44 protein-coding genes and 3 pseudogenes (2 of these 47 cut by a window edge) are annotated in these 57671 nt (G+C 69.6%); 23 read left to right on the top strand and 24 right to left on the bottom strand.

Features of this window, described 5'->3' with window-relative positions:
• From FVA80_RS28450 to FVA80_RS28440, 3 genes are all read left to right on the top strand, one after another.
• Positions 1-2814, top strand: partial view of an efflux RND transporter permease subunit gene (locus tag FVA80_RS28450; RefSeq protein WP_147909713.1) — the 3' portion only. Its footprint begins 327 nt before the window's first position; only the last 2814 of its 3141 coding nucleotides appear in the window; its start codon lies beyond the left edge, outside the window; the stop codon is at positions 2812-2814.
• Positions 2815-2899: 85 nt separating this feature from the next.
• Positions 2900-3457 carry a DUF4337 domain-containing protein gene (locus FVA80_RS28445; protein ID WP_147909712.1) on the top strand — a complete coding sequence of 186 codons (558 nt, stop codon included), beginning with the start codon at positions 2900-2902 and terminating at the stop codon, positions 3455-3457.
• Positions 3458-3576: 119 nt separating this feature from the next.
• A complete protein-coding gene (locus FVA80_RS28440; protein WP_147909711.1) occupies positions 3577-4110 on the top strand; it encodes a phosphate-starvation-inducible PsiE family protein in 534 nt (177 codons plus the stop codon).
• Positions 4111-4116: 6 nt separating this feature from the next.
• Here the strand turns inward: FVA80_RS28440 and FVA80_RS28435 are convergent, their stop codons facing one another.
• The gene (locus FVA80_RS28435) at positions 4117-4635 is read right to left on the bottom strand and encodes a TspO/MBR family protein (protein ID WP_147909710.1); all 519 of its coding nucleotides are present in this window, start codon (positions 4633-4635) and stop codon (positions 4117-4119) included.
• 137 nt (positions 4636-4772) lie between these two features.
• Here FVA80_RS28435 and FVA80_RS28430 point away from each other — a divergent pair, with 137 nt between their 5' ends.
• From FVA80_RS28430 to FVA80_RS28415, 4 genes are all read left to right on the top strand, one after another.
• Complete coding sequence (locus tag FVA80_RS28430; protein WP_147909709.1) at positions 4773-5975, top strand: aminotransferase class V-fold PLP-dependent enzyme; 1203 nt, start codon at positions 4773-4775, stop codon at positions 5973-5975.
• Positions 5976-6054: 79 nt separating this feature from the next.
• Positions 6055-6546, top strand: coding sequence for a hypothetical protein (locus tag FVA80_RS28425; RefSeq protein ID WP_147909708.1), 492 nt, complete (start codon positions 6055-6057; stop codon positions 6544-6546).
• Positions 6547-6642: 96 nt separating this feature from the next.
• Positions 6643-7572, top strand: a complete 930-nt coding sequence (locus FVA80_RS28420; RefSeq protein WP_147909707.1) for an AEC family transporter — start codon at positions 6643-6645, stop codon at positions 7570-7572.
• 109 nt (positions 7573-7681) lie between these two features.
• Positions 7682-8911: an acyl-CoA dehydrogenase gene (locus FVA80_RS28415; protein WP_147909706.1), complete on the top strand. Its 1230-nt coding sequence runs from the start codon at positions 7682-7684 to the stop codon at positions 8909-8911.
• A gap of 199 nt (positions 8912-9110) precedes the next feature.
• Here FVA80_RS28415 and addB read toward each other — a convergent pair.
• Both addB and tcuA read right to left on the bottom strand, forming a co-directional pair.
• Positions 9111-12346: pseudogene (addB, locus tag FVA80_RS28410) on the bottom strand (double-strand break repair protein AddB).
• Positions 12347-12608: 262 nt separating this feature from the next.
• Positions 12609-14105: an FAD-dependent tricarballylate dehydrogenase TcuA gene (gene tcuA / locus FVA80_RS28405; RefSeq protein WP_147910100.1), complete on the bottom strand. Its 1497-nt coding sequence runs from the start codon at positions 14103-14105 to the stop codon at positions 12609-12611.
• 118 nt (positions 14106-14223) lie between these two features.
• Here tcuA and FVA80_RS28400 point away from each other — a divergent pair, with 118 nt between their 5' ends.
• Positions 14224-14877: a GntR family transcriptional regulator gene (locus FVA80_RS28400; RefSeq protein ID WP_147910101.1), complete on the top strand. Its 654-nt coding sequence runs from the start codon at positions 14224-14226 to the stop codon at positions 14875-14877.
• A gap of 10 nt (positions 14878-14887) precedes the next feature.
• On the opposite strand, the gene FVA80_RS28395 is transcribed toward FVA80_RS28400, so the two are convergent.
• The 9 genes and pseudogenes from FVA80_RS28395 to FVA80_RS28355 all read right to left on the bottom strand — a co-directional run bounded on the left by FVA80_RS28395 (position 14888) and on the right by FVA80_RS28355 (position 28085).
• Positions 14888-16195, bottom strand: a complete 1308-nt coding sequence (locus tag FVA80_RS28395) for an MFS transporter (protein ID WP_147910102.1) — start codon at positions 16193-16195, stop codon at positions 14888-14890.
• Between the two features lie 24 nt (positions 16196-16219).
• Complete coding sequence (locus FVA80_RS28390; protein WP_147854424.1) at positions 16220-17590, bottom strand: 2-hydroxycarboxylate transporter family protein; 1371 nt, start codon at positions 17588-17590, stop codon at positions 16220-16222.
• Positions 17591-17862: 272 nt separating this feature from the next.
• Entirely contained in the window at positions 17863-19455 is a 1593-nt protein-coding gene (locus tag FVA80_RS28385) for a porin (protein ID WP_147910103.1), read from the bottom strand.
• 238 nt (positions 19456-19693) lie between these two features.
• The gene (locus tag FVA80_RS28380) at positions 19694-19933 is read right to left on the bottom strand and encodes a hypothetical protein (protein WP_147910104.1); all 240 of its coding nucleotides are present in this window, start codon (positions 19931-19933) and stop codon (positions 19694-19696) included.
• 129 nt (positions 19934-20062) lie between these two features.
• A complete protein-coding gene (locus FVA80_RS28375; protein WP_147910105.1) occupies positions 20063-21664 on the bottom strand; it encodes a porin in 1602 nt (533 codons plus the stop codon).
• A gap of 406 nt (positions 21665-22070) precedes the next feature.
• Positions 22071-23657 carry a porin gene (locus FVA80_RS28370; RefSeq protein ID WP_147910106.1) on the bottom strand — a complete coding sequence of 529 codons (1587 nt, stop codon included), beginning with the start codon at positions 23655-23657 and terminating at the stop codon, positions 22071-22073.
• A 921-nt stretch (positions 23658-24578) separates the two neighbouring features.
• On the bottom strand, positions 24579-26228 hold the full coding sequence (locus FVA80_RS28365; protein ID WP_147910107.1) for a porin: 1650 nt from the start codon (positions 26226-26228) through the stop codon (positions 24579-24581).
• A gap of 434 nt (positions 26229-26662) precedes the next feature.
• Positions 26663-27349, bottom strand: coding sequence for a metal ABC transporter permease (locus FVA80_RS28360; RefSeq protein ID WP_147910108.1), 687 nt, complete (start codon positions 27347-27349; stop codon positions 26663-26665).
• 129 nt (positions 27350-27478) lie between these two features.
• A pseudogene (locus FVA80_RS28355) lies at positions 27479-28085 on the bottom strand (HupE/UreJ family protein).
• A 101-nt stretch (positions 28086-28186) separates the two neighbouring features.
• Between FVA80_RS28355 and FVA80_RS30815 the strand changes: the two are divergent.
• A complete protein-coding gene (locus FVA80_RS30815) occupies positions 28187-28351 on the top strand; it encodes a hypothetical protein (protein ID WP_187193534.1) in 165 nt (54 codons plus the stop codon).
• A 54-nt stretch (positions 28352-28405) separates the two neighbouring features.
• Positions 28406-30129, top strand: a pseudogene (locus tag FVA80_RS28350) (gamma-glutamyltransferase).
• Positions 30130-30290: 161 nt separating this feature from the next.
• On the opposite strand, the gene prfB reads toward FVA80_RS28350, so the two are convergent.
• Positions 30291-31419 (bottom strand): peptide chain release factor 2 gene (gene prfB / locus FVA80_RS28345; protein ID WP_147909842.1). Its coding sequence is split into 2 segments (ribosomal slippage): positions 30291-31349 and positions 31351-31419, totalling 1128 coding nucleotides; the frame shifts between segments, so codons are not numbered across the junction.
• Positions 31420-31606: 187 nt separating this feature from the next.
• Between prfB and FVA80_RS28340 the strand changes: the two genes are divergently transcribed.
• Entirely contained in the window at positions 31607-31948 is a 342-nt protein-coding gene (locus FVA80_RS28340) for a DUF3140 domain-containing protein (RefSeq protein ID WP_147909841.1), read from the top strand.
• 25 nt (positions 31949-31973) lie between these two features.
• Here the strand turns inward: FVA80_RS28340 and FVA80_RS28335 are convergent, their stop codons facing one another.
• The 3 genes from FVA80_RS28335 to FVA80_RS28325 form a co-directional block, all read right to left on the bottom strand.
• On the bottom strand, positions 31974-32327 hold the full coding sequence (locus tag FVA80_RS28335) for a hypothetical protein (protein ID WP_147909840.1): 354 nt from the start codon (positions 32325-32327) through the stop codon (positions 31974-31976).
• A gap of 108 nt (positions 32328-32435) precedes the next feature.
• Positions 32436-32648, bottom strand: a complete 213-nt coding sequence (locus tag FVA80_RS28330) for a hypothetical protein (RefSeq protein ID WP_007567016.1) — start codon at positions 32646-32648, stop codon at positions 32436-32438.
• Positions 32649-32784: 136 nt separating this feature from the next.
• On the bottom strand, positions 32785-34002 hold the full coding sequence (locus tag FVA80_RS28325) for an LL-diaminopimelate aminotransferase (RefSeq protein ID WP_147909839.1): 1218 nt from the start codon (positions 34000-34002) through the stop codon (positions 32785-32787).
• Positions 34003-34735: 733 nt separating this feature from the next.
• On the opposite strand from FVA80_RS28325, the gene phaC reads away from it, so the two are divergent.
• Positions 34736-36517, top strand: a complete 1782-nt coding sequence (phaC, locus tag FVA80_RS28320) for a class I poly(R)-hydroxyalkanoic acid synthase (protein ID WP_348644652.1) — start codon at positions 34736-34738, stop codon at positions 36515-36517.
• 178 nt (positions 36518-36695) lie between these two features.
• Here the strand turns inward: phaC and FVA80_RS28315 are convergent, their stop codons facing one another.
• Positions 36696-38009, bottom strand: coding sequence for an OmpP1/FadL family transporter (locus FVA80_RS28315; protein ID WP_246692182.1), 1314 nt, complete (start codon positions 38007-38009; stop codon positions 36696-36698).
• A 416-nt stretch (positions 38010-38425) separates the two neighbouring features.
• Between FVA80_RS28315 and FVA80_RS28310 the strand changes: the two genes are divergently transcribed.
• Positions 38426-39310, top strand: a complete 885-nt coding sequence (locus tag FVA80_RS28310; RefSeq protein ID WP_147909837.1) for a fumarylacetoacetate hydrolase family protein — start codon at positions 38426-38428, stop codon at positions 39308-39310.
• 83 nt (positions 39311-39393) lie between these two features.
• Positions 39394-40395 carry a biotin synthase BioB gene (gene bioB, locus FVA80_RS28305; RefSeq protein WP_147909836.1) on the top strand — a complete coding sequence of 334 codons (1002 nt, stop codon included), beginning with the start codon at positions 39394-39396 and terminating at the stop codon, positions 40393-40395.
• A 4-nt stretch (positions 40396-40399) separates the two neighbouring features.
• Here the strand turns inward: bioB and FVA80_RS28300 are convergent, their stop codons facing one another.
• From FVA80_RS28300 to mnmA, 4 genes are all read right to left on the bottom strand, one after another.
• Entirely contained in the window at positions 40400-41818 is a 1419-nt protein-coding gene (locus tag FVA80_RS28300) for a HAMP domain-containing sensor histidine kinase (RefSeq protein ID WP_246692477.1), read from the bottom strand.
• A gap of 656 nt (positions 41819-42474) precedes the next feature.
• Positions 42475-43257: a VTT domain-containing protein gene (locus FVA80_RS28295; RefSeq protein ID WP_147909834.1), complete on the bottom strand. Its 783-nt coding sequence runs from the start codon at positions 43255-43257 to the stop codon at positions 42475-42477.
• Positions 43254-43907: a class I SAM-dependent methyltransferase gene (locus FVA80_RS28290; protein ID WP_092036629.1), complete on the bottom strand. Its 654-nt coding sequence runs from the start codon at positions 43905-43907 to the stop codon at positions 43254-43256. The genes FVA80_RS28295 and FVA80_RS28290 overlap by 4 nt, the downstream gene beginning before the upstream one ends.
• Positions 43908-43932: 25 nt before the next feature.
• Positions 43933-45087, bottom strand: coding sequence for a tRNA 2-thiouridine(34) synthase MnmA (gene mnmA, locus FVA80_RS28285; RefSeq protein ID WP_147909833.1), 1155 nt, complete (start codon positions 45085-45087; stop codon positions 43933-43935).
• 726 nt (positions 45088-45813) lie between these two features.
• On the opposite strand from mnmA, the gene FVA80_RS28280 reads away from it, so the two are divergent.
• The 8 genes from FVA80_RS28280 (at position 45814) to FVA80_RS28245 (ending at position 53827) form a co-directional block, all read left to right on the top strand.
• Entirely contained in the window at positions 45814-47379 is a 1566-nt protein-coding gene (locus FVA80_RS28280) for a flagellar hook-length control protein FliK (protein ID WP_147909832.1), read from the top strand.
• A gap of 90 nt (positions 47380-47469) precedes the next feature.
• Positions 47470-48153, top strand: a complete 684-nt coding sequence (locus FVA80_RS28275) for a flagellar hook capping FlgD N-terminal domain-containing protein (RefSeq protein WP_147909831.1) — start codon at positions 47470-47472, stop codon at positions 48151-48153.
• A 91-nt stretch (positions 48154-48244) separates the two neighbouring features.
• Complete coding sequence (locus FVA80_RS28270) at positions 48245-48520, top strand: DUF1153 domain-containing protein (RefSeq protein ID WP_007569077.1); 276 nt, start codon at positions 48245-48247, stop codon at positions 48518-48520.
• Positions 48521-48736: 216 nt separating this feature from the next.
• Positions 48737-50365 (top strand): flagellar basal-body MS-ring/collar protein FliF, encoded by a 1629-nt coding sequence (gene fliF / locus FVA80_RS28265; protein ID WP_147957909.1) that lies wholly within the window; start codon positions 48737-48739, stop codon positions 50363-50365.
• A 24-nt stretch (positions 50366-50389) separates the two neighbouring features.
• A complete protein-coding gene (locus FVA80_RS28260; protein WP_147907494.1) occupies positions 50390-51436 on the top strand; it encodes a flagellar motor switch protein FliG in 1047 nt (348 codons plus the stop codon).
• The gene (locus FVA80_RS28255; protein WP_147907495.1) at positions 51433-52044 is read left to right on the top strand and encodes a FliH/SctL family protein; all 612 of its coding nucleotides are present in this window, start codon (positions 51433-51435) and stop codon (positions 52042-52044) included. Before FVA80_RS28260 ends, FVA80_RS28255 begins: the two co-directional genes overlap by 4 nt.
• A gap of 9 nt (positions 52045-52053) precedes the next feature.
• The gene (gene fliN, locus FVA80_RS28250) at positions 52054-52386 is read left to right on the top strand and encodes a flagellar motor switch protein FliN (protein ID WP_147856538.1); all 333 of its coding nucleotides are present in this window, start codon (positions 52054-52056) and stop codon (positions 52384-52386) included.
• A gap of 79 nt (positions 52387-52465) precedes the next feature.
• The gene (locus FVA80_RS28245; protein ID WP_147907496.1) at positions 52466-53827 is read left to right on the top strand and encodes a sigma-54 dependent transcriptional regulator; all 1362 of its coding nucleotides are present in this window, start codon (positions 52466-52468) and stop codon (positions 53825-53827) included.
• 25 nt (positions 53828-53852) lie between these two features.
• Here the strand turns inward: FVA80_RS28245 and FVA80_RS28240 are convergent, their stop codons facing one another.
• Positions 53853-55052, bottom strand: coding sequence for an MFS transporter (locus FVA80_RS28240; RefSeq protein WP_246692181.1), 1200 nt, complete (start codon positions 55050-55052; stop codon positions 53853-53855).
• Between the two features lie 258 nt (positions 55053-55310).
• Here FVA80_RS28240 and FVA80_RS28235 point away from each other — a divergent pair, with 258 nt between their 5' ends.
• Positions 55311-56006 (top strand): winged helix-turn-helix domain-containing protein, encoded by a 696-nt coding sequence (locus tag FVA80_RS28235; protein ID WP_147907498.1) that lies wholly within the window; start codon positions 55311-55313, stop codon positions 56004-56006.
• A 6-nt stretch (positions 56007-56012) separates the two neighbouring features.
• On the opposite strand, the gene FVA80_RS28230 is transcribed toward FVA80_RS28235, so the two are convergent.
• A complete protein-coding gene (locus tag FVA80_RS28230; RefSeq protein WP_147907499.1) occupies positions 56013-56294 on the bottom strand; it encodes a hypothetical protein in 282 nt (93 codons plus the stop codon).
• 101 nt (positions 56295-56395) lie between these two features.
• Positions 56396-57671 carry the 3' portion of a capsule biosynthesis protein gene (locus FVA80_RS28225; RefSeq protein ID WP_147907500.1) on the bottom strand. The gene runs 38 nt beyond the window's last position, so only the last 1276 of its 1314 coding nucleotides appear in the window; the start codon falls outside the window, past its right edge — the gene reads right to left on this strand; its stop codon occupies positions 56396-56398.

Genomic DNA, 57671 nt, shown 5'->3' with positions numbered 1-57671 from the left:
GTCAAGGACGCGCTCAGCAAGATCCGCCAGAACCTGCCGCGGACCATCGACGAGCCGATCGTCTCCCGGGTCGAGATCGCCGGCCTTCCGATCATGATCTACGGCGCCTCCGCGCCCGCGATGACGCCCGAGGACCTGTCGTGGTTCGTGGACGACGTGGTCGCCCGGGGCCTGCAGAGCGTGAAGGGCGTCGGCGGGGTCGAGCGCCTGGGCGGCGTCGCCCGGGAGATCCGCGTCACCCTGAAGCCCGACCGGCTGCTGGCGCTCGGCATCACCGCGGCGGACGTGAACCGGCAGCTGCGCCTGACCTCCGCCGACATGGCGGGCGGGCGCGGCGAGGTCGGCGGGCAGGAGCAGTCAATCCGCGCGCTCGCGGCCTCGGCGAGCCTCGACACCCTGGCCAAGACCTCGATCGTGGTGCCGGGCAACCGCAAGGTCCGGCTCGACGAGCTGGCGACCCTGTCGGACACCGCCGAGGAGCCGCGCACCTTCGCGCGCTTCAACGGCGAGCCGGTGGTGGCCTTCGCGGTCTCCCGGGCCAGCGGCGCCAGCGACGCCGACGTCTCGGTCGGGGTCGCCAAGAAGATCGCGGCGCTCCACGCGGCCAACCCGGACGTGCGGTTCGACCTGATCGACACCAGCGTCGTCAACACCATCGGCAACTACCACTCGGCCATGATGGGCCTGATCGAGGGTGCAGCGCTCGCGGTCATCGTGGTGCTGCTGTTCCTGCGCGACTGGCGCGCCACGCTGATCGCCGCGGTGGCGCTGCCGCTCTCGGTGCTGCCGACCTTCTGGGTGATGAGCACGCTCGGCTTCTCGCTCAACGCCGTGAGCCTGCTGGCGATCACGCTGGTCACCGGCATCCTGGTGGACGACGCGATCGTGGAGATCGAGAACATCGTCCGGCACATGCGGATGGGGAAATCGCCCTACCGCGCCTCGCTCGAGGCCGCCGACGAGATCGGGCTGGCGGTCATCGCGATCACGGCGACGATCATCGCGATCTTCTCGCCGGTCTCGTTCATGGGCGGCATCGCGGGCCAGTACTTCAAGCAGTTCGGCCTGACCATCGCGGCCGCCGTGTTCATGTCGCTGCTGGTGGCGCGGCTGATCACGCCGCTGCTCGCCGCCTACTTCCTGCGCGACCACGGCCCCGACCACACGACGGACGGGATCGTGATGCGTGGCTACACCCGGCTGGTGGCCTGGTCGGTGCGGCACAAGTTCATCACGCTGATCCTCGGCATCGCGTGCTTTGCCGGTTCGATCGCCTCCACGGGCCTGCTCCCGGCGGGCTTCCTGCCCGCGGAGGACCAGGCGCGCACGCTGTTCGTGCTGGAACTGCCCCCGGGCGCCCGGCTGCCCGACACGGTGAAGCTCAGCGACGCGATCGAGCAGAAGATCCGGGCGCTGCCCGAGGTCAAGAGCGTGTTCGTGGACGGCGGCCGGCAATTGCCCGGCAAGAAGGAGGTCCGGCTCGCGACGCTGACCATCAACCTCACGCCGAAGAACACCCGTCACCGCACGCAGAAGCAGGTCGACGCGGAGATCGCCGCGATCCTGCGCGAGGAGCCCGACATCCGGTTCTGGGCCCTGCGCGAGAGCGGCCAGCGCGACATGGCGCTGATCATCGCCGGGCCCGACAAGGCCGTGGTGGCCGATGTCGCGGCCAAGCTCCAGCGCGAGGCGGCCCAGATCCCGCACCTCGTCAACGTGATGTCGACGGCCCCGCTGGACCGGACCGAGATCCGCATCCGCCCGAAGGCCGGCGTCGCGGCCGATCTCGGCGTCTCCACCGACACCATCGCGGAGACCGTCCGGGTCGGGACGATCGGCGACATCGGCATGAACCTCGCCAAGTTCAACGCCACCGACAGGCAGGTGCCGATCCGGGTGCAGCTGCCGGAGAGCCTGCGCGGCCGGCTGTCCGAGCTCGAGACCCTGAAGGTTCCGGTGAAGGGCGGCGCCGCCGTCCCGCTGGCGACGGTGGCCGATATCAGCCTCGGCCAGGGCCCCACCGGGATCGACCGCTACGACCGCTCCGTGCGCGTGGCCATCGAGGGCGACATGCAGGGCACCGACGCGCTGGCCGAGCTGATCAAGCAGGTGATGAACCTGCCCACCGCCAAGAACCTGCCGCCCGGGGTCACGATCAGCCAGACCGGCGACGCCGAGGTGATGGGCGAGGTGTTCGAGGGCTTCGCGCTGGCCATGGGCGCCGGCCTGATGATGGTGTTCGGCGTGCTGATCCTGCTGTTCGGCAACTTCCTGCAGCCGCTCACCATCCTGTTCTCGCTGCCGCTCTCCATCGGCGGCGCGATCCTGGCGCTGCTGATCTGCCACATGCCGATCTCGATGCCGGTGGTGATCGGCATCCTGATGCTCATGGGCGTGGTGACCAAGAACGCGATCATGCTGGTCGATTTCGCGGTCGAGCAGATCCATGCCGGGGTCGACCGCACCACCGCGATCGTCGATGCCGGCCGCAAGCGCGCCCGGCCGATCGTGATGACCACCATCGCGATGGCCGCCGGCATGGTGCCCTCAGCGATGGCGTTCGGCATCGGCGGCGAGTTCCGCGCCCCAATGGCGGTGGCAGTGATCGGCGGCTTGATCGTCTCGACCGTGCTGTCGCTGGTGTTCGTGCCGGCGATCTTCGTGCTGATGGACGACCTCTCGCGCCTGCTCGGGCGGCTGTTCGGCCGCTTCGTCGGCGAGCGGGACGACCCGCAGGACGAGCCGGGCTACGACGAGGCGCGGCATCCGGCCAATGACGGCCGGGCGCTGCCGCCGCGGATCGCGGCCGAATAAGCAGCGGGCGGGCGCCGCGGCATTGCGCGCGGGGCCCGGATGGGTGTGAGTCGCGCCCGACGAATCAACGGGGAAACGGGAAGCGATGTCGGGTGGTCACGGGTCGATCGAGGGTTCGAACAAGCGCGTTGCGCTGCTGATCTCGATCCTGGCTTTGTTCCTCGCCTTCAGCGAGACCCTGGGCAAGGCGGCGCAGACGGATTCGATCGGCTCGAATGTCGAGGCGGCCAACCAATGGGCCTACTTCCAGGCGCGCACGATCCGCTCAACGGTGCTGAAGACCGCCGACGAGGCGATCGCGCTGGTGCCGCCCGGCCCGAACCAGGACGCCATCGCGGCCAAGCGCGCCGAATGGGCCAAGACCCTGGCGCGCTGGGAATCGGAGCCCGCCACCGGCGAGGGCCGCAAGGAGCTGACCGCGAAGGCCCGCGCCTCCGAGGAGCGGCGCGACCTGTCGCTGCTGCGCTACCACCATTATGAACTGGCCTCCGCGGCCTTCCAGATCGGCATCGTGCTCGCCTCGGCCGAGGTGATCACCGGCATCGCCATCCTGGTCTTCGCGGGCGGTTTTCTGGGACTGGCCGGGGCGGCGCTGCTCGGCTTCGGCTACCTGGCGCCGCACGCGCTGCCGTTCTTCCACTAAAGCACCGTCCCGGACGGGGGTGACCGGCTCGCGGATTGATGCTCTGACTCGGTGAACGACGTGCGCGCGGCCCCGGGGCCGCGACAGCCGTCACGGTTTCACCGGGGGGACGTTGCGCGATGGCCGACACGGACGACGAACAGCAAGGGCGCCTGACGCGGATCGCCAGCGGGATCTTCCTCCACACCGAGCACGCGATCTACGCGGCGCTCGGCCTGCTCCTGGCGGTCACCGCCCTGGTCGCGCTGATCGAGGCCACCGGGTTGACCTGGGAGGCGCTGCGCTCCCTCGGAGGCGCCACGCAGATCCTGGAGGTCATCGACCGGCTGCTGTTCCTGCTGATGCTGATCGAGATCCTGCACACCGTGCGGGTCTCCATGCGGTCCGGCAAGCTGACCTGCGAGCCGTTCCTGATCGTCGGCCTGATCGCCTCGATCCGACGGGTGCTGGTGATCACCCTGCAATCCTCGGAGATCACGCACGCCAAGGACTGGTCCCCGGAGAAGCAGGCACTGTTCAACGCCTCGATGATCGAGCTCGGCGTGCTGGCCGGGCTGATCCTCACGATGGTGCTGGCGATCTTCATGCTCCACCGCGCCCGCGACGACGGCAGGCCGGCGGGAGAGGAATCGGAGGAGCATGCCGGGGCTTGAGCCCCGTCAATTCAACCGCAGGATCGCGGCGTTGAGCAGCGTCGCGAAGGCGACCCAGGCGGCGTAGGGCACGAGCAGCCAGGCCGCCGCCCGGTCGAACCGCCAGGTCAGCCGGATCGTCCACAGCACCATCACCAGCAGCATCGCCACCACGATCAGCCCCGAGCCGATCGCGTGGGCGGTGAAGAACACCGGTGTCCAGGCGGCGTTCAGCACGAGTTGGACCAGGAAGGCGGCAAGCGCGAGCCACCAACCCTCGCGGCTCGGCCCGGTGCGGGGCATCGCGCCGAGCAGCCGCCACAGCGAGACGGCGATCATCGTGTAGAGCACCGTCCAGGCCACGGGGAAAAGCCAGTTCGGCGGGTTGAAGGACGGCTTGTTCAGGCTCGCGTACCAGCCCGGGATCTCCGCCTGGGTCGCCACCGAGCCGATCGCGGCGGTGATCACCACCGGCACGATCGCGGCGGCCAGCCGCAGCCAGCGCGGCAGGGCCGAAGCCTCGGGAACTTGTGTCGCGGCCCGCATCGTCGTTCGTTCTCCGTGGAAGCCGCATCCCGCCACGCGCCTGCCGGCTCCCGGGATGCGGCATAATCCAGATTGCACAGGTTGCAGGGACGCATGCGCCGTGGCACGCGCCCGGTTCCATCCGCCGGAATCACCAGATGTCAGAGCCTAACGCGCCGCAAGGGGATACGGATACCGGCACCGGCACGCCGGCGGGCTTCTCCCGCCGCAGCCTCGCCGCGCAGGCCATGGGCCGGATCGAGCCAGAGACCCGCGCGGTGGTGATGCCGCTGCACCTCTCCACCACGTTCATCCGCGATCCCGACAACGGCTACAGCTCGGGCTACTGCTACGCCCGGCCCGACAACGCCACCGTGCGCGAGGCCGAGGCCGTCCTGGCGATGCTGGAGAATGCGCGGGCCGGCGCCCTGCTGTTCGGCTCCGGCATGGCGGCGGCGACCGCCGTGTTCGGCGCTCTGGAACCAGGGGATCACGTCGTCGCCGGCACCGTCATGTACTGGGCGCTCAAGCGCTGGCTGCGCGAGGAGGCGCCCCGCCGCGGCCTGACCCTGACCTTCGTAGACACCGACGACCTGGAGGCCCTGCGCGCCGCGATCGAGCCCGGCCGGACCAAGCTCGTCTGGATCGAGACCCCCGGCAACCCGCTCTGGACGGTGACCGACATCGCGGCCGCCGCCGAGATCGCCCACGCCGCCGGAGCGCGACTCGCGGTCGATTCCACCGCCGCCTCGCCGGTCCACACCCGCCCGCTCGACCTGGGCGCCGACATCGTGATGCATTCCGGCACCAAGATCCTGAACGGGCATTCCGACGTGGTGGCGGGCGTGCTCGCCGGCGCGCAGGCGGACGCGTTCTGGGAGCGGATCCGGGGCATCCGCGCCGGCAGCGGCGGGATCCTCGGGCCCTTCGAGGCCTACCTGCTGATGCGCTCGCTCCGGACCCTGCACCTCCGGGCCGCGGCGCAATCGGCCGGCGCCCTGCGGCTCGCCGAGCGCCTGCGCCTGCATCCGCATGTGAGCCACGTCCTGTATCCGGGCCTGCCCGACGATCCCGGGCACGCGGTGGCGCGCCGGCAGATGCAGGACGGCTTCGGCTTCATGCTGTCGATCCGGGTGGCGGGCGGCGAGGCCGGCGCGATCGCGACCGCGGCACGGGTGCGGCTGTGGAAGCGCGCGACCTCGCTCGGCGGCGTCGAGAGCCTGATCGAGCACCGCGCCTCGGTGGAGGGACTTGGGAGCCCCTGCCCGCCGGACCTCCTGCGCCTGTCTACCGGGATCGAGGATACGCAGGACCTGTTCGGCGACCTCGACCAGGCCCTGCGCGGCGCGCACGGCGATTGATCGGCGGGTGCGTGGTGCCGAAGGCCGGTCCTGCGCGTTGTGCCGCCGCATACTGCTCTCGACCGCGAGTCTCACGTCCATGATGCCCCCCCGGACCGCCAAATCCCGCGCCTGCATCCCCGGAGCGCTCGCGCTCCTCGCCCTGTCCCTCGCATCCGGATCCGCCCGGGCCGACACGGTGCCGAATCTCGACGTGGAATCGACCTGCAAGTCGGCGCAGGTCGCCAACACCTCGATCAGCGACCAGGCCAACTACGATGGCTGCCTCCGGTCCGAGCGGGAGGCCAAGCGCCAGGCCCAGGATCACTGGGGAAGCTACAGCCCTGCCGCCAAGCGCCAGTGCGAGAACCAGTTCAAGGCCGGGGGCTACCCGTCCTACGTCGAGATGGTGACCTGCCTGGAGCTGGCCTCCGGCTCGGTTCCGACCCAGTCCGGCCAGGGCGGCACGGCCACCGGCGGCCCCGGCGCGCCCAGGGACGTCAAGGGGCAGCGGGAGGGCGGGGCCAAGCTGACCAAGGAGCCGCCCGCCAGCCAGCGCACCAACCCGATCGAGGTCCTGGAGAACAAGTAGGCCCTATACACGCCCCCGGCGCGCACCCGGGGGCACAAAAGCCAGCCTCGTCATGCTATGCGCGAGCTCCCCCCGCGCGCAGCCCCGACCCGATCCGTGAACGCCCTCGCCATCATCGCCCCGATCTTCGGGATCGTCCTGATCGGCTGGGGCGCGGCGCTGACAGGCCTGCTCTCCGACAAGGTGAGCGACGGCCTGTCGGAATACGTGTTCGCGGTGGCGGTGCCGGCCCTGATCATCGCCACGCTGACCCGGCCGGGGATGACCGGCGAGATCGCCTGGACCTACTGGGCCGCCTATTTCGGCGGGGCGGGCGTGTCCTGGTTCGTCGGCACGCTGATCGCCCGGCGGCGCGCCGGGATCGAAAGGCGCGGCGCGATCCTGCACGGCTTCGCGGCCAGCCAGTCGAACACCGTGTTCGTCGGCGTGCCGATGATCCTCCAGGCCTACGGCGAGGACGGCGCCTTCCCGCTGTTCATGCTGCTCGCCGTCCACCTGCCGCTGATGATGGGCTGCGCCACCTTCCTGATCGAGTCCGATTCCGGCCTGCCGGTCCTGGCGCGGATCCGCGGCCTGGGCTTGGTCCTGCTCAAGAACCCGATCTTCGTGGCGCTCCTCGTGGGCATGGCCATGAAGGGCCTCGGAATCACCCCGGCCGGGATCCCCAAGGCCCTGATCGACGCCTTCGCGGGCACCGCCTCGACCTGCGCGCTGGTGGCGCTCGGCGCGGGGCTCAAGCGCTACCGGGTGCTGTTCGACCTCAAGGGTGCGCTGGTGATCGCGGGCCTGAAGAACCTGCTGCACCCGCTGGCCGTGTGGGTGCTCGCCTTCCACGTCTTCAAGATGCCGACGGCTTACGCGGGCGTCGCCACCCTGTTCGCCGCCATGCCGGTGGGGATCAACGCCTACCTGCTGGCCGCCCGCTACCGGACCGAGACCGGGATGGTCGCGGCCTCCGTGCTGGTCTCAACCCTGATGGCGCCGCTGACGACGCTCCTGTGGCTGATGCTGCTCGGCAGGGCGTGACGCTCGGAGCCCAGCGTCACCGGGTGCGTTGGACGGCAGGCCGTCTGGGTCTAGGTTGACGCCAAGCGCGGGGCCGAAGCCCGCCACACCCTGTAGGCGAGGAATTCACATGAACGCTCCGATGCGCCCCCCGGGCAGCGCCTCACCGTCGGCCCCGGCCTCGTCCCGCTTCGTCTGGGAGGACCCGTTCCTGCTGGACGACCAGCTCACCGAGGACGAGCGGGCGATCCGCGACGTGGCTCAGAGCTTCGCGCAGGAGCAGCTCCTGCCCGGCATCGTCGAGGCCTACGCCGAGGAGAAGACCGATCCCGGGCTGTTCCGGAAGATGGGCGAACTCGGCCTGCTCGGCGTGACGCTCCCGGAGGAATACGGCTGCGCCGGCGCCTCCTACGTCGCCTACGGGCTGGTGGCGCGGGCGGTCGAGGCGGTGGATTCCGGCTACCGTTCGATGATGAGCGTGCAATCCTCGCTGGTGATGTACCCGATCCACGCCTACGGCTCGGAGGCGCAGCGCCAGAAATTCCTGCCCAAGCTCGCCTCGGGCGAATGGATCGGCTGCTTCGGCCTGACCGAGCCCGATGCCGGCTCCGATCCCGCCGGTATGAAGACCAAGGCGGAGAAGATCGACGGCGGCTACCGGATCTCGGGCGCCAAGATGTGGATCTCGAACGCGCCCTTCGCGGACGTGTTCGTGGTCTGGGCGAAGTCCGACGCGCATGAGGGCGCGATCCGCGGCTTCCTGCTCGAGAAGGGCATGAAGGGCCTCTCCGCCCCGACCCTCAAGGGCAAGCTGTCCCTGCGCGCCTCCACCACCGGCGAGATCGTCATGGAGGGCGTCGAGGTCGGCGAGGACGCGCTGCTCCCCAACGTCTCCGGGCTCAAGGGCCCGTTCGGCTGCCTCAACCGGGCGCGCTACGGCATCTCCTGGGGGGCGATGGGCGCCGCGGAGGATTGCTGGCACCGGGCGCGCAACTACACCCTCGAGCGCAAGCAGTTCGGGCGTCCCCTCGCCCAGACCCAACTGGTCCAGAAGAAGCTCGCCGACATGCAGACCGAGATCACCCTCGGGCTGCAGGCCTCGCTGCGGGTCGGGCGGCTGATGGACGAGGGCCGGATGGCCCCCGAGATGATCTCGCTGATCAAGCGCAACAATTGCGGCAAGGCCCTCGACATCGCCCGCACCGCCCGCGACATGCACGGCGGCAACGGCATCATGGGCGAGTACCACGTGATGCGCCACGCCCAGAACCTCGAGACGGTGAACACCTACGAGGGCACCCACGACGTCCACGCGTTGATTTTGGGCCGCGCCCAGACGGGACTGCAGGCGTTCTTTTAAGACTTGGGGACGGAGCACCTCCCCCGCCCCGTCACCTCTCACCCACCCCCTCATCCTGAGGTGCGGCGCAGCCGCCTCGAAGGAGGCCTCCAGGGATCGTGCGGCCGGCTGGAGGGCTCCTTCGAGGCCTACGCTGCGCTCCGGCACCTCAGGATGAGGGGCCGGGGGTGGGACAGATCGGGGTCGGCAAGTACGCCGCTCACTCCCCGCCCTCCTCCCCACCAAGCGACCATTCCGGCACCCGGGCCAGGTGGTCGTACGCCCCGTACTGGCTGGCATATTGCGGGTAGGGCCGGGCCGTGTAGGCCGCCTCGCCGGTCATGAACCGGGCGACCAGGCCCTTCAGGCGGGTGGCGTGCTCGGCCACGATCGCGTCGACGCTGCGCTCCTCGCCGCGGGGCGGCTTCACAGGAATCGGGACGAACGGCTTCCGGCCGCCCGAGGCGTGGACGTAGAGCAGGTCCGGCGTCGCCTTGACCGGCGGCACTCCGTCGAAGGCGCCGTGCATCAGCATCGCCGCCTCCAGGGTGAGCTGCGGCGAGAACCCGGTAAAGATCATCTTGGCCGAGGGCGGCGTGCCGGTCTTGTAGTCGACGATGCAGGCGGTGCCGTCCGGGCGCAGCTCGATCCGGTCGGCCCGGGCCCGCAGGGTGAAGCTCTCGCGGCCCATGGGGATCACCCAGCGCCCGGATACCTCCGGGTGGATGCGGCGCAGAGCCGGCCGCCGCTGCGCCTCCCAGGCGAGGTAGGCGGCGGCCATGCGCTCGTAGCGCGGCCACCACTCGGCGTAGAGTTCCGGATAGGTGTCGGCGATCTCGCCGAACGCGTTGGCCGCGATGGCGAGCAGGCGCTCCTCCGGCTGCCCGGGCAGGCCCTGTGGATGGGCGCTGGCGAACTCCGAGAAGATGTCGTGCACGAGGGAGCCGCGGGTCGCCACGCTCGGCACCGCGGCCAGCGGCTCCAGGGGGTCGAGCCCGAGCACGTGGCGGGCGAAGATGCTGTAGGGGTCGCGCACCAGCGTCTCGATCTCGGTGACGCTGAGCGAGCGCGGGAACAGGGCCGGGTCGGGCTTCGGCGCCGGGCGCTTCAGCCGCTTCTCGGGTGGGGCCGCGTCGAGGCGGGCCGCGAGGCCGGTGAAGCGCCGGCCGGCCTCCAGCACCGCCTCCCAGCGCGCGTCGCCGGCCAGCGCACGCAGGCGCTGGATCAGGCGCGACGGCACGGTCGGCGAGCCCTCGCGCTTGAGCGCCCGGGTGATCACCGCGTCGCGGCAGCCCAGCGCCTGCACGAAGTCGTGCGCCATCTGGCCGATCCGCCGCTCGGGCGGGTTTAGACCGACCCGCTCGCGCATCGGCCGGTTGAGGAACGCGTCGGTCAGGGTCCGCACCGGCCAGACGCCCTCGTCGAGCCCGCCGAGCACCACCCGGTCCACCGACAGCAATCGCGCCTCCAGCAGGCCGAGGATGCGCAGGCGCGGATGCGGCGCCTCGCCCGAGCAGCCGACCAGGCGCTCCCGGGCGAGCGATGTGAAGAAGGTCGCGTAATCGTCGAACCGCCCCGGCATCAGGCCGGGCTCGGCCATCTCCAGGTCGTCGAACAGGGCATCGAGGCAGGACAGGGAGCCGTCCGCAGCCTGTTCAGGGGCATCTCGCGAGGCGTCTTGCGGGACGTCCCCTGAGGCGTCTTGCTGTGCCTCTTGCGCCCCGTCCTCCGGGCCGGCGATCAGCCAGTCGCAGGCGGCGCGGTGCAGGGCCGCGGTGGCGACGAGATCGCAGTCGACGGCGCCGTCCGGACCGGGGAACGCGGCGAAGACCTGCTCCAGCCGGGCGAGCAGGTCGGCGGCGAGATCCCAGTCGATGTCCTTCAGGCGGCGCTTGGCCCTCGGGCGGCGCTCCGGCGGCCCGACCCGCTCGGCGGCGAGGGCATTGCGCAACCCCGGAAAGCCCGGGGCCGGGACGGGACCGCGCAGCAGCCCGATCTCCAGGGCGGCGGCGCCGCGCACCACGTCGGACCGGGGCAGGCCGAGGCGGACCATCGGGTGCGACAGCAGCGCGATCAGCCGAGCCGGGATCGCGTCGGCCTGGTTGCGGGCGAGGTCGGCGGCCAGCTCCGCGGTCAACCGGGCGAGCCGCCCGGCCGGGCTTCCGGCCAGCGCCAGCCCGGCCGTATCCTCGGCGACGATGCCCCAGCGCAGCAGCTCCACCGCGACACGCCCGGCGAGACCGCGATCGGGCGTGACCAGGGCCGCGGTGGCGCCCGGGACCTGAAGCGTCTCGCGCAGGGCCAGCGCGGCGACCAGCGCCTCCTCCCGCTCGTCGGCGGCCTCCGTGAGCGCCAACCCCGCGAGGCCGTCCTCGGCGATCGCGTCGCGCTGTTCCGGGTCGAGGTCGGCCCAGGCGTCGGTGGTGTCGGCCGGGCGCAGGCCCTGCGACAGCAGCGCGGCCCGGGCCGCCTGCCCGGGATCCGGAGCCCCCAGCGCGACGACGTCCGCGCGCGGAAGGGCGAGGTTGTCCGGCCCGAGCAGCCGGTGCAGCACCGCCTGGGGGTGCCCGTGGGCGATCACCCGGGAAAACCCCTCGCCGGTGTCGATGCCGGACCAGCCGGCGGCGTCGAGGTCGAGATCGAGCCCGGGCAGGACCACGGCGCCCCGGGGCAGCTTCGCCACCGCCGCGATCAGCCGGGCGGTGGCGGGCACGGAGCCCAGCGATCCGGCGACGACCACGGGATCCGTCGGAGCGGTCCGCGCGAGGCGCTGTCCCTCGGCGAGGACGAGGCCGCGGGCGCGGGCGACGGGATCGGACAGGCCGCGCTCGGCCAGGAGCTTCGGCCAGTTCTCGGCGGCGATCTTCACGAAATCCAGCGTCAGGCCGAAATAGCGCGAATACTCGGCCTCCACGGCGGCGCCGATCTCCGACCAGGGCAGCCCCTCGACGGTGAGCGCATCCATCAACCGTTCGAGATCGCCGGCGAGCCCGACCGCGTCGGCGGGGGAGGACGGCACCAGGAACGGCACCTCGGCGTCCAGCGGCAGCAGGGTCCGGTCCACTGATTTCGCCCAGGCCTGGACCAGGCGGGCGAGGATCAGCCGACGCTCCAGCGGCAGCATCGGCGTGCTGAGGGGATCGTTGTCCTCGAGCAGCGGCTCGGAGGCGAGGTCGAGTTCCGCCTCGTCGGCCTCGCCCAGGGGGATCATCCGGGGCAGCAGGGCCGCGTAGCCGGCGCGCCCCGCTCGTGGGCCCGCCGGCCGAGCCGCTCGGCCAGGATCGCGCCCAGCGCCCGCGCGGCCCGGCGGGTCGGCAGGTAGATGGTGACTGATGCGAGCGCCAGCGGATCGTCCGCCACGTGCCCGACCAGCCGGCCGGACAGCAGCGCCTCGGCCAGCGCCGGCAGGAACGGGACGCCCCGGGTGATGGTGAAGACGGCCTGCCTGTCTGACATGGGCGTCTTCTACGCGCGCGCGTTCGATGGGGACAGGTGCTTGCGACGATGGCGAACGCGCGCCGTCCCGTATCCCGCCCGCCGATGGCGCGAAGTCACCCCGGAATACGATGTCTTTCAGACGCGTCAGAATTCCCGGGTCGTTCCATCACCCTCCTTGTCATCCCGGGGCCGCCTGCGGCGCCCCGGAATGACAAGGTGGTTCATCCTGCGGCCTTGGGATCCGCGATTGACGAAGAGATCCGAGAAACCACCGGATCTTCTAACCCCGCACGGCCTCCGCGGCGCCGTAGCCGGCCCGCCGCCCGAAGACCACGCCGGAGGTCAGGCCCGAGCCGCCGGGATAGCCGTTGAAGAACACGCCGCCGACCATCTCGCCGCAGGCGTAGAGACCGGGGATCTCGCTGCCGTCCTCGCGCCGGACGCCGCCACCCTCCCCGACCTCGACGCCGCCATACGTGAAGGTGATGCCGCCCGTAACCGGGTAGGCCTTGAACGGCCCGGTCTCGATCGCCTGCGCCCAGTTCGACTTCGGCAGGGGCAGCCCCTTGGTGCCGCGGCCGTCCTTAACGGTGGGGTCGAACGGCACGGCATCGTCCACGGCGGCGTTGAAATCCGCGATGGTGCGCCGGGCCGCCGCGCGGTCGATGCCGTCGAGCCTGTCGAGCAGCCCGTCGAGCGTGTCGGCCTCGACGAAGTGGGCGTCGTGGAACCGGTACTCGCTGTAGAGCAGGTGATCGACCTTGGCGTCGAAGATCTGCCAGGCGACGTGCCCGGGCTGCTCCATGATCGAGCGGCCGAACTGGGCGTAGGTGTAGTTGCGGAAGTTCTTGCCCTCGTCGACGAACCGCTGCCCGGCGGCATTCAGCATGAGGCCCAGGAAGTAGCAGATCTTGCGGTAGTGCTTGCGCTCGCCGTGCGGCAGGTCGAGGTTGCCGTAATCGGGCGTGTGCAGGTCCATCGGGGTGGCGTGGCAGCCGCCGTAGAAGCCGTGCGGCTTGGCGCCGAGCGCGAGCGCCATCTCCAGCCCGTCGCCGCGGTTGTGCGGCGTGCCGCGCACCCGGGCCTTGTCCCAGCCCGCGCCGATGAACCGGGTCCGCAGCGCGGGGTTCGATTCGAAGCCGCCGCAGGCCAGGATCACCGCCCCGGCCCGGAACGCGCCCTGCGGCGTCTCCACGCCGACGACGCGGCCCGCCTCGACGATCAGCCCGGTGGCCGGGCAGCCGTAGCGGATCTCGCCGCCGGCCTTCGTGAAGGCCTCAAGCTCCGCACGGGCGAGACCGAACCCCTCGTCGTGGGTCGCGAGCGTCAGGCCGCCCCAGAACACGAAGCGGCCGTCCTTCTCGAAGGATTGCCGGGCGTAGATCGGCTCGAACTTCACGCCTTGCGTCGAGAGCCAGCGCAGGGCCGCGCCGCTCTCGTCGATCAGGATGCGCTGCTCGCGCGACAGCGGCCTGCCGTCGTTGAAGCCGAGGAGGTCGGTCTCGAAGGTCTGCGCCGTGTAGGCGCCGAAATCGGTCCGCGGCAGGCGCTGGTCGTCCGGGTCGGCGAGCAGCGGGATCAGGTCGTCGTTGCCCTGGTAGACGAACCGCATGGCGCCGGCGGTGTAGGCGGTGTTGCCGCCGGCCAGATCCGGCTCCGCCTTCTCGATCATCAGCACCGAGGCGCCGCGCTCCAGGGCGGCGAGGCCCGCGCTCATGGCGGCGTTGCCGGAGCCAACCACCACGATATCAAAGGGTCCCGCCTGCCGATCCTGCATCGCCGCCTCCGTCATCCGAACCGCGCTTCCATTATTGTATACGCTTGCATGCAATGCGGAGCAAGCGTTCCTGCGGCCATCGTTTCGCGCTATGGCCACGGCCGAGGAGAGCCCGGCCATGAAGGCGAGCGAGTCTGAGCGCTCCAACGGTGCCGCCGCCTACGAGCGGCTGCTGCAGGCGATCGAGGAGGGCGAGCTCGCCCCCGGCAGCCGCCTGCGCGAGGCCGAGCTGGCGGAGCGTTTCGCGATCAGCCGCACGCCGGTGCGCGAGGCGTTGGGCCGGCTGGAAGCGCAGGGCCTCGTCGCCCACGAGCCGCACCGCGGTGCCAGCGTGGCGCAGCTCGATTACGGGCAGGTCAGCGAACTCTACGACATGCGCGAGGTGCTGGAGGGAACCGCGGCCAGGCTCGCCGCGATCCATGCCAGCGCGGTCGAGACCGAGCTTCTGGAAGAGATGATTGCCCGGGACCGGGCGCTGGCCGGCGACGGGGCGGCGCTGGCGCGAACCAACCGCCTGTTCCATCGACAGATCCACGCCGCCGCGCGCAACCGCTTCCTGCAGCACACCCTGGAGACGATGCGCCTGTCGCTGGTGCTGCTGCCGGGCGCGACGACGCTCGCCGCCCCGGAACGCGCGCTCGAATCGCTCGACGAGCACGCCGCGATCGTCGCGGCGATCCGCGCCCATGACGGCGACGGCGCCGAGGCGGCGGCGCGGGCCCATATCCGCGCCGCCTTCAAGACGCGGATCCGGATCTGGCAGGCGACCTGATCCCACCGCGTCAGGCGTGGGCGGGGATCCTGGCTTCCCGCTTGCCGCCCCGGAACAGGCTGAGCGTGGCGACGATCCCGCAGGCGGCCGCCGCCATCAGCCAGTAGCTCGGGGCCGCCCGATCGCCGGTCTGCTCGATCAGGTAGGTCGAGACCATCGGGGTGGCGGTGCCGAACAGGGCCGTGGCGAGGCTGTAGGCCAGGGAGAAGCCGCTGGCCCGCACATGCGCCGGCACGACCTCGGACAGCGAGACGATCATCGCGCCGTTGTAGACGCCGAAGAAGAACGAGAACCACAATTCGACGCCGAGCATCTTGGCGAAGGTCGGATCGGCCACCAGCCAGTGCAGCGCCGGATAGGTGGTCAGCAGCGACAGGACCGAGATGGTGAGCAGCACGGGCTTACGCCCGATCGCGTCCGACAGCGCGCCGCCCACCGGCAGCCAGATGAAATTGGTGATCGCCACGCACAGGGTGACGGTGAGGCTGTCGGTCTCGGTGAGCTTGAGGACGGTCTTGCCGAAGGTCGGCGTGTACACGGTGATCATGTAGAAGGTCACCGTGGTCATGGTGGAGAGCATCATGCCGAGCAGCACGATCCGCCAGTTGGCGGCGACCGTGGTGAGGATCTCGCGCGTGCTCGGATGGTGGGTCCGCTGGGCGAATTCCTGGGTCTCCTGCAGGGAGCGCCGGATGAAGAAGATGAACGGCACGATCAGGCAGCCGATGAAGAACGGGATGCGCCAGCCGAAATCGCCGATCTGCTGCTTGGTCAGGTAGGCGTTCAGCCCGTAGCCGATCACGGCCGCGAACATGATCGCCACCTGCTGGCTCGCCGACTGGAACGACGTGTAGAAGCCCTTCCGCCCGGGCGTGGCGATCTCGAACAGGTAGATCGAGACGCCGCCGATCTCGACGCCGGCGGAGAAGCCCTGCAGCAGGCGGCCGGCCAGCACGATCAGGGGCGCGGCGATGCCGATGGTCCCGTAGCTCGGGCAGAAGGCGATCAGCACCGTGCCGCTCGCCATGATCGCCAGGGTGACGATCAGGCCCTTCCGGCGTCCGATCCGGTCGATGTAGGCGCCGAGCACGATCGCCCCGAGGGGCCGCATCAGCGCGCCGAGCCAGAAGGTCCCGAAGGTCAGGAGCAGCTCGGTGGTCTCGTTGCCCGAGGGGAAGAACGCCCGCGCGATGGAGCTGGCGTAGAACCCGAACAGGAAGAAATCGAACATCTCCAGGAAGTTGCCGCTCGTCGAGCGGAGGATCGCCCCGATCCTGGATTGCAGGCTCGCCCCGACGGCGCCCGGATCACCGGCCATGATGCAACGCTCCCCGGTCTCGATTCACGCGCCGATCCATTTCATCGCGATGATCGTCCCGGTGACGGTCAGGGCGCCGCCGATCCGGGTGGCGATCTGGGCGAACGGCATCAGCGCCATGCGGTTGGCCGCCGTGAGGATCGCCACGTCGCCGGTGCCGCCCTGGCCGCTGTGGCAGGCGTTCACGATCGCGGTCTCGATCGGGTACATCCCGAGGGCGCGGCCGACGAAGAAGCCGGTGACCATCAGCGTGGACACCGTCGACACGATGGTGATCAGGTTCACCAGGGTGAACGCCGCCATCAGCTCGTTCCACGGGGTCAGCGCCACCCCGATGGCGAAGAGCAGCGGGTAGGTCATCGAGACCTGCACGAACTTGTACACCACGAAGCCGCCAGCCTGGAGATGGGGCGACACGGCGCTGCCGAGCTTGGCGAACACCGCCAGGAACAGCATCGCCACCGGCGCCGGCAGGCCGACGAGGTGGTGGGCTACGACCCCGAGCAGGTAGAGGGTGATGGCCGTGAGCCCGGCCGCGCCGATCGTGGCAGCGTCGATCTGGCCGCGGGCCGCCTCGGAGCGGGCCTGGGCGTCGCTGGATTCCATGCCCTCCGCGCCCGGCTGGAGCCGGCCCTCGCCGGTGAGGTGGGGATAGCGCTTGCCGACATAGTTGAGGGTGCCAGCGAAGATGATCGCGGTGAGCGAGCCGAGCATCACCGGCGGCAGCACCTGGGCGAACACGACGCCCTGCTGCTGGCCCAGGATCGCCGCGTAGCCGATGGAGAGCGGGATCGCGCCCTCGCCGACGCCGCCGGCCATGATCGGCACGACGATGAAGAAGAAGGTCTTGTAGGGGCCGAGCCCGAGCGCGGTGCCGACCAGGGTGCCGACGATGGCGGCCGCCACCGAGCCCACCGCGAGGGGTGCGAAGATCTTGAGGAAGCCCTTGATCAGGACGTCGCGATCCATGCCCAGGATCGAGCCGACGATGATCGTGGCGATGTAGATGTAGAGGAAGTTGGTGAACTTCGTGAAATCGAAGATCGCCTTCTCCATCTGGGGCGGCACCAGCTTGTAGTAGACGAGCGCCGACGGGATGAAGGTCGCGAAGATCGCGCCCGCGCCGATGTTGCGCAGGATGGGGATGCGCTTGCCGATCTCGGCGCAGGTGAAGCCGCCCATCACCAGGACGGCGATCATGGTCGGCCCGTCCGGCTTGACCTCGCCCTCCTGGACCAGGACCACCAGCAGGATCGCCACGATGACGTAGAGCGGCAGTGGAATGATGCCGATCTTCATGTCGACCAGGCGCCACCAGCCCTCGGGCCAGAACCGTGCTGCGCGGCGCTCGTTGAGCGGCGTCGGCACGGGACTCGTCGAGGCGCTACTGGTCATCGGCTTCCTCCGGACTTCCGACCACGCGCGGGCCCTTCCGGCCTTCGCTGTGCGGCCCCGATCGCCCCGACGGTCGCGACCTGGGCCGCCCGGTCGGCGGAGATAAAGTCGGATCCGGCGTATCAGCGCCCGCACAGGGCGGCAACGCGAACCGCGGGACAAAGCGCGCTGCCTGTATTGGAGTCAGGGATTAAGCCGGCACCTTCAGTCGTCGCATGGACAGACGATCGTGAACGGCGCCGGGGTTGGATGCCCGGCGCCGGCTGATCGGATCAGAAGTCGCGCTGCACGCGGAAGCGGACGTGCGTCATCGAATCCTGCGTCGCGGTGCGCGGCACGAACGTGCCGGCGTTGATGGCGGCGACGTTCGCGTAGGCACCCGGGCCCTTGTCGAGGTCGATCACGCGGCCGTTCCTGACACCCATCTGGGTGTAGAAGGCCTCGACACCGATATCGAGATCGAGCACCGGCGACCAGATCAGGCTGCCGCCGACCACGTACTGGTAAGTGTCCCGCAGGGCTTGGCTCAGCTGGTAGAACCGGGTGCCGGGGACGCCGACGCCATTGGTCCCGAAGCTGTTGCCGCTCGGGTTCACCAGGCTGAACAGGGCGCCCTGGGCCAGGCGGGCACTGGCCGAGAAATCCTGCTCGCCGTATGAGCCGAAGAGGGCCGAGCGCCATTCCGGCGACCAGTAGTGCAGGTACGACGCCACCGCCGAGAAGCTGGTCGAAGTCTGGAGCTGGCCGGTGAACGGGTTGACCGACGCGTCGGCGAAGTACTGCTCGAACTTCTGCGTATCGAAGCCGGTGTTGGACTGCGCGTAGCAGCCGGCGACCATGCAATAGCCGGCATAGCTCTGTGCGCCGTTGGCGTAGGCCCCCTGCAGGTAGAGGGTATCCCCCGGGGCAATCGCCGGCAGGTTGATCTTCACGCCGCCCTGCACGCCCCAACCCTGGACCGAATTGGCATGCCGGATCCCGGTGAGAACGCCGCCCGCTCCCGCGGCCGGGTTGGTGCTGAGGTTGCCGACGTTGATCTCGTGCGTGGCGGCCGAGATCTGGGCGGAGCCCCAGGCCTGATCGACCCGCAGGGCGCCGACGAAATCGGGCAGCCGCGAGCGCTGGACGGCGTCGACGTTGCCGTAGCGCGACGGCCGGCCGCCGGTGTAGCCGACGAAGACGGGCGCGACCGCGGTCGCAGTCGGTGAGAAGACCGGAGAGCGGGTGAAGACCGGGTCTTCCACCGACAGGGTCGCCGTGACGCCGTTGCTCAAGGTGGCCGTGTAGGCGAGCAGGTTGGTCGAGGAATTGTCGGAGCCGGACGTCGCGCCGTACATCTCGAAATCGTGGGCGTAGAAGTCGTAGAACGACGACGCGCGACCGGCGGTGAGGCCGGCGAACTGGATGAACGCCTTGTCGACGTTCACGTATTGCTGCGCCTGGCCCCGCTCGTCGACACCGGTGGCGCCGTAGGCCTGGCCGATGCGCAGCATGGTGCCGGAATGGATGACGCCCGTGCGGGAGGCGGCATCCAGGCGCACGAAGGCGCGCAGGGCGCCGTAGGCCGTCTGGGTGCGGGCATCCAGGTTGAAGCGCGCCAACCCGCGATAGCCCGACGTCTCGCCGACAGCGCCCGGCTGGCGGCTGGACGAGGTCTGGTACGCACCCTCGAACCGGGCGCGGCCCGAGATGCGCAGGCAGGTGTCGGTGTCAGCGATGTAGAAGAAGCCGGCCCCGAAGGCGGAGCAGACGCGGACGTACTCGATCGGCGCCGCCTTCTTGATCGGAAGGTCGGCAGCGTGGGCGGAACCAACTGCGACGAACGCGGTCGCGGATCCGAGCAAGAAACGGTTCAATAAAGTCATCAAGACCCCCAGAAGTTTGAAGCCGAAGACGGCAACGCTTCCCGTTTTCTGCAGACGCAGATTTTTCTTAGATTTTTTTATTTGTAGAAGAGCGACGCACCGTTTTTCGCGCATCACTTCTGTCTCGGACGATCCTGGGATCCCGATCTTTAGCAAGCAACAGCGATTCAATGAGTCGTCATAGCATTTATGATCTTGTTGCTGATCTGCAACTTAATGCGGGCAACTTTTCAATCCACTATGATATCAATAATAATTGGAAGATATTGGCAGTCAAACCAACTAGCTGTGCTGTCAATTCATTTGGTCGAGCAAGATGCGATCGATCATTAATCATGACGAATGGCTTGGCGATGCGGCCGTCTTGCCGAAGGGGCGGTGCACCGGCCCACACAGGTGGCGCGCTTGCGCCAACCGCGTCGTGATCGGCGGCGATCGAGCCGCCATCCTGACCGAGGACCGGCGCGCCGGTCCTCATCGACGAATCGCGAGGCCCTCGAGCGCCACCGCTCAGTCCGGTGCCGGGGAACCTCCCGCCGCGATTCGCGAAACCAAGGAGGCCCGGTGCAGGGCCGGGCCTCGGATGCCGCGGCGCCGCGATACGGGCTCAGAAGTCGCGTTGGACCCGCAGGCGGATCTGCGAGACCGAATCCTGGGTCGTCGTGCGGGGGACGAAACTGCCGGCGTTGATCTGAGCGATGGCACCGTAGGCGCCGGGGCTCTTGTCGAGATCGATCGCCCGGCCGCTCTTCAGGCCGATCTGCGTGTAGTAGCCCTCGACGCCGACATCGAGGTCCTTCACCGGCGACCAGATCAAGCTCGCGCCGGCCACGAACTGGTCGGTGTCGCGGAGCGCCTGGCTCAGTTGATAAAACCGCGTGCCCGGGACGCCGACCGCGTTGGTGCCGAAGGGATTGCCGCCGGCGAGGGTGCTCACCAGGCCGTAGGCCGCGCCCTGCGCGGGGCGGGCGCCGCGGGAGAAGGCCTGCGCGCCGTAGGAGCCGAAGACGGCCGAGCGCCAGTCCGGCGACCAGTAGTGCAGATACGACGCCACCGCGGTGAAGCTCTGCGAGGTCTGCAGCCGGCCCGTGAACGGGTCGATCGTGGCGTCCGAGAAGAATTGCTGGAATGTCTGGCCCTGGATCGTCGCCGGGCTCTGTCCGGCGGAACCGCTGAACGCGGAATAGCCCGTGTAGAATTGTGCGCCGTCGCCGTAGGCCCCCTGCAGGTACAGGGCGTCGCCCGGCGCGACGAACGGCGTGTTCACTTTCACGCCGCCCTGCACCGCCCAGCCTTGGACGCTGTTGGTGTGCGCGACGGCGGCGTTCGAACCGGTGCCGAGCCCGACGTTGCCGACGTTCAGCTCATGGGTGGCGGCCGAGAGCTGTGCGGAGCCCCAGGCTTGGTCGAGGCGCAGGACGCCGACGAAATCCGGCAGCCGCTCGCGCTGGATGCTGTCGATGGCGGCGAAGCTCGACGGGGCGCCGCGTGTATAGCCGACGAACACCGGGCTGACCGGAGTGGCGCCCCCCGAGGGCGCGAAGATCGGCGTGCGGCGGAAGACCGGGTCTTCCACCGAGAGGGTCGCCGACAGGCCGTTGCCGAGGGTCGCCGTGTAGGCGAGCAGGTTGGTCGAGGCGACATCCGAGCCGGCGGTACTGCCCGACAGCTCGAAATCGTGGGCATAGAAGTCGAAGAACGAGGAGGCGCGACCGGCCGTGAGCCCGGCGAACTGGATGAACGCCTTGTCGACGTTCACGACCTGCTGGACGCGCCCGGCCTGATCGACGCCGGTGGCGACGTAGGCCGAGCCGATGCGCTCCTGGGTGCCGGATCGGCCCACGCCGGCCGCACCGGACCGGCTGCCGGCCTCGAGGCGCACGAAGGCGCGCAGGGTGCCGTAGGCGGTCTGGGTGCGGGCATCGAGGTTGAAGCGCAGCAGCCCGCGATAGCCCGACGTGTCGCCGCCGTTGGAGCCGGCCTGCCGGGTATAGCTGGTGATGTAGCCGCCCTCGAACCGGGCGCGGCCGGAGATGCGCAGGCAGGTGTCGGCGCCCGGGATGAAGAAGAAGCCGGCGCCGTAGGCCGAGCAGACCCGGACATACGCGATCGGCGCCGCCGTCCCGACCGGACGGTCGGCCGCGTTGGCTCCCCCGGCTAGCGCGAGCACGGAGGGCGAGCCCAGCAGAAGAGATGTCAATAACCGCATCGCCAGCCCCAATGGTTTGGTCTTGTTTTTAAAATCTAAACGATCACATATCCTGACTATAAGTCAGTAATTCGGTATTTATATTTTTGCTTTTATCACGTTATTGCTTTTACAAACAGATTCGTGCGAGCCCAGCGCGCGAATAAAGACAGCGTGTCGATGCCCCCGGGCGTCACGCCGCTGGTGGAGGCCTCGGCCAAGACCGACGCGGCAGGTGCAGTGCGACCGGACCTTTCGGACATCGTGCCGGCGCCAATGACGGCGCGATGCCGGGCCCGCCGGATCTGGCGCGACCGGTCGGCGCGGGGCGTCCGGTACAAAAAGGACCCGGCGCGGAGCCGGGCCTTCGAAGTCGAGATGCACGAGGACGGGCGCCGGGACCGAAGCCCCGGCACCGCTCTGGCGATCAGAAGTCGCGCTGGACGCGGAAGCGGACCTGCGAGATCGAGTCCTGCGTCGCGGTACGCGGCACGAAGGTGCCGTTGTTGATGCCGGCGACGTTGTTGTAGGCGGTCGGGCTCTTGTCCTGGTCAATCACCCGGCCGCTCTTCAGGCCGATCTGCGTGTAGTAGCCCTCGACGCCGATATCGAGGTCCTTCACCGGCGACCAGATCAGGCTCGCACCAGCGACGAACTGGTAGTTGTCGCGAAGCGCCTGGCTGAGCTGATAGAACCGGGTGCCCGGCACGCCGACGGCGTTGGGGCCGGAGATGAGGCTCGAGCCCGCGAGGCCATAGGCGCCCCCCTGCGCGAGACGGGCGGCGCGGGAGAAGCTCTGCTCACCGTAGGAGCCGAACAGGGCCGAACGCCATTCCGGCGACCAATAGTGCAGGTACGACGCCACCGCGGTGAAGCTCTGCGAGGTCTGCAGCTGGCCGGTGAACGGATTGATCGTCGCGTCCGAGAAGAACTGGTTGAACTTCTGGCCCTGGATCGTCGCCGGGTTCTGCGCGTAGGACCCGCTATACGCGGAATAGCCCGTGTAGAGCTGCGCGCCGTCGCTGTAGGCGCCCTGGAGGTACAGAGCGTCGCCCGGCGCGACGAACGGGGTGTTCACCTTCAGGCCGCCCTGCACCGCCCAGGCCTGGACGCTGTTGGTGTGCGCGATGTTGACGTTCGTGCCTGCGACGGGATTCGTCGCGATATTGCCGACGTTCAGCTCATGGGTGGCGGCCGAGATCTGAGCCGAGCCCCAGGCCTGATCGAGGCGCAGGGCACCGACGAAGTCGGGCAGACGCTCGCGCTGGACGGTGTCGATGGTGCTCAGCACGGTCGGAGCGCCCCGGGTGTAGCCGACGAACACGGGGCTGACGGTGGACGCGTAGGGCGCGAAGATCGGCGTGCGGCGGAAGACCGGGTCTTCCACCGACAGGGTCGCCGACACGCCGTTGCCCAGCACCGCCGTGTAGGCGAGCAGGTTGGTCGAGGCGTTGTCCGAGCCGAGCGTGCTGCCGGTGATCTCGAAGTCGTGCGCGTAGAAGTCGAAGAACGAGGACGCGCGACCGGCGGTCAGGCCGGCGAACTGGATGAACGCCTTGTCGACGTTCATGTATTGCTGATCGCGACCCACCTGATCGACGCCCGTTGAGGCGTAGGCCTGGCCGATGCGCTGCTGGGTGCCGGACTGGCCGATGCCGGAATAGCCGGTGCGGCTGCCGGCATCGAGGCGCACGAAGGCGCGGAGCGTACCGTAGGCGGTCTGGGTGCGGGCATCCATGTTGATGCGCATCCGGCCCTGGTAGCCCGAGGTGTCGCCGTTGGAGCCCTGGCGCGAGTAGCTGGCCATGTAGCCGCCCTCGAACCGGGCGCGGCCCGAGATGCGCAGGCAGGTGTCGGTGTTGAGAATGTAGAAGAAGCCGGCCCCGAAGGCGGAGCAGACGCGGACGTACTCGATCGGCGCCGCCTTCTTGATCGGAAGGTCGGCGGCCTGGGCGGCTCCGATCGCCGCGAAGGCGGCGGCCGAGCCGAGCAGCGAGCTCTTCAAGAGCTTCATAGATATCTCCAAAGCTTCGAGACCCGATAACACCAACGAGTCCGGTTTATCCGACCCTCGCAGCGATCGATGTTGTTGAATTCTGCAATCTTAAGTGCAAATTATTTAGAGAGATCTCGCGTCCGAGATTTCTCTATGCCGTTTCTTATGATCTGTCGCAGCTTATCCAAGCAACATCGATATCATTAGATCTGTGGAATTGATTTGCGTTGTTGTAACGTCGCAACGTCACAAAATTGTTTTGAAGTATTACTGAGTGCAATGATTTTATAAGCGGAAATTCTAGCGCGGATATTTATTGCGAACGTCTCTCGAGAGATATCACCGCGGCCAAAATTTTTATCTGCGCGCGCCTGAATCCGCGGATACATCCGGGCCCAGGCTCATCCCTTGCGGACGCGGCGGCGCTTTGTCTCGAGCGGCCGGGTCGCCGGCCGCTTTGGCCACAACGCCGTGCGTCGGTAACGATCGCCACGGCCGGTCCGTGAAGATCCGTCGCGCCGATTCCGTCCGTGATTCGCGAATCGATTCGTGCGGTGACGGCATTCCCGGCGACGGCGCTGCCGGACGACAGCCACGGCGGCGCGTCGGGACGCGGTGGGCATGGGGAGAGCGGGGCGTTCGAGCGGTGCGCCCCGGGCACCGGAACCCAGAGCCGGTCAGCGGCGCGGGCTGGAGACGCGGTCGGGCCGGGATCCGTGCCGGATGCGGGCTTCGCGGGTTCGGTCCGGAGCCCGTGTGTGGCGGCGCCGCCGGGAACCGTTCGGCGGCGGCCCTGCCGCGGCGACGTCCGGAAGCGGAGCGGGCGCTCCGTCCGGCTTCATCGCGCCCGCCGACAACGAAAAAGGCCCAGCCGGAGGGCTGGGCCTTGAGATCCGTGGAACCGGCGCGGGGGGTGTATCCCCGCGCCGACGATGCGGCTTAGAAGTCGCGCTGGACGCGGAAGCGGAAGGAGGACACCGAGTCCGCCGTGGTGGTAGCAACTGCGCCACCGGCATTGATCGCACCGACGCGGGAGTAAGCGGTCGGATCCTTGTCCTTGTCGATCACGCGTCCGTTCTTGACACCGATTTGGGTGTAGTAGCCCTCGACACCGATATCGAGGTCCTTCACCGGCGACCAGATCAAGCTCGCACCGGCGACGAACTGGTAGGTGTCGCGCAGGGCTTCGCTGAGCTGATAGAATCTTGTGCCGGGCACACCAACCGCGTTGGCGCCGAAGCTGTTCGTTCCGTTCGGGTTGATGACCGAGAACGCTGCACCCTGAGCAGAACGAGCACGCTGGGTGAAGTCCATCTCACCGTACGAGCCGAAGACGGCCGAGCGCCACTCCGGCGACCAGTAGTGCAGGTACGAAGCGACAACCGTGAAGCTCTGCGACTGCTCGAGCTGCCCCGTGAACGGGTTGACGCTCGCGTCGTTGAAGAACTGGTTGAACTTCTGGCCCTGGATGGTCGCGGCGTTCTGCGAGTAGGAACCGCTGAACGAGGAGTATCCGGTGTAGAGCTGGGAGCCACTGCCGTAGGCACCCTGCAGGTAGAGCGCATCACCCGGAGCGATGAACGGGGTGTTGATCTTCAGACCGCCCTGCACCGCGTAGCCATACGAGTTGTTGGCGTGCGGGATGCTGACGTTCGAGCCGGTGCCGGTACCAGCGCCGTTCTGGACGTTGCCGACGTTCAACTCGTGAACTGCCGCGGAGACCTGGGCTGAACCCCAGGCCTGGTCGAGGCGCAGGGCGCCGACGACGTCCGGCATCCGCGAACGCTGGATCACATCGACCTGGCTGAAGCGGGTGGGGGTGGCACCGGTGTAACCGATGAACACCGGAGCCGGCGAATTGGTCTGCGCGAAGTTCGCGATCGACGCGTTGACGGTGACGCCGCCGGGGTTGTTGGACGGCGAGTAGATCGGGCTGCGGCGGAAGACCGGGTCTTCGGCCGAGATCGTGGCTGACAGGCCGTTGCCGAGGGTGGCGGTGTAGGCGAGCAGGTTGGTGGACGCGATGTCCGAACCCGCGGTGGCGCCGGCGAGCTCGAAATCGTGAGCGTAGAAGTCGAAGAACGAGGACGCACGACCGGCGGTCAGGCCGGCGAACTGGATGAACGCCTTGTCGACGTTGGCGAACTGCTGGTCGCGGCCGAAGCTGTCGATGCCGAGGCCGGGATAGGCCTGGCCGATACGCTGCTGGGTGCCGGAGGTGCCGACGCCGGAATAGCCGGTGCGGGCGCCGGCATCGAAACGCACGAAGGCGCGCAGGGTGCCGTAAGCGGTCTGGGTGCGGGCATCAAGGTTGATGCGCATGCGACCCTGGTAGCCCGAGGTGTCGCCGCCGTTACCGAACTGACGCGAGTAGCTGGTCATGTAGCCGCCCTCGAACCGGGCGCGGCCGGAGAGACGCAGGCAGGTGTCGGTGTTAGGAATGTAGAAGAAGCCGGCGCCGTAGGCCGAGCAGACGCGGACGTACTCGATCGGGACCGCCTTCTTGACCGGAAGGTCGGCGGCGTGTGCGGCTCCGATGGCCGCGAAGGCGGCTGCAGAACCGAGCAGTGAGCTCTTCAAGAGCTTCATAGACATCTCCAAAGCTTCGAGACCCGATGATGCGGACATGCCCGGTTTTCCGGATCTTGCCGCTCGTCTTGTAGGTTTGGCCTGCGTCTTGGGTGGCAGGCTCCTGCGGGCTCTCGCTTGGCGATGCCCCCGTGCACGATCACCATGTGCGAACGGGTTTCGGCGAGCAATCAGAATTCGGCTCGGATAAATTGGTTCCTGTGCGATGTTGCCGCCCGGCAACAATATCAGAACGCGTTAGCCGGCAACAGCTTGCCGGATGTACCGATATGCTTTCCGGAGTGGCAGGAGTGCTGTCGAACCGGGCATGGACGGGACCGCCCGAGCACCGGGAAGGGCCGGGGCGGTCCGAACGTGGGGGTGACGCCGGCGGCTGCGGCGGCGTCATCGCAGGATGTCGAGACGGCGCGCCGGGCTTTGCGCCCGACCACACTTCACATCGGCGGCGTCAGGCCGTTCTTGCCGACGGCGACGCGCCGCGCCGTGACTTTGCCGTCCTCGCCCCGCGCAGCCACCACGAACGCCTTGGCGCCGGCGGTGATCGCACCGGAATCCGCAGCCTCGAAGGTGACCACCGGGGCCTGCGGCGGAACCAGGATCTGGAGCGACTGGCCCTTGCCGTAATCGACCGTGAGGGTGCGCTCCGCGCCGCCCCCGCTCGCCTTCACGGTACCGTTCGTCATCGCGCTCTTGACCCGGGGGGCGTCCGGCGCGGTCGCGGGTACGGCGGACTTCACGGTGCCGTTGGTCATGGTGCTCTTCACCGCGGCGCTGCCGGTGTGATCGGGAAGCATATCCCAGTCGTAATGGCCCTCACCGGTGCCGCGCATCGATTCCGGGAACAGCACGACCTCCAGGGCGATCGGCGGCTCGCCCTTGGTGGCGGTTCCGATGAAGACGCCGTCCTTGATCTGATCGAGCTGGGCCGGGACGACCCAAGAGACCTTGGCGTCCGGCGCCAGGGTCACCCGCTGGCTCTTCCCGTCCAGGGTCTTGAGGGTGAAGCCGCCGCCCTCGACGGCCTCGATCGTGCCGCGCAGGCGCTCGGGCGGCGCGGCGGCGTGTGCGGAGGTGGCGAGCGCCAGGAGGCTCGCCAGGGCGAGGGTCGGGAGTTTTGACATGGTGGCGGGAGTCCTATCGCCGCCGGAACGGTGGCGGCGCGCATGACCTGGGACTCGGCGCAACCGTGTCAGCCCCTCGCGCCCGTGACATCAAGCCCCTGCGGACGGGTGTAACCGGGACGTTAGCGCTCAGGCCGGCAGCGCCAGCAGCGCAGGCCCGCCGCCGCGACGGCGGCGCCGAGGGCCGGCGCGGCCCGGGTGGCGCCAAGCCGCGACGCGGTGATTCGAAGCCCGATCCCGGCCCCGTGCAGGAGCGCGGTCGCGGCCAGGAAGCCGAACCCGAAGGCCAGGCCCGAGGCGGTCTCCGGCATCTCGGCGCCGTGGGCGTAGCCGTGGAACACCGCGAAAACGCCGACGAGGCTGGCGAGCAGCGCAACCGGCGCCCGCAGGCCGACGATCGCGGCCACGCCGAACACCACGATGGAGAGTGCGATCCCGGTCTCGGCATAGGGCAGCGCGACGCCGGCCATCCCCAGGCCCGCCCCCACGCTCATGAGCGCCAGGAAGGAGAGGCAGTGCCCAGAGCGCCCGGCCGCCGCGCAGGGCCGCCAGCAGGCCGACCGCGACCATCGCCAGCACGTGGTCGGCGCCGAGCAGCGGATGCAGGAAGCCGGCCCCGGCGCCGAAGCGCAGCCCCGTGGCCGGGATGGGCCAGAGCCGCCTGCGGCAGCAGCGCGAACGCGGCGGGAAGGGCGGCAAGGCTGGAGACGAGCGGGGCGGCGAGCAGGCGCTTCATCGGATATCCTTCGCGGTTGTAAGACCGAAGGTAGCGCCGATCCCGCGGCACGGCGAGTGCCCCGGCCCGCGGCCCCTCCGGCCATGGGCGGGACACCGCGGTTGCGCGCGGAGAATCTCGCCCTGGATGGGTATCGGGAGGCGCCGCGTGTGCAGCAGGCCGACATCCGCACCGCCGCCCGCCAGCAAGGCCTGGACGAGTTCGACACGGTCGCGGTCGGGATCGTCGAGCGCGGCGGCAAGGTCTCGATCATCGAGACGGCGTGACAAGGAACCGGGGTACAGCACCGGCGGCCGTAGCGCTGCGGATCACTTGAATACATGATACCGTTTCACGCCGGCGCCGAGAGGGCCTCGCCGGCGGTTCGGCATGAGCGGTGGCGGCGCCCCTTCTCCGGCGGGGGCGGACGACCAGCGGCTCGATCGCACAGGACAGGATTTCCCGTGAGAGATTTCTCCGCACCCGGGCGCTCCCCGGTCTACGCCGCCAACGCCGCCGTCGCGACCTCGCATCCCGCCTCGACCCTGGCCGCCATCGAGATCCTGCGCGCGGGCGGCAACGCCGTCGATGCCGGGATCGCCGCGGTGGCGGTGCAGTGCGTGGTCGATCCGCTGATGACCGGCATCGGCGGCGATTGCTTCGCCCTCTATGCCCCGGCCGGCGCCTCCCGGCCGATCGCGCTGGACGGGTCCGGCGGGCGCCGGCCGCCGCCACGCCCGACTGGTACGCCGAGCACGGCGCCGCGATCACGCCGGCCTCGCCGCACGCGGTCACGGTACCGGGGGCGATCGGAGCCTGGGACATGCTGGTGCGCCAGCACGGCACGCGCCCGCTGGGTGAATTGCTGCAGCCGGCGATCCGCTACGCCGAGGACGGGTTCGTGATCCAACAGCGCGTCGGCTGGGACTGGTTGCGCGGCGTGCCCCGGGTGGCCGGCGACCCCCACGCCGCCGAGACCTACCTGATCGGCGGCAAGGCCCCGGCGATCGGCAGCGTCTTCCGGCTGCCGAAACTCGCCGCCACGCTCCGCCGCATCGCCGACGAGGGCCCGCGCGGCTTCTATGAAGGACCGGTGGCCGACGACATGGTCCGCCGGCTCAACGCCCTCGGCGGCCTGCACACCCGGGATGATTTCGCCACGTCGCGGCCGGACGTGGTCACGCCGGTCTCGACCCGCTACCGCGGCTACGACGTCTACGAGTGCCCGCCCGCCGGCCAGGGCCTCGCGGCGCTGATGATGCTGAACGTGCTGTCGCATCACGACGTCGGCGCCCTGTCAGACCTGGACCGGCTCCACCTGTTCGCAGAGACTTGCAAGCAGGCCTACCATCACCGGGACGTGCTGTTCGGCGACGCCGCCCTCGCCCGGGTGCCGGTGGAGCACCTGCTGTCGGATGCCTGGAAGGCCGCCGCCCACGGGGCGATCGACATGGGCCGGGCGCGGGTGCCGGAGATCTATCCCGAGATCGCCCGGGAGATCGCCGAGGAGCGGGCCCACAAGGACACCGTCTATCTCTGCGTGGTCGATCGGGACGGCAACGCGCTGTCGCTGATCAACTCGGTGTTCCAGGGCTTCGGCTCGGGCATCCTGGCGCCGGAGAGCGGCGTGCTGCTGCACAACCGCGGCCTGTCGTTCCGCACGGAAGCCGGGCACCCGAACAGCATCGGGCCGGGCAAGCGGCCGATGCACACGATCATCCCGGGCATGCTGATGAAGGACGGACAGGCGGTCGCGCCGTTCGGCGTGATGGGTGGCCATTACCAGGCCATGGGCCATGTCGAGCTGCTGTCGGGCATCCTCGACCGGGGCCTCGACGTGCAGGCCGCGCTCGATGCCCCGCGCAGCTTCGCGTATGGCGACAGCCTGGAACTCGAGACCGGCATCTCGGACGCCGCGATGGCCGGACTGATCGCACGCGGCCACCCGGCGATCCGGGCGCCTCTGCCGCTGGGCGGCGGCCAGATCATCTGGATCGACCGCGCGGCCGGCACGCTGGTGGCGGGCTCGGACCCGCGCAAGGACGGGGCGGCTATGGGGTATTGAGGGGCCGGCGGCCCCGCGTTCGGGGCTGCCGGATCAGGGATGCGCGGACGCAACGCGCGTCCCCTCTCCCGGGCGGGAGAGGGACCACATCGCGGCCCGGGTGAGCCGATGAGCGACCATCCTGGCGCCTCCCGGTCGGAAGGTGCATCGCCCGCACAGAATCAGTCGATGTCCTCGACCTCTTCGGAACCGCCATAGACCCGCTGCGCCAGCGAGGCCTCCATGAACGGATCGAGGGAGCCGTCGAGCACCGCGTCCGGATCGGTGGACTGGGTGCCGGTGCGCAGGTCCTTCACCAGCTGATAGGGCTGGAGCACGTAGGACCGGATCTGGTGGCCCCAGCCGATATCGGTCTTGGCTGCGGCCTCGGCGCTGGCCTTCTCCTCACGCTTCTTCAGCTCGGCCTCGTAGAGCCGGGCGCGCAGCATGTTCCACGCCGTGGCGCGGTTCTTGTGCTGGGAGCGCTCCTGCTGACACGCCACCACGATCCCGGTCGGATTGTGGGTGATGCGCACCGCGGAATCGGTGGTGTTGACGTGCTGGCCGCCGGCGCCGGACGAGCGGTAGGTGTCGATCCTGCAGTCCGATTCCTTGATCTCGATCTCGATCCGGTCGTCGATGACCGGATAGACCCAGACGCTGGCGAAGCTCGTGTGGCGCCGGGCGCTGGAATCGTAGGGCGAGATCCGCACCAGCCGGTGCACGCCGGACTCCGTCTTGAGCCAGCCATAGGCGTTGTGGCCCTTGATCAGGAGCGTCGCGCCCTTGATCCCGGCCTCTTCGCCGTCCGACCACTCGACGATCTCGACCTTGTATTTCCGGCGCTCGGCCCAGCGGCCGTACATGCGCTGGAGCATGTTCGCCCAGTCCTGGCTCTCGGTGCCGCCGGCACCGGCATGGACTTCGAGATAGGTGTCGAAGCCGTCGGCCTCGCCGGACAGGAGGGTCTCGACCTGGCGGCTGGCGGCCTCCTTCTCGACGGCGAGGATTGCAACCTCGCCCTCGCGGATCGAGGATTCGTCGCCCTCCATCTCGCCGAGTTCGATCAGCGTCGCGCCGTCCTCGAGATCGCGCTCGAGCTTGCGGATGGAGGAGACCGCCTCGTCGAGCTGCTGGCGCTCGCGCATCACCTTCTGCGCGGCGTCGGCATCGTTCCACAGGTCGGGGTTCTCGGAGGCTGCGTTCAGCTCCGCGAGACGTTTATCGACAGTATCCCAGTCAAAGATGCCTCCTCAGCAGCCCTATAGACTGCTTGGCGGCATCCGAGGCTTGCTCGATCTCGGCGCGCATTTGGTTTTTCGGGAATGAGGGTGATGGGTCGGGCCGGGGTGATACCGCCCGGGAGCCGCCCTGTAAACGGCAGGCCGGCGGCCCGCGCGGTCAGTGTGCGGCGCCCGACCGCAGGGTGGTGCGCGAGCCGGCAAGCGGGCGGCGCGTTGTCGGGGACGGATCAGGCAGGAACGCGGAGGCGGCCAGGATGGCGGACGACGATCACGCGCAGACGTGGAGCGACTTCGACGACGCCGTCAACATGACGCCGGCGGCGCTGCGCAAGCACCTCGACGGCGCGGCGAGCCAGGCGGTCGGCCAGAAGGAGGCGGGCGGCGACGAATCCACCGGCCACGCGATGGGCCGGCGCATCCTGGCGATCAAGGACAAGAAGAAGGCGGATCTCACCGACGACGATTATGCCGCCATGCGCAAGGTCGTGGGCTACGTCCACCGCCATCTGAAGCAGGGCGGCGACGCCCGCAAGGATCCCGACTCCCCCTGGCGGATGTCGCTGATGAACTGGGGCCACGATCCGCACAAGGATTGAGGCCCGGGCTCGGCGCCCGTCCGGCTCAGTAGCGCGGCGGCACGAGGTAGGACGGGGCGATCACGTATTCCTTGGGGCGCTTGTGCGCACCGAACCGGCTCTCGGTGATCTGGTCGTTGTAATAGTCGAACCCGGTATAGCCGAAGCCGCCGCCGTTCATCACCTGGGCCACCGGAATCGGCGGGACGGCGAGGTCGGGACGGCCCGGCGGCACCAGCACCTGGCAGCAACCCTCGGTCTGCAGGACCGTCGGGCCGTTTGGGGCGGTGAAGACATAGGCGCGCGGCTGCGGGATCCCCGGCGGGAAGGCCGGCTCGGCGGCCGCGCCCTGGGCGACGAGGCCGAGCAATCCGGCGGCGATCAGGGTCTTGGTGCTCACGCAATGCTCCGTCACGGGACCGGCCGGGCCGGCGTCAGGCCTACACTCTAGCTTATCGCGGGCGGCCTGTCCGGCGCTCGCGGGCGGACCGGTTACCGGAACGCCGGCTCAGCCGCGGGCGCGCAGCACCACCTGCGGGCTCGCCGGCACCGGCCGGCAATCCGACATGAAGGCGTTGACCGGCAACGGCTTGGAATCGCAGGCGTAGACATCCGTCGGGCCCGGGGCCGGCACCGGGTCCCGCGCGATGATCGGGTTCGGCGCACAGGCCGAGGCCGCGGCGGCGAGCAGCAGGGCGGCGATGAGGTTCAGGCGGCGCATGCAACTCTCGGGACGCGGGAGGACCCCCGTGCCGAACCCTGCGCATCGCGATCCGCCCTGACAAGCGCCGGCGCGGGACGACGCGCCCTTTGACGGAGCCTGTCGCCCGGCGGCAACAATCGGGGCCGACCCGATCTCAGACGGCCTGGGCCATCGGCACGACGTTGTGGAGGGTCTTGTCGCCGCCGTCGAAGAACCGGCGGATGTTGCGCGCGGCCTGCCGGATGCGCTGCTCGTTCTCGACCAGGGCGATGCGGACATACTCGTCGCCGAACTCGCCGAAGCCGATGCCCGGCGCCACGGCGACGTCGGACTTCTCGAGCAGCAGCTTCGAGAATTCGAGGCTGCCCATCTCCCGATAGCGCTCCGGGATAGGGACCCAGGCGAACATCGAGGCCGCGGGCGCCGGGATCGTCCAGCCGGCCTTGCCGAAAGATTCGACCAGCGCGTCGCGGCGCCTCTTGTAGGTCGCCCGCATCTCGTCGATGCAGTCATCCGGGCCGTTGAGGGCCGCGGTGGCGGCGACCTGGATCGGCGTGAAGGCGCCGTAATCGAGATAGGACTTCACCCGGGACAGCGCCGCCAGCAGGCGCTCGTTGCCCACCGCGAAGCCCATGCGCCAGCCGGCCATGGAGTAGGTCTTCGACAGCGAGGTGAACTCCACGGTGCAATCGATCGCGCCCGGGACCTGCAGGACCGAGGGCGGCGGCTTGCCGTCGAAATAGACCTCCGCGTAGGCGAGGTCCGAGAGCAGGATCAGCTCGTGCTGCTTGGCGAAGGCGACGAGGTCCCGGTAGAAATCGAGGTCGGCCACGTAGGCGGTCGGGTTCGACGGGTAGCAGACCACCAGGGCCACGGGTTTCGGGATCGAGTGCCGCATGGCCCGCTCGAGCGCCGGGAACATGGCCGGGGTCGGCTCGGCCGGGACTGAGCGGATCACGCCGCCGGCCATCAGGAAGCCGAAGGCGTGGATCGGGTAGCTCGGGTTGGGCACCAGCACCACGTCGCCCGGGGCGGTGATCGCCTGGGCCATGTTGGCGAAGCCTTCCTTCGAGCCCAGCGTCGCCACCACCTGGGTGTCGGGGTTGAGGCTCACGCCGAAGCGGCGCTGGTAGTAGCCCGCCTGGGCGCGGCGCAGGCCGGCGATGCCCTTGGAGGCGGAGTAGCGGTCGGTCCGCGGCCGGCCCGCCGTCTCGCACAGCTTGGCGATGACGTGTTTCGGCGCATCGAGGTCCGGGTTGCCCATGCCGAGATCGATGATGTCGGCGCCCTGGGCGCGGGCGGTCGCCTTGATCCGGTTGACCTGCTCGAAGACGTAGGGCGGCAGGCGCTTGATGCGGTGGAAGTCGGTCATGGGCGTATCCATCGGCGCGTCCCGAATCTGGCGTCTCTCGTTGGTGTCGGTCGCGCGAAGGATTCGCTCTAGCAGAGATGCACGTCGCCGCCGACTCAGAAAAACTCGAGCCGGATCGGCGGCTTTATTGCTCTGCTGCGGGCACAGGCTTGATCGCGGCTGCGGCCCCCGGCCGGCGCTTGCGGCGGCGCGCCCGCGGCTCTCGTTGCGGCCGCGGGCGCCTTCGAGTTCGGCCTCCAGCGCCTTCTGGCCCTCGGACGACTTGGCCCGGATCGGGCGCTTGGGCGCGTCGACGCCCACCGGCATGAAGGCGGGCGTCTCCTGGCCGCGGGTCTCGGTCACGAAATCCGGCGCGGCCACGACCCGGGGCCCGTAGCCCGCATCGGTGGCGAGCGTGCGCACCGCATCCCCCGAGCAGGCGCCCAGCGGTGCCGCCGTGAGGGCCAGCACCGCCAGGGCGAGGCCCCGCGCCGGTCCCGGGCCGCCGGGCCGCCGGCCGGTGGGGTTCAAAAAGGCGCGGTGCATGAGCACATGGGTCATGAGAAGATCGCGCGGATGTTTCGCGACACGCGCAAACGGGCTGGTGCAACCTCTCGCTCGCTCCTTAATTTGTCGGAAACGAGGCTCACGGTCAGTCGAGCCGAAACATCACACAGGGGAGGCACGCGTGACGAGCCCGCGGACGCAGGCGCCGGACCAAGCTGCCGCCCGGACCGGCATGGCCAACGGCGCCATGCCGGACGGCATCACGCCGCCGATGCCGGATATCGAGGCCCTGTCGCGCAATGCCGGCCAGTTCGTGGAGGCGCTGGGGCGCAGCGCCGCCCGCATGCTCGCGCCCGAGGCCCAGGCGAACGACACCTCCGGGGAGATCAACGAGGCGGTCAAGACGCTCGGCCAGATCGCCGAAGCGTGGCTCTCGGACCCGAGCCGCAGCGCCGAGGCCCAGACCAAGCTGTCCCAGGCCTTCCTGGCGCTGTGGGGGACGACCTACCTGCGCCTCCAGGGCCAGCAGGCCGATCCGGTGGCGGTGCCCGAGCCCAAGGACAGCCGCTTCAGCGACGCCGAGTGGTCGACCAACCCGTATTTCGACTTCCTCAAGCAGGGCTACCTGATCGCCACCCGCTGGGCCGAGGGCCTCGTCGACGAGGCCGAGGGCGTCGACGAGCGCACCCGCCACAAGGCGCAGTTCTACCTGCGCCAGCTCACCAGCATGCTGTCGCCGTCGAACTTCCTGCCGACCAATCCGGAGCTGATCCGCCACACCCTGCACGAGAGCGGCGCCAACCTGGTGCGCGGCCTCAAGATGTACGAGGAGGATCTGGCCGCCGGCGGCGGGCAATTGCGGGTGCGCCAGACCGATCCGAGCGGGTTCGAGGTCGGCCGCAACGTCGCGGTGACCCCGGGCGAGGTGGTGTTCCGCAACGACCTGATCGAGCTGATCCAGTACGCGCCCGCCACCGAGACGGTGCTCAAGCGCCCGTTCCTGATGGTGCCGCCCTGGATCAACAAGTTCTACATCCTCGACCTCAACCCCCAGAAGAGCTTCCTGAAGTGGATGGTCGACCAGGGGCTGACGGTGTTCTGCATCTCCTGGGTGAACCCGGACGCGCGCCACGCCGACAAGGACTTCGAGTCCTACATGCGTGAGGGCATCGAGGCGGCGATCGACGCGATCGGGGTCGCCACGGGCGAGAGCGAGGTCCATGCGGCCGGCTACTGCGTCGGCGGCACCCTGCTCTCGGTGACGCTCGCCATGCAGGCCGCCACGGGCAACCGCCGCATCAAGAGCGCGACCCTGCTGACCACGCAGGTAGACTTCACCCATGCGGGCGACCTCAAGGTGTTCGCCGACGAGGAGCAGATCCGCCAGGTCGAGGCCCGCATGGCCGAGCGGGGCTACCTGGAGGGCAGCCGCATGGCCAACGCCTTCAACATGCTGCGGCCGGACGACATGATCTGGTCCTACGTCGTCAACAACTACATCAAGGGCAAGCCGCCTTCGGCGTTCGACCTGCTGTACTGGAACTCCGACGCCACCCGGATGCCGGCGGCCAACCACTCGTTCTACCTGCGCAATTGCTATCTCGAGAACAGCCTGGCCCAGGGCAAGATGGTCCTCGGCAACGTCCGGTTGGACCTGAAGAAGGTGCAGGTGCCGATCTTCAATCTCGCCACCCGGGAGGACCACATCGCCCCGGCGATCTCGGTGTTCGAGGGCTCGAAGACCTTCGGCGGCAAGGTCGATTACGTGCTGGCGGGATCGGGCCACATCGCCGGAGTCGTCAACCCGCCCTACAAGCCGAAATACGGCTACTGGACCGGCGGGCCGGTGAAGGGCGAACTCAAGGACTGGGTCGCGGCAGCGGTGGAGACAAAGGGCTCGTGGTGGCCCTACTGGTTCCAGTGGATCGAGGCCCAGGCCCCCGAGCGGGTCCCGGCCCGCAAGCCCGGCGGCGACGCGCTGCCGTCGCTCGGCCCGGCTCCGGGAACGTATGTCCGGATGCGCGCCTGAGGGGACCGCGCCGGCCTCGTCTTACGGATCGATGGGCGGGCTTCGTCGGATGTGCCGCTGACCCACGCGTCGGGGCCGGCGGAAGAGACCGGAGACACCGCGTCTCCCTCCCCCTTCAGCGGGGGAGGGAGACGCGGGCGGATCGAGAGCCGTCCTTCGAGAGGGAGAGCACCTCTCCTCAGTACTTCCGGATCAACGGCGCCGGGGCGGCCGGCGCCGGGGCGCCGAACATGTAGCGGAAGCCGACCGAGACGATGTCGGCGCTCGAATCGACCACGCCCGCGAAGGCGATGTTGCCGACATTGTAGTCGCGCCCGACCCCCGCGAGGATGCGCGACCGGTCGAGGAAGAAGTGCGAGTAGGCGAGGTTCAGGGTCAGGCGCTCGTTCCAGCGGTAGCTGGCGCCCACCGAGGCGATGTAGCGATCGCCGTCGGGCAGCCGCACCGAGCGGTTGCGGAAGTCGATCGGCGAGGATTCGTAGGCGAAGCCGGTTCGCACGGTCAGGTTCGGCGCGGCGTCGTACTCGGCACCGATCGAGTAGGTGTAGCCGTCCTTGTAGTTCAGCGGCAGGTTGCTGACCGGCAGGCCGAGGCGGTTCGAGACGATGCCGACCGTGCCGAGCCGCGACCACTGATCCCACTCGAAGCCGAGATCGACCCGGGCGACCGGCGAGATCGCCTGGACCAGGCCGACGCTGAGCTTATCCGGGGTGTTGAGCTTCGCACGCACCTGCCCGGCCGTCGGCGCCAGCGCCACCAGCGGCACGCCGATCGAGCCGTCGATGTCGTGATGCACGGACGAGCGGTAGCCGATGCCGATCACGGTGCCGTCGCGCGGCGTCAGGGTGGCGCCCGCCGTGAAGCCGACGCCCCAGGATTCACCCTTGAGGAACGCGCTGGGATACACGGTCGGCGCGATGCCGGGGACCGGCAGGGCCTGCCGCAGGGTCAATCGGAAATACTCGATGTTCGGTCCAGCGGCGAGCGACAGCCACTCGTTGACCTTGAACCCGATCACCGGATTGAACGCCAGCGAGAAGATCCGGGACGAGCGCCCGTAGACTTCGCCGGCCCAGACCTGCCGGGGCTTGGTCACGAGGCCGAAGGGCGCACCCGTCGAGAGGCCGAGCCACAGGCGGTCGTTGATCTGGTAGGAGGTCGCCCCCGCGGGCACCACGGCGCCCTGTCCGATATCACCGGAATCGCCCAGGCGCGCGAAGCCCGGATTGGTCCCGGGCGCCGTCCGGATCTCGGAGGAGAGGCCGATATAGGTCAGGTTCTGCTCGGAGACGAAACCCGGGTTCATCGTGATGACCGCGGGATTCCAGAACATCGACGAGACGCTGCCGGAGCCGGCGGCCGCACCCGCGAAGGACAGCCCCTGGGCCTGGGTGCTCTGCTCGCGGATGCCGAAGGCTCCGGCCCGCGCCTCGCCGGTGCCGATCGCCGCCACCGAGGCCGCGAGCACCCATGCGCGCATTGTCCCGTTCATCTGCTCCCCCCGAACCGGATGGCTTGTTCGGGCGCCCTGATTCGACCGTGTCCCGGTCCGGCGCCGTTGTCGGTATGGTGCAGGTTTCCCCCGCTCGACCGCAACGGTGATCGCGAGCCTGGCCGATGCCGGAGGCGTCGACGATCGACAGATTCACGGTGGGGTTTTATCGCCCGGTTAGGCAATCAAACCTGCTTTTCTTGCTGGACAGACTGTTTTTCGCCGGCCCGATATAGAGATGCATAATATATCATCTTGCATCGGAATGTGCACTTTTTTGCTACGATGTTGCCAAGTTGCGACACCCCGAAATTGCGCGCCGCCGCCGCCGACGCGCTTGCACCGGCGGTGCTGCACGGCCATGGTCCCGGCGCCCGGCGTAGACCGGTTCCAGGGAAGGATGAGGAGTCGCGGCGATGAAGCTCTTCCGGCACGGCCCGAGCGGCGATGAGAAGCCCGGCCTCGTGGATGCGCAGGGCGGCCTGCGCGATCTGTCCAGCATCGTCCGCGACATCGCCGGCCCGGCCTTGGCGCCGGATTCCCTGGAGCGGCTGCGGGCCCTCGATCCCGAGACCCTGCCGAAGCTGCCGGCGGACACGCGGCTCGGCCCCTGCGTCGGCGGCACCCGCAACGTCGTCGCCATCGGCCTCAACTTCGCCGACCACGCGGCCGAGACCGGCTCTCCGATCCCCTCGGAGCCGATCATCTTCAACAAGGCGCCGTCCAGCCTGTGCGGGCCGAACGACACGGTGATCATCCCCAAGGGTTCGGCCAAGACCGACTGGGAGGTGGAGCTCGCCGTGGTGATCGGCCGCCGGGCGAGCTACGTCCACGCCAACGAGGCGCTGAGCTACGTGGCGGGGGCCTGCATCTGCAACGACGTCTCCGAGCGCGAATGGCAGCTGGAGCGCGGCCCGACCTGGACCAAGGGCAAGAGCGCGCCGACCTTCGGGCCGCTCGGCCCCTGGCTGGTGACGCTGGACGAGATCCCCGACCTCAAGAACCTCGCCATGAGCCTCGACGTCAACGGCGAGCGCCGCCAGACGGGCTCGACCGCGACCATGATCTTCGACGTGCCCCAGCTCGTCGCCTACGCGTCGCACTTCATGCTGCTCGAGCCCGGCGACGTGATCACCACCGGGACCCCGCCCGGCGTCGGCCTCGGCATGAAGCCGCCGCGCTACCTGAAAGCCGGCGACGAGATGGTCCTGCGCATCGAGCGCCTGGGCGAGCAGCGCCAGAAGGTCATCGCCTTCGACGACTGGACCGCCAAGGTCTCGGCCGGCGAGCCGACGCACTGAAGCGACGCCGCCGCCTCCGCACCGGATGGCGGCGGCCCGCAGGGCGCTTGATTTTGGCCACCGATCCCGCTCAAGAAGACATCATGAGCCAAGCTGCCGACCCGCACGCCTCCGATTTCCGCCACAACTGGAGCGTCGCGGAGATCCGCGCGATCCACGACCTGCCGTTGCTCGACCTCGTGTATCGGGCCGCCGCCGTGCATCGGGCGCACAACGACCCGAGCGACGTCCAACGCGCGAGCCTGCTCTCGATCAAGACCGGCGCCTGCCCGGAGGATTGCGGCTACTGCTCGCAATCGGCGCATCACAAGGGCACCGGCCTGCCGCGCCAGCGCCTGATGCCGGTGGATACGGTATTGGCCGAAGCCGCGACCGCCAAGGCCAACGGTGCGACCCGCTTCTGCATGGGCGCAGCCTGGCGCAGCCCGCGGGACGGCGCGGAGTTCGACTCGGTGCTGGACATGGTGCGGGGTGTGCGCGGCCTCGGGATGGAGGCCTGCGTCACCCTCGGCATGCTGACCGCCAGCCAGGCGGAGCGCCTGGCCGAGGCGGGGCTCACCGCCTACAACCACAACCTCGATACCGGGCCGGACTACTACGACAAGATCGTTTCGACCCGGACCTACGGGGACCGCCTGGATACGCTGGAGCGGGTCCGCGAGGCCGGCATCGGCGTCTGCTGCGGCGGCATCATCGGCCTCGGCGAGGGCGTCGGCGACCGGGTCGCGATGCTGCACGTGCTGGCCAACCACGCGCCGCATCCGGAGAGCGTGCCGATCAACGCGCTGGCCCCCGTCCCCGGCACCCCGCTCGGCGACAAGGCCGCGCCCGTCGATCCGTTCGACATGGTGCGGATGTGCGCCACCGCCCGCATCGTGATGCCGAAGGCCCGGGTGCGCCTCAGCGCCGGACGCAAGGCGCTGAGCCGCGAGGCGCAGGCCCTCTGCTTCCTCGCGGGGGCCAACTCGATCTTCTACGGTGAGCGCCTGCTGACCACCGCCAACAACGAGGCGGATTCCGACGCCGCGCTGCTGCAGGATCTCGGTATCCGCGTGGCGGAGCCGATCCTGGCCGCCGCCGAGTAGCGCGTCAGCCCTCGGGCAGCACGATCCGGAAGCGGGCGCCGCCCTCCTCCGGATCCAGGGTCAGGCTGCCACCGTTGATGCCGATCAGCTCGGCGGCGATCGGCAGGCCGAGCCCGGTGCCGCCCGAGCGGGTCGAGCCCTGGAACGGCGAGAACAGGTTTTCCCGGGCCCGCGCCGGCAGGCCGGGGCCGTTGTCTTCCACCAGGATGGTCACCCGGCCCGGCGCGTCGCGGCAGGCGGTGACCCGCACCGCGGCCTCCGGCACCGCGGCCCCGTCCAGCGCCTGCACGGCGTTGCGGACCAGGTTGGCCAGGGCCCGGGCGAGCTGCTCCGGGTCGGCCTGCACGCGGCATTCGCCGGCGTCCACGAGGACGCGCACGCTCCGCGCGGCGAGCGCGGCGAGGTCCGGCAATTCGGCGAAGAGCGGCGCCAGCGGCGTCGAACTGAGCGTCGGCGCACGCTCGGTGACGCGCCCATAGGCCAGGCTCGCCTCGCAGAACCGGATGGCCCGGGCGATGGCCCCGACCAGGCGCGGCGCCACCCGCTGGACCATCGGGTCGGCGGTGTCCTCCAGCCGGTCGCCGAGGAGCTGGGCCCCGGTGAGCAGGTTGCGCAGCTCGTGGCTGACCTTACTGACCGCCAACCCCAGCTCGGCCAGCCGCCGCTTCTGGCGGAGCTGGTCGGCCAGGATGCGCTGCATCCGGCCGAGGGCGCGTTCGGCCTGGCCGATCTCGTCGCGGCGGCGGGACGGCGCGATGATCCGGCCGGCATCCTCCGGGTTCTCCGCGAAGGCCGTGATGTTGGTGGCGAGCCGCCGCACCGGGCGAACGATCAGCACCTGCAGCACCACGAAGACCAGCCCGGCCGCCGACGCCGCGATGATAAGCGACGAGACCAGCAGGCGCAGCGCGTAGTCGATCATCGCGGCGCGCAGCGGCGCCTCGTCGAGCAGGACCTCGACCCGGTCGAAGCCGATGCCCCCCTCCCCGATCACCCGGATCGGCTCGCGGACCGGCGCGACCAGGGTCCGCCACGCCCCCCGGATGGTCGACAGGGCCGTGACGTCGCGCAGGTCGACCGTGTCGGCCACCGTCTCGGGCACCGGCTCGATGGCGAGCAGCCGCTGGGCGCCGCCGCCGCGGACCGCGATCGCCCGGGCGTTCACCCCCGCGAGCAGCCGGCTCTCCAGCGCCTCGGAGACCGGCTCGCCGGTCCGGCCGTCGAGGACCAGGGCGGCGACCTGCGCGGCCGCGACCCGGTCGGACATCCACTCGATCCGGTAGTTGGCCACCGCCGGCACGTAGGTCAGCACCTCGGCCACCACCACGAAGGCGACGGTGACGAGGAACAGCCGCCCGGACAGGCCGAGGCGGGCCGGACGCCGCTCGGGCACCTCGCGTGAAGCGGCGGCCGCCGCCGGCATCGTGACCGGGTCGGATTCGACGGCCACGCCCATCACGCTCCGACCGGGCATCGCGGGCGGGTGGGGGCGGGGTGGCAATTGCGAGAGCTCGAGCCGTTTCCGGCTTTCGCGCGGGACATGGGGTAACGCCGTCGTTTCAAAGCAGGGAATACAGGGGGCATTCCCGCGGGCACTATACGAGCACGATAGGGTCGAGGTTGCATGTACCTTAGAGCACCTCGAAAGAAGTCCACCGTCTCAGCGCCTGTGTCGCGCGCGTGCGCGACGGCCCATACGGTAAGCTCCGGAACACAAAAACACCGCCGGCGATCGGGTGATCGCCACGCCAGCAACGCCGATGCCCCAAAGCCCAGGACCCAAAAAAGCTTACCTAATCAATAACTTGGACCAGATGAGAATCCAAAATGCCAATCTCCGGCGACCGTCCTGGGGCGGAACGGGGCTGCCGTCACGCGGAACGCCCAGGCCACACGATTAGACCCTCGCGCCACACAGAGTGAAGAATAAATTTGCGCGCGGACAGAAATTTTTAACCGGATACTCAGTCACGCGAGAGCCGTTCCCATCCTCGATGTTACGCGCGCTCTTGGTCCGAACCGGCATCCATTTGATGGTTGGCGCCCCAAGACCCGAATGCCGCGCCGGACGCACCGGGCTCAGGCGCGCCGGAACCGGCGGCTCAACAGGACGCTGCCGAGCGCGAACACGGCGAGCATCGCCAGCCCGGCCACCATCTTGGGCGTGACCAGGGCCCTCAAGGTCAGAGCCTCGTCGCAACCGGCGGTCGCCGCGGCGAGGCAGGCGGCCTTGGCGGCCTCGTGGGCTGCGACCACGTCCTCGATCCCGGCGCCGGTTGTGGCGTAGACCAGGGCGCCGGGCAGCAGGCCCAAAAAGGTCGCCAGCACGAAGACCCGCATCTTCACCCCGCAGGCGGCGGGCGCGAGGTTCGTCATCCAGAACGGGAACAGCGGCAGCAGGCGCATCACCGCGATGTACCCGAAGGCGTCCCGCCGGAACGCGTCCGTGAATGCCGCCAGCCGCGTCCCGCCCATCCGGCGCAGCAGATCGGCCCCGGGTCCCTTGCCGATGGCGAACACGATCGCCGCCCCGGTGGTGGCCGCGCAGACCGCCGTGAGCGCCCCTGGGACGATCCCGAACAGGAAGCCGCAGATCATGGTCAGGAACAGCGTGGCCGGCACCGAGACCACCACGGAGGCGACGTAGACCAGGTAGGCCGCCACGACGGCGCGCACGTACCCGGCCTCGACGAAGGCATGCAGCCACGCCCGCGAGGCGAGCAGCCGGTCGAGGCTCAGGAGTTGCGCGACGCCCGAGACCAGCACGACAGCCGAGATGCTCAGGAGCAGGGCCAGCGGCAGCCACCGTCGCAGCCGCTTCCAGCGTCCCTCCGGGACGGACGCGAGCCCGACGTCGCTCACCCGGGCTTGCGCATCCGCAGGATCTTGAAGAACCCGCCCGGGAAGGTCGGCTTCAGCCCCAGAACCTCGACGCCGTTGCGCCGGGCCCAGGCCTCGATCCGGGTCGCCTTGAAGTCCGACGACCAGCCGATCTTGGTGCAGAGCGGCGCCACGACCTCCTCGACCCGGGCGAGCGGGCCGTCGCTCTGGCCGAAGTGGTTGGCCAGCACGATGCCGCCACCGGGCCGGACCACCCGCAGGAACTCCGACATCGCGGCCTCGGGGTCGGGGACCAGGGTGATCAGGAACTGCGCCACGACCGCGTCGAAGCTCGCATCGGCGTAGCCGAGGTGGCAGACATCCATCACCTGCAGGCCCTTCACGTGGGCCAGGTTGCGGCGCTTCACCTTGGCGCGGGCGCGCTTGAGCATGTCCTCGGAGAGGTCGACCCCGCAGACGAAGCTCGCCTTCGGGTAGTAGCCGAGCGCCAGCCCGGTGCCGACGCCGGCCTCCAGGATGCGCGGCCCGTGCTCGGCCGCGGCCTCCACGGCCGCGCGGGCCGCGGGCTCGGTGAGCTTGTCGTAGACCACGTCGTAGACGGGGGCCCAGCGGGCATAGGCCTTGCGCATCAGGGCCGTGCTCGGCCCGGCCATCTGCGGCTCGCTCAGCATCGTTCGGATTATCCAGAGATTGAGATCAGGCGGCTTCTCGGGGCCGGGCCGACAACGCATCGACCCGGCGGATGGTGCCGCCGCCCAGAACACGGGCCCGGGGGCCGTCGTCGCCGTAGAGCGCGCAGGCCTGGCCCGGCGAGACGCCGTCCTCGGGCTCGGCCAGCACCACCTCGGCGGTTCCGTCCGGCGCGATGGTGAGCGTCGCCGGCCGCGGCGGCCGGGTCGAGCGGACGCGCACCGCCACCGGCAGGTCGTGAACCGAGCCGGCCGGGCCCTCACCCAGCCAGTTCAGGTCCGAGAGGCGGATGCGCGTCGTCGCCAGGGCGGTGCGCGGGCCGACCACGACCCGGGCGGTGTCCGGCTCCAGGCGCACGACGTAGAGCGGCTCGGAGCCGGACAGGCCGAGGCCCCGGCGCTGGCCGACCGTATAATGGACGATGCCCTCGTGCTGCCCGAGCACGAGGCCGCCGAGATCGACGATTTCGCCGGGCCGAGCCGCATCCGGGCGCAGCCGGGCGATCACGTCGCTGTAGCGGCCCTGCGGCACGAAGCAGATGTCCTGGCTGTCGGGCTTCTCCGCCAGCGACAGGCCGAGGTCTTTGGCCAGCGCCCGGGTCTCGGCCTTGGACATCTCGCCCAAGGGAAAGCGCAGGAAATCCAGCTGCTCGGCCGTGGTGGCGTAGAGGAAATAGCTCTGGTCCCGGGCCGGATCGAGGGCGCGGTGCAGCGCCCGGCCGCCCCCCGGCAGGGCCCGGCTCGCCACGTAATGCCCGGTGGCCAGGGCGTCGGCGTTCAGGTCCCTGGCCAGCCCGAGCAGATCGCGGAACTTCACGGTGCGATTGCACTCGACGCACGGGATCGGGGTCTCGCCCGCGAGGTAGCTCTCGGCGAACTTCTCGATCACCGCGTCGCGGAACCGGTCCTCGTAGTCGAGGACGTAATGCGGGATACCGAGATGCTCGGCGGCCGCGCGGGCGTCGTTGATGTCCTGGCCTGCGCAGCACGCGCCCTTGCGATGGGTCGCGGCGCCATGATCGTAGAGCTGGAGCGTGACCCCGACCACGTCGAAGCCCTGCCGCTTCAGCAGCCCCGCAACCACGGAGGAATCGACGCCGCCCGACATGGCGACGACGACGCGCGTCTCGTGGGCTGGCTTGGGAAGGTCGAGGGCGTTCATCGCAGGGGTCCGCCGCCGCCGGCTGGAAGGCGTCTCGGCTGCACGGCCTGTCTATAGCGGGACTCCGATCGGCTTTCCAGGGTGGGGTTTTCGGGACTGGGTCGCGATGATCTGCGCACGCTCGGTGCCGGGCGTGGATCGCTCGGCCGGCGGCCGTGCGGGCGGCCTTTTCGCGGAGCGGCGGTTCGAAGGACATCCGATCCGGGCATCGGGTAGGCCGTCCCTCCCCCGTCTTGGTCTCCGAGCTGCGGCTCGATCGATGCCGCCACGCGCCGTCATCCCGGGGCCGCGCAGCGGAGCCAGGGATCCAGAGCCGCCGACCTGTCAAGCTCTTGCACCAAAAGCATTTCTAGCTTTCGGGCTGGCATGCGGCGCCGCGGAACGACCACGCGGGTTCTCAGGTATGGAGTCTCGATCCTCAGGAAGTGAATCGGCCAACCCGTGTAGCCCGCACGGGGAGCGGGGGCATGTCACGCCGCCGCGGTGACGATGGGGGTCGTCCACGCCCGCTATGACGGGCGGGAGTCGCGGATGTCTCTCCGCGCTGCCCATACCCAGCGCCCGCGTGACCTCCACCCGGCAAATGCTGCCGGGCGCGCGGCATTTTCGGACCCAGGCAAAATCCCGCGCCCAGGACCAGAACATAAAAGTCGTTATCGTTCCGATACTTAAGCGAGCGCCCCGATGGCCTGGCCCTTGCTCGATCGTCGACGAGGGGAGCCCAGCATGGCGAGCGGTGCAACGGATCGGTTGGATGTCACCGGGTGGATTCCGTCCGCCCGTTCTTCGGCCACGCCGCGATCGGGCTGGGATGCGGCCGGCGTCGCCGCCCGGGCCGGCGACTCGTCGCAGGATCGGTTCGCCGCGGCTCTGAGCGCGTCCCGGGCCCGGGACGCCGCTACGGCGGCTCGCACCCGCGACGAGAGCCAGCGCAGCCAGGCCGATGCGGCCCGCACGGCCGCGGAACGCGTCCGGGATGCCGCCGAGACCGCGAAGGCCCGCGCCGCCGCCCGACCGGATGCCCGCCCCGCCAATCTTCCCAAGCCGCCCGAGCGACCTGCGCAGACTCAGAGGACGGCAGCTGCGGATACGCGGCCCGCGACGACCCGCACCGCGACACAGGCGCCGGCCAAACCGTCGGATCCCGCCTCCGCCGGGGCCGGCCGGGTCACGGATCCGAGGGCGCAGCAAGCCTCCGACGCAGTGACGCGAAAGGCGGCCCCCGGCGCGACGGATGCCACCACAGCCGGGACCGACCCGAAAGCCGGCGATCCGGCCGCGGCCGAGACGGCGCAGATCGAACCGGCGCCGAGCGACGTGTCGGCCCAGACCGCGCCTCCATCGGCGAGCCCGGCCATGCCGGGAACGCTGACGGCTCTCCTGGCCGGTTTAATGAAGGGGGCCCCGCTCGTGGCCGGCGGCGCAGCGGTGGACGGCGGGGCCAAAGACGTCGGAGCCGTCGGCTCGGGCGGTACCGGGCTCGCCGGTTCGGGGACGGCGCCGACGCAGGCCGCGGGCGCGGCTGGAGCAAAGCCCGACCTCGCGGTCTCCGGGCCCAAGGCCGGTCCTCTTTCGTTGGGGAAACTCTCGGCTCAGGGCGCCAGCCCGGTCGAAGCGGTCAAAGCCGGCACGGCCGATCCTGCGGGCAAGGAGGCGGCCTCGAGCGCGGCCGCCGGCCAGGACTTTTTGACCGCCCTGGCGGATGCCGGCCAAGCTACCGGTCAAGCTACCGGCATGCAGGCCCCGGCCCCCGCCCATGGCAATCCGGACGCATCCCTCCTTGCACCCCAGGCGGCCGGATCGTCGAACGCGACGACGCAGGCCGCCGCGCCGGCCCCGAGCCAGGTGCAAGCCCCGCTGGATCCGGCGGTACCGCTCGGGCAGGTGCCGATGACCATCGGGCTTCGCTCCCTCGCCGGGTCGAGCGAGTTCCAGATCCGGCTCGACCCGGCCGAGCTGGGGCGGATCGACGTCAAGCTCGAAATCGACAAGGCGCGGGGCACGGTCATGACCCACCTGGTGGTGGAGCGGCCGGAGACGCTGGCCATGCTCCAGCGCGATGCGGGCCAGCTGCAGCAGGCCCTGTCCCAGACCGGGCTCGATCCCTCGGGGGGCGGCCTCAGCCTGTCGCTGCGCAGCGACGGCAACGCCCAGGGCGGCGCCAACGGCGGCCAGGGCGACGCCCCAAGGGGCGGCCCGGCCGCCTGGGGACAGGAACGCGCCGACGCCCCCCAGGAGGTTGCGCCGACGCGCTGGCTGCGCGGCTACGGCGGCCTCGACATCCGAATCTGACGCGATGCGCGATCAAGCCGCCTCGCGATTCGACATCGAACCATCATGCGTCCCGGCGTTTCGCCTCGACGCGCCACGGGAGCGAGCCGCATGACATCCGGGATATCCAACGTTACCAACACGTCATCCACAGCGTCGAGCAGCGGCGCGAGCGGCAACGGCAGCGAGATCGCCAGCAACTTCACGCAGTTCCTGACGCTGCTCACCACGCAGCTCAAGAACCAGAACCCGCTCGATCCAATGGACACAAACCAGTTCACGCAGCAGCTGGTGCAGTTCGCCGGCGTCGAGCAGCAGCTCAAATCCAATGATCGCCTCGACAGCATCCTGACCGCTTCGAAATCGGCGAGCTCCGCGTCGGCGACGAGCTATATCGGCAAGAGCATCACGGCGGACGGCAGCAGCTCCCAGCTCTCCAACGGCGCCGCGTCCTGGACCCTGACGCCCGCCCGGGCGGCCTCGAAGGCGGTGGTCACGATCCTGGATTCGAAGAACAACGTCGTGGCCTCGCAGAGCACGTCGCTCACCGCGGGCAGCCAGACCTATGGCTGGAACGGCAAGACGTCGGCGGGCCTGACCGCCCCGGACGGGACCTACACGATCAAGGTCTCGGCCTCCGACGCCACCGGGGCGAATGTCGCCGTGGACACCCAGCTCAACGGCACCGTGGACTCGGTCGACCTCAGCGGAGCGGCGCCGGTCCTGATGATCGGCTCTCAGAAAGTGCCGCTGAGCAGCGTCCAAAGCATAGGGTTGTCCACAAGTGGCACCTAACGAATCATATCCGAGTGATCCGCTTCAACATCTCTTAAGCGAGCGCAAGTACCTTCAACGCTCGACAGGTCAGTCGAGTGTAGAGCGTATCATGACCGAACCCAGCCGCCCGAGAGTGAAATACGTGATCGGGCCCGACGGCAGTCCTCTGACCATCGCGGATCTTCCGCCGCCGAGCACCCGTCGATGGGTGATCCGGCGCAAGGCAGAGGTCGTCGCCGCCGTGCGCGGTGGCCTCCTCAGTCTCGAGGAGGCGTGCAAGCGCTACACCTTGACCACCGAGGAATTTCTGAGCTGGCAGTTCTCGATCGACCAGCACGGCCTCGCCGGGCTGCGGACGACCCGGATCCAGCATTACCGGCACTGAAAGCGGCCGGAACATGGACCGCGCCCCCGGGCCCGGTCCGTGAGAACGCCCCTCCGAAGCCGCCTCCGCACTCCGGATGCGGCTTCGTTTCGTTCCAGGACCCAACTTTGCGCCCCCGAGGGCCCCGGCATTAACGCCTCGCTAACCACGGGCTGGGCAATTTCTGCCGGGCGGGCCGTCGGGTTCCGCCAGCGTTAGAGTGCAGCGACCCATCCCGTGAAGCCGGTTCTCGATCTCGTCTCGAAGCTTGGACCGGCCCGGATCGCCGCCATGGCGGCCGTGACGCTGACCCTCATCGGCTTCTTCGCCTTCATCATCCTGCGGGTCTCGCGCCCCGATATGGGCGTGCTGTTCTCGGACCTGTCGATGCAGGATTCCGCCGCGGTGATTCGCGAGCTCGACAGCCGCGGCATCCGCTACGAGTCGAAGGGCGACACCGGCCAGACCATCATGGCGCCGCGGGGCGACCTCGCCCGCCTGCGCATGGACCTCGCCGGCAAGGGCCTGCCGGTCCAGGGCGGCGTCGGCTACGAGATCTTCGACAAGGGCGACGCGTTCTCGTCCACCAACTTCGTCCAGAACGTGAACCACCTGCGGGCGCTCGAAGGCGAGCTCGCCCGCTCGATCCGGGCGATCGGCCGGGTCCAGGCGGCCCGCGTTCACCTGGTCCTGCCCGAGCGGCGCCTGTTCGAGCGCGACCGGGAGAACCCGAGCGCGGCCATCGTCCTGAAGCTGATGGGCGAACTCGATGCCGGGCAGGTGCGGGCGATCCGCCACCTCGCAGCCTCCGCCGTGGAGGGCCTGAAGCCCGAGCGGGTCTCGATCGTCGACGAGCGCGGCCGGCTCCTGGCCGACGGCGCCAAGGACGCCGACGCCAACGCCGCCAGCGGCTTCGAGGACCGGCAGCTCGGTCTGGAGCGGCGCCTGCGCGGCCAGATCGAGGATGTCGTCGCCGGCATCGTCGGCCCCGGCCGGGCCCGGGTCCAGGTCAACGCCGAGCTGGACCTCAACCGGATCGAGAGCCGGTCCGAGACCTTCGACCCGGAGAGCCGGGTCGTGCGCTCGGCCCAGACGCGGACAGAATCGGCCGTCACCGGCAACGCCGACGGGCAGGTCACGGTGGGCAACGAGCTGCCCGGCGCCAACGGCGGCGACAAGCCACCCGCCCCGAAGGACGCGACCAACAAGAACGAAGAGACCACCAACTACGAGATCTCGAAGGTCACCAAGACCGAGATCGCCGAGGGCGGCCGGGTCAAGCGCCTGTCGGTCGCCGTGGTGGTCGACGGGATCTACGCCACCACCCCCGACGGCAAGCAGACCTACACGCCGCGCCCGCCGGCCGAGATCGAGCGGATCACCGCCCTGGTGCGCAGCGCGGTCGGCTTCGACAAGGCGCGCGGCGACCAGATCGAGGTGGTGAACCTGCGCTTCGCCGAGGCGCCGAGCCTGCCGCAATTCAGCGAGCCGACCCTGATCCAGTCGCTGCTGGCACCGACCAAGGAGGACGTGCTGCGCATGGCCGAACTCTCCGTGCTGGCGCTCCTGACGCTGATCGTCCTGCTCACGGTGGTGCGGCCGCTGGTCCGGCAGGTGCTGGCGCCGGTCCCGGGCGCCGCCCCGGCGCTCGCGGGGCCCAGCGGCCTCGGCGACGCCGCGGCGGCGGCCGGCGCGGGCGCCGCGGTCACGCTGATCGAGCGGGACAACCCGACCGCCCGGCTGATGGAGTTCGCGAAGATCAACGGCCAGATCCAGGCCGACACGGTGCAGCGGGTCGTCGACATGGTCCGGGCCAGCCCGGCCGAGACCGTCGAGGTGCTGCGCACCTGGATCCAAGAAGAGTAGCGCGTCGAGGATCGGGGACGAACGATGGCGGCAGGTCTGGCGAATTCCCTGACGGCCGAGGGCGGCGACGCCTTCGCGACGATGCCCGGCCCGCAGCGCGCGGCCGCGCTGCTGCTGATGCTCGGCGAGGCCGAAGGCGCCCAGATCTGGCAGATGCTGGAGGAGGAGGAGGTCAAGAAGGTCAGCCACGCGATGGTCCAGCTCGGCACGCTGGAGGTCGCCACTGTCGAGAAGCTGATCATCGAGTTCGTGACGAAGCTCAGCAACAGCGGCGGCATCTCGTCGAATTTCGAGCGCACCGAGGCGCTGCTGCTGAAGATCTTCCCGTCCGATCAGGTCTCGCTGATCATGGCCGAGATCAAGGGCGCCTCGGGCAAGCGCGTCTGGGCCTCGATCGCCCAGGTCGACCCGGAGATCCTGGCTTCGTTCCTGCGCAACGAGTACCCGCAGACCGTGGCGGTGGTGCTGTCGCGGGTGCGGGCGGACTACGCCGCCAAGGTGCTCACCATCCTGCCGGAGGACTTCGCCATCGACGTCCTGAACCGGATGCTCCGCATGGAGACGGTGCAGAAGGAGGCCCTGCGCCACATCGAGGAGACCCTGCGGGTCGAGTTCGTCTCGACCATCGCGCAGACCCAGCGCCGCGACGCCCACGAGATGATGGCGGACGTGTTCAACGCCTTCGACCGCCAGACCGAGGGCCGGTTCCTGGCCGCCCTGGACCAGGCCAATCGCGGCTCGGCCAAGCGCATCCGCGAGCTGATGTTCACCTTCGAGGATCTGCTGAAGCTCGATCCGGGCAGCGTCCAGACCCTGATGCAGAGGATCGACGGCGCGACCCTGTGCCTGGCGCTCAAGGGCGCCAACGAGCCGACCCGGGCCTTCTTCATGAGGCAGATGTCGACCCGGGCCGCCAAGAACCTGACGGACGAGATGGCTTCGCTCGGCCCGGTCCGCCTCAAGGAGGTCGATGAGGCGCAAACGAAGATGACCGAGGTCGCCAAGGATCTGGCCGAGAAGGGCGAAATCATGATCGCCAAGAACAGCGCCGAGGAGGAGCTGGTCTATTGAACGCCTCCTCGCCCCAGATCGCGAAGCCGTTCCTGTTCGAGACCGACTTCCGCAGCCCGCGCCCGAGCGCGGCGGCCCAGCGCGCCGCCGATGCGGCCGCCCGCGCTGAGGTGGAGGCCCATGCCCGCGGCATCCAGGAGGGCTTGGTCCAGGCCGAGTCCCAGATCCAGGGCCGGCTCGCCGCCGCGCTGAACCACCTGGCCGAGGCCGCCACCGCCCTCCTGGCCCGGGCCGACGCGCACGAGGCCGAGCGCGAGGCGCAGGCGGTCGAGGTCGCGGTGCTGATCGCCCGGAAGGTCGCCGGCGAGGCGCTCGACGCCGCCCCGCTCGCCAGCATCGGCGAGGCTGCCCGGGCGGCGCTCCAGCACCTGCGCGGCGTGCCCCACCTGGTGGTGCGCGTGCATGACGGCCTGGTCGAGGAAGCGGAAACCCTGGTGAAGCGGCTCGCCCGCGAACGCGGCTACGAGGGCCGCCTCGTGGTGCTGGGCGATCCCGACATGCACGCGGGCGACGCCCGCATCGAATGGGCCGACGGCGGCATCGTGCGCGAGCGCGCCCGCATCGAGGCCGCCGTCGCCGACGCCCTCGGCCTGCCACCGACCCCGTAAGGAGCCCGGATGTCCGACGATTTCAGCCTGCCCCAGCTCGGCGAGAACGACCCCGACTACGCCGCGGGCTCGATCCGCGACACGCCCACGACCCCGAAGACGGCCGCCGACCTGGAGCAGCTGTTCGACGTGCCCGTGATGGTCTCGGCGGTGCTCGGCTCCTCCCGCATGCCGATCGGCGACCTGCTCCGGCTCGCCCCCGGCGCCGTGCTCGAACTCGACCGGAAGGTCGGCGAGGCGATCGACGTGTTCGTCAACAACCGACTCGTCGCCCGCGGCGAGGTCGTCCTCGTCGAGGACCGGCTCGGCGTGACGATGACCGAGATCGTCAAGGGCGAATAGTTTTTTGATCTGCGGCGGAGACCGTCGCCTTGCCGAGGCGGCCCGCGCTCCGCGCCACGATGTTTGAGAGGGACGAACCATGCGGCTCCTGATGATCGGGCGGCTCAACGGCGAGCTGATCACCGCCTCCAAGATCGCGATGCGGCGCGGCGCCTCCGTCACGCAGGCGGACGCGATCCCGCAGGGCCTCAACGTCCTGCGCGCCAAGGGCGCCGACCTGATCATGATCGACGTGTCGCTGGCGGTGCGCGACCTCGTCGACGCCCTAGAGGCCGAGCGGATCCGCACCCCGGTCGTGGCCTGCGGGGTCTCGGCTGACGCCCAGACCGCCGTCGCGGCGATCCGGGCAGGCGCCAAGGAATACATCCCGCTGCCGCCCGATCCCGAGCTGATCGCCGCGGTGCTGGAGGCGGTCGCCTCCGACCGCGCGGCCTTCGTGTGGCGCGATCCGGCGATGGAGCGGGTGGTCAAGCTCGCCGAGCAGGTCGCCCCCTCCGAGGCTTCCGTGCTGATCACCGGCGAGAGCGGCACCGGCAAGGAGGTGCTGGCCCGCCACGTCCACCTGAAGTCGCACCGGGCCGGCAAGCCGTTCGTCTCGGTCAATTGCGCGGCGATCCCCGAGGCGCTGCTCGAATCCGAGCTGTTCGGCCACGAGAAGGGGGCGTTCACCGGGGCGGTCGCCCGACGGATCGGCCGGTTCGAGGAGGCCAACGGCGGCACCCTGCTGCTCGACGAGATCTCCGAGATGGATGTGCGCCTGCAGTCGAAGCTGCTGCGGGCCCTGCAGGAGCGGGTGATCGACCGGGTCGGCGGCACCGCCCCGGTGCGGGTCGACATCCGCGTGCTGGCGACCTCGAACCGCAACCTGATGGAGGAGGTCCGCAAGGGGACGTTCCGCGAGGACCTGTTCTACCGCCTCAACGTCGTCTCGCTGAAGCTGCCCGCCCTGCGCGACCGGCCGGCCGACATCCTCGAACTCGCCGCCCACTTCGCCCGGAAATACGCCGAGGTGAACGGCGTCCCGGCCCGCGCCCTCAGCGCCGAGGCGCGGGCGCTGGTGGTGAAGAACCCCTGGCGCGGGAACGTGCGCGAACTCGAGAACACCCTGCACCGGGCGGTGCTTCTGGCCTCCGGGCCCGAGATCGGCCCCGACGCGATCCTGTCGCCGGATGGCGAGGCGATCGCCACGGCAGGCCCAGCCGGTCGTGCCGTGCAGGCCGCGGAAGCCGCCACCCGCGGCCTGGTCGGCCGGACCGTGGCGCAGGTCGAATGCGACCTGATCCTCGACACCCTCGACCATTGCCTCGGCAACCGCACCCATGCGGCCAAGATCCTCGGCATCTCGATCCGGACCCTGCGCAACAAGCTCAACGAGTACGTCTCGGCCGGCCTCGACGTGGCCGAGCCCGGCGCCGCCCGGGCGAGCGCAGCTTACGGCTGAGCCTCCTCTCGGACGGACGGCCGTATCACGCGCTTGGAAGCGGCCGGATTGCGCCCGGTCGCAGCTTGCACGCGCGGCGACCTCCAAGATAGGCACCGCTTGCCGCGAGCTGGATAGCGGCGGCGGCCCAGAAGATCGCGTTGTCCGATCCGAGCTGCCTCAGCAAGCCGAACAGGGCCGGGGCGAAGGCGTAGGCGGCCTGCGAGACCGCCACGATCAGCGCGACCACCCGCGGCGCATCGGCCCGTGCGAACTCGACCTGCGCGATGAGCGGCGGCAGCGAGGTCGCATTGCCGATGCCGAACCCGACGAGGACGATCCCGACGAGGAGCAGGGGGACGTCGGTGCTGCCGGACAGGATCAGCACACCGCAGCCCAGCGCCTGGATCAGCAGGTTGAGCGCGGCGACGGCGCGGCGATCCGCACCGGCCGGCATGCACCAGCCGACGAGCATCCGCCCAGCGATGGCCGCGGCGGTGGAGAGCCCGGCCGCCAGGCCCGCCCCTTGGGTGCCCAGGGCCGGCACGAGTACGGAGACGAACTGGGCGATCAGGCCGATCTGCGCGAACAGCGCCAAGGCCATGCCGAGACTCAACGTCAGGAAGGCCCGGTCGCGCGTCAGACGTCCTGTGAGGTGCAAGGCCGTGTCGTCGATCGCCGTGCGTTCGACCGTGCCCGCATCACCATCGGGACCTTGGCCCCTGGCAGCCGGGGTCTGAGGGAACACGATCAAGGCGAGCAGCCCGACGGTGCCGACCATGACGGCGCCGACGATCAAGGCTGCCGCCGGAAAGCCGACCCAGCCGATCAGCGCAACCCAGAGCGGAGAGAACACGACCCCGCCGATGCTGGCGCCGTTATAGGCCATGCTCAACGCAGCCGGACGTTTCGTGACGAACCACGGGGCGATCATCGCATTGATGGCGGCGGCACCGAGCGCCGGCCAGCCCGCGCCGCTCAGCAGCGCGGCGCCATAGAGCTGCCAGGGGCTTTCGGACCAGGACCATCCCAAGACACCGAGGGCCAGCAACACGGCGCCTGCAAAGGTGATGGCGGGCACGCCGAAACGCCGATGCAGCGCGGGCAGATTGGCGATGATGCCGACGCCCACCAGGAAATGCAGGGTGACGGCCCCGGAGATCAGGGTGATCGGCCAACCATGAGCCTGACGGACCACTTCCAGATAGACCGGCGGCCCATAGAATCCGACGCCCCAGCCGAGCACCGCGACGATGAAGGCGGCCGCTACGACGCGCCAGCCATAGAACTGCGATGCGGCGTTCATGCTCGAAACTCTGCGCGGGCACATGGATTGGACGCGGGGAAGCGCCGCCCGATCCGGTGACCCCGCGCTCGGCCTCGGCGTCCATCGGGATCGCCGGCTCGAGCCAAGCCTATGCCGGAGGAACCCGCCCGATTGCTTCGGTGGACACCGAACTGTCGCTGTCCGAAACGCGCTACGATCGGCGTGCGAGGTGGAGCGATGGTGACGACTGTCTCGGTTGCGCAGGTCGGCGCCCTGGTGGGCGATCCGGCGCGCGTGGCCATGCTGCAAGCCCTGATGGACGGTCGCGCATCGACGGCCTCCGAACTCGCGCAGGCCGCCGGGATCACGCCGCAGACGGCGAGCGGCCATCTCGCTCAGTTGGCGGCGGCGTCCCTCGTGACCATGTCGAAGCAGGGGCGGCATCGGTATCACCGCCTCGCCAGCCCCGAGGTTGCCCAGTTGCTGGAAAGCCTCATGCGGCTCGCCTCCGACGCCGCGTCAGTTCGGCCCCGGACGGGACCGCGGGATCCACGTCTGAGGCTCGCACGAACCTGCTACGATCATATGGCTGGCTGGCTCGGCGTCCGGCTCGCCGATGCGCTGGTGACGCGAAGCTGGGTCGAGATCGCCGACGACGGAGCGGTGGTCACGCCGGAGGGCCTGCATCGTCTGTCGGCCCTCGGACTCGATGTCGCGGCCGGCGGGCCAGCGAAGCTCCTGTGCCGGCCGTGCCTGGACTGGAGCGAACGCCGTCCGCATCTCGCCGGTCGGCTCGGCGCAGCCCTCTGCGCGCACAGTCTGCAACGGGGCTGGGTGCGGCGGCAGGCGGGCTCGCGGGCGCTCGATGTCACGCCCGCCGGCTGGCGCGATTTCCACGCGCTGTTCGACATCACGCCGCCCGCGTCGCCCTGAACCGCGTCAGCGTCCGCCGCGGGACGTCTTGTGCGCCTCGGTCTGGGCCGCGAAGGCCGCGTCGAGTTTGCGCAGGGATTCGTAGCGGGCGACGTCGCCCTCCACGTCGCGGATCGTCTCCTCGACGAGGTGGCGCTGCAGCGCGACGCGCGGATCGTCCGGGGGCAGCGCCTCGCGCTCCTGCAGGCGGAGCACGGCCTGGCGCACCACCGTGTAGACCGCCTCGCGCTCCGCCCGGTTCATCGAGGGCTGGATCGCCTTCGCGACGAGATCGGAGAAATCCGACATGGACCGTTAGACTTCGCTCATCGATCAGGGGAGGCCCGGGAGGCCGGGCCGTCTCCCTCTACAGACCGCGCGCCGCGGGATCCAGACCCCGCGGCGTCGGCTCACATCCGCTGATCGCGGATGCCAGCGATCAGGAGCGAGGACGAGCTCCAGAGCACGAAGAAGCAGAAGAACGCCACGATCAGACTGTGGCCCCGCTCGGGGTAGAGGCTGTCGGTCGGCAGGACCGGCGGCACGAAGGTCGCCAGGAAGATGTGCTGCTTGCTGGCCGAGATGCGGGCCCGGTCGAGCAGCACGTTCGCCGATTCCTCGAGCTTCTCGGCGATGGTCCGCTCGACCAGAAGGCCCTCGTACTGCAGCAGCGCCTCGGTCAGGTTGGTGCCGCCGCCCGCGGCCGCGCCGGCATTGGTCAGCTCGTCCTGCAGCGTCTTCATCTGCTGCTCGATCGCCGCGATGTTGGAGGCCAGCGTCTGGATCGAGCGCGAGCGCTCATCGAGGTTCGAGCCGCGCAGGACCTGCAGGTCGGTCTCGAGCTTGAGCTTCTCCTTGCGCAGGATCGTGAGCGTGGTCAGCGTCCCCTCGGCGGTCTTGATCGGATCGATCACGCCCCATTGGTTGCGGAAGCTCTGGAGCCCGAGATGCGCCTTGCGCAGGCGCTCCTGCGCCACCGTCGCATCCGCCTGGGCCTGCTTGACCATGTCGGCCTGGGCGCGCTTCGAGATGTCGTTGATCAGCGCCTCGGCCCGGGTCACCACCTCGTTGGCGATGGTCAGGGCGTCCTGGGGGGTGAAGGCCCGCACCGACAGGCGAATCACGCCCGAGATCGAGTCGATATGCGCCTCGACGTGCTTGCGCCAGTATTTGGTGAGGTCCTCGACCGGATCCTTCGGGTCGAACCGGGCCCAGAAATCCGCCTCTTGGCGGGAGAACATCTTCGAGATGCCGATGCTTTTTTCCAGAGCCTCGACCAGCGTCTGGCTCTCGATGTAGTCGCGGACGATGAAGCTGTCCTGGCTGTTGTGCTTCTGAATCAGGTTCGTGTACTGGCCGAGCGAGATGTTCTCCATCGGCTCGACGTTGCCGCGCACCGCGAACTGGGCCTCGGCGACGTACTGGTTGGAGGCGAAGCCGAACAGGTACAGGCCGACCACCAGGGTCGGCAGCAGCACGAACAGGCCGACCCGGCGGATCACCCGCGCGCCATAGCTCGACGTGTCCTCCCGGCGCCGGCTCAGGCCGGGCAGCCGGGTCCAGTCGAGGCGCTCGCGTGCCGCTTCCATCAGAGCCCGGGCGCCACGCTTCTCCGGCACCGGACGGATCGTCTCGGCACCGTGGCGCAGCTCGGTCATCGTCGATGGCGCGAACGTCACGAGTTCG

Origin of the sequence: Methylobacterium sp. WL1, assembly GCF_008000895.1 — a bacterium.
Lineage (GTDB): Bacteria > Pseudomonadota > Alphaproteobacteria > Rhizobiales > Beijerinckiaceae > Methylobacterium.
This window is presented reverse-complemented; position numbering and strand designations above follow the sequence as displayed.

Excerpts from the sequence above, each read along its gene's own strand:
- FVA80_RS28445 (WP_147909712.1), top strand. The coding sequence starts at position 2,900 with ATGTCGGGTGGTCACGGGTCGATCGAGGGTTCGAACAAGCGCGTTGCG.
- FVA80_RS28440 (WP_147909711.1), top strand. The coding sequence starts at position 3,577 with ATGGCCGACACGGACGACGAACAGCAAGGGCGCCTGACGCGGATCGCC.
- FVA80_RS28435 (WP_147909710.1), bottom strand. The coding sequence starts at position 4,635 with ATGCGGGCCGCGACACAAGTTCCCGAGGCTTCGGCCCTGCCGCGCTGG.
- FVA80_RS28430 (WP_147909709.1), top strand. The coding sequence starts at position 4,773 with ATGTCAGAGCCTAACGCGCCGCAAGGGGATACGGATACCGGCACCGGC.
- FVA80_RS28425 (WP_147909708.1), top strand. The coding sequence starts at position 6,055 with ATGATGCCCCCCCGGACCGCCAAATCCCGCGCCTGCATCCCCGGAGCG.
- FVA80_RS28415 (WP_147909706.1), top strand. The coding sequence starts at position 7,682 with ATGAACGCTCCGATGCGCCCCCCGGGCAGCGCCTCACCGTCGGCCCCG.
- tcuA (WP_147910100.1), bottom strand. The coding sequence starts at position 14,105 with ATGCAGGATCGGCAGGCGGGACCCTTTGATATCGTGGTGGTTGGCTCC.
- FVA80_RS28400 (WP_147910101.1), top strand. The coding sequence starts at position 14,224 with ATGAAGGCGAGCGAGTCTGAGCGCTCCAACGGTGCCGCCGCCTACGAG.
- FVA80_RS28395 (WP_147910102.1), bottom strand. The coding sequence starts at position 16,195 with ATGGCCGGTGATCCGGGCGCCGTCGGGGCGAGCCTGCAATCCAGGATC.
- FVA80_RS28390 (WP_147854424.1), bottom strand. The coding sequence starts at position 17,590 with ATGACCAGTAGCGCCTCGACGAGTCCCGTGCCGACGCCGCTCAACGAG.
- FVA80_RS28385 (WP_147910103.1), bottom strand. The coding sequence starts at position 19,455 with ATGACTTTATTGAACCGTTTCTTGCTCGGATCCGCGACCGCGTTCGTC.
- FVA80_RS28380 (WP_147910104.1), bottom strand. The coding sequence starts at position 19,933 with ATGAGGACCGGCGCGCCGGTCCTCGGTCAGGATGGCGGCTCGATCGCC.
- FVA80_RS28375 (WP_147910105.1), bottom strand. The coding sequence starts at position 21,664 with ATGCGGTTATTGACATCTCTTCTGCTGGGCTCGCCCTCCGTGCTCGCG.
- FVA80_RS28370 (WP_147910106.1), bottom strand. The coding sequence starts at position 23,657 with ATGAAGCTCTTGAAGAGCTCGCTGCTCGGCTCGGCCGCCGCCTTCGCG.
- FVA80_RS28365 (WP_147910107.1), bottom strand. The coding sequence starts at position 26,228 with ATGAAGCTCTTGAAGAGCTCACTGCTCGGTTCTGCAGCCGCCTTCGCG.
- FVA80_RS28360 (WP_147910108.1), bottom strand. The coding sequence starts at position 27,349 with ATGTCAAAACTCCCGACCCTCGCCCTGGCGAGCCTCCTGGCGCTCGCC.
- FVA80_RS28340 (WP_147909841.1), top strand. The coding sequence starts at position 31,607 with ATGGCGGACGACGATCACGCGCAGACGTGGAGCGACTTCGACGACGCC.
- FVA80_RS28330 (WP_007567016.1), bottom strand. The coding sequence starts at position 32,648 with ATGCGCCGCCTGAACCTCATCGCCGCCCTGCTGCTCGCCGCCGCGGCC.
- FVA80_RS28325 (WP_147909839.1), bottom strand. The coding sequence starts at position 34,002 with ATGACCGACTTCCACCGCATCAAGCGCCTGCCGCCCTACGTCTTCGAG.
- phaC (WP_348644652.1), top strand. The coding sequence starts at position 34,736 with ATGCCGGACGGCATCACGCCGCCGATGCCGGATATCGAGGCCCTGTCG.
- FVA80_RS28315 (WP_246692182.1), bottom strand. The coding sequence starts at position 38,009 with ATGAACGGGACAATGCGCGCATGGGTGCTCGCGGCCTCGGTGGCGGCG.
- FVA80_RS28310 (WP_147909837.1), top strand. The coding sequence starts at position 38,426 with ATGAAGCTCTTCCGGCACGGCCCGAGCGGCGATGAGAAGCCCGGCCTC.
- bioB (WP_147909836.1), top strand. The coding sequence starts at position 39,394 with ATGAGCCAAGCTGCCGACCCGCACGCCTCCGATTTCCGCCACAACTGG.
- FVA80_RS28300 (WP_246692477.1), bottom strand. The coding sequence starts at position 41,818 with ATGCCGGCGGCGGCCGCCGCTTCACGCGAGGTGCCCGAGCGGCGTCCG.
- FVA80_RS28290 (WP_092036629.1), bottom strand. The coding sequence starts at position 43,907 with ATGCTGAGCGAGCCGCAGATGGCCGGGCCGAGCACGGCCCTGATGCGC.
- mnmA (WP_147909833.1), bottom strand. The coding sequence starts at position 45,087 with ATGAACGCCCTCGACCTTCCCAAGCCAGCCCACGAGACGCGCGTCGTC.
- FVA80_RS28280 (WP_147909832.1), top strand. The coding sequence starts at position 45,814 with ATGGCGAGCGGTGCAACGGATCGGTTGGATGTCACCGGGTGGATTCCG.
- FVA80_RS28275 (WP_147909831.1), top strand. The coding sequence starts at position 47,470 with ATGACATCCGGGATATCCAACGTTACCAACACGTCATCCACAGCGTCG.
- FVA80_RS28270 (WP_007569077.1), top strand. The coding sequence starts at position 48,245 with ATGACCGAACCCAGCCGCCCGAGAGTGAAATACGTGATCGGGCCCGAC.
- FVA80_RS28260 (WP_147907494.1), top strand. The coding sequence starts at position 50,390 with ATGGCGGCAGGTCTGGCGAATTCCCTGACGGCCGAGGGCGGCGACGCC.
- fliN (WP_147856538.1), top strand. The coding sequence starts at position 52,054 with ATGTCCGACGATTTCAGCCTGCCCCAGCTCGGCGAGAACGACCCCGAC.
- FVA80_RS28245 (WP_147907496.1), top strand. The coding sequence starts at position 52,466 with ATGCGGCTCCTGATGATCGGGCGGCTCAACGGCGAGCTGATCACCGCC.
- FVA80_RS28235 (WP_147907498.1), top strand. The coding sequence starts at position 55,311 with ATGGTGACGACTGTCTCGGTTGCGCAGGTCGGCGCCCTGGTGGGCGAT.
- FVA80_RS28230 (WP_147907499.1), bottom strand. The coding sequence starts at position 56,294 with ATGTCGGATTTCTCCGATCTCGTCGCGAAGGCGATCCAGCCCTCGATG.